Genomic DNA, 57,671 nt, shown 5'->3' on the forward strand with positions numbered 1-57,671 from the left:
AGGTGCAGTTCGGCATGATGCGAAAAACCATGGTCTATTCGGAAAACTAAAGCCCGGCGAGATGCAGATATTTGATTCCTGGCAAGAAGTCGCACGAACTGTCCGAGATATTTCGCAGCAAGGCAAAAACATGTTTCGTGGCATTATTTCTTTCCGCAGAGAAACTGCAATGGAACTAGGACTATCAAACTTCACAGCATGGCAGCAGTATATCGAGCAGCACATTGCCACACTTGCAGCCCAAAACCAGATTAAAACAGAGAACCTTTGTTGGGCTGCCGCCTTTCATAACGAAATAGATCATCCTCATCTTCATGTAGTATTTTGGGATAAGAAACAAGAAATCATGAAGAACTTCACTTCCCCCGAAATCCCCAATCGTATTCGCAAACAGCTGATTAAAGACACGTTCGCTTATAAAATCAAACAATTTATTGCCAAGCGGGATCAGGCCAAATCTGGAGTATCCGAAATTACCGATCAATTGGTAGCAGAATTTGAGAACTATCTGAAGCAGTTGAATCCAAAAGCATTTCGAGCATTCCAGCAGCGGTTCGAAATTGACGATGAAGACTCTCTTCTCCTCTTTCCTAAACATCATTTGGTGGAGCCCTCTTCTGTCAAGAAGTTGGCTGAACAGCTTTTTCAATTGCGTCAACAAATGCCGAAATCCGGACGACTTGCGTACAAGCTGTTGCCTCCTGAATCGAAAACACTGCTGGATAAGTTTGTACAGAACATCTTGCAAGAGAATCGCTATCTGGCTCAGATGGTAGATGATTACGTTGAGGCAAAAATGAACCTGGCCATGCTTTATGATTCTAATCCAAATCATTTGAACAGGCAGCGTGCGAAGTATCAAGCTGAAGCAGAGAAACGTATCGCCAACCGCATCCTCTCCACAGTTCGTACCATCATCCATCTTGAGAAGGATGTCAATTATAATATCAAACAAGCTAATTGGCAGTATGCCATGACAGAGCAATTAGTGCTTGAGCTGCTTAACCTGATGGAAGGTTTGACGATGAATGCCCAAATGGATTACGACGACAAAAGCAAGCTAATGGGCGGTGACTTATCGAAGCAGGCTAAGAAAGAATGGCTTCTTCGGAATAAGGATAAAGGATTCGATAGGTAGTGTGAGTCTCCAACCACATCGAAGGGAATGATCAAATGTTTTTTACCAATGGAAAGCTGCAATCGTTTGAGAAACTGATGCGTCAAACTCCACGAAAACATCGACCATCTTCAGAAGACAAACCGAATCAACAATCTCAAGTAATTCCTTCTCAGGAGAGTCCATCTCAGCTCAAGGAACAATCGGCCAATGGAGATCAATAATCGAATGAAAGAGGTGCTGGAAGCAGAACTCTTAAGTTTGGGTTTTAATATCCAGCGTGAATCGTCCTCCGTTCTCTCCGTTCTTCAAAAGAATGACCCTATCGGATTTATTCATGATAATGGTGAAATTCATTATCCAGCTAATGTCGAAGCTGCACTCGCTCACCTGATTCCAAGCATTGTCGGAAAGGTCTGGGAGATAGAGACTACCTACCATAATGCTACCCAGCTTGGAATCTCCAGTTTGGGTAGTTACCGCAGTATGCTGGAATATAACCATCATGTATTAGCCGGTCGCTACGATGGGGACGGTGAGTTTCGCTTTGTTACGTGGGAGATGAATAACGAGCGGACTGGATTTGCCATGGGCCATTATTTTTATCGCAATGAATATGAGAAGGCTAAGGACGATTTTCTAATGCGAAGTGGATTACTCGACAAGGGTAGATTGTTTGAAACCGATCAGCTTAGTTCGCTTTACGCTGCCCTTCTCTATCGTAGTATTAATGATTCCACACTTGGGTATAACGAAAAGCAATCCGTTGACCATCTTCTACAGAAAATCGAGTCATTGACTCCCCCTTCTCCCAGTCTCCTCTATCCCCAAATACAAGCTGAACTGGATCTCGAACAGTAGCCTTCTTGAAAGGTGTGCCTCAAATGAAAAGTAAAAGCGAATTTTATAAAAGCTTTTTTGCTGCCCTATCCCAGCAAGGGATTGAGGTTCGGCGTTCCACATCCGCGGACTATTTAGCAGATCTATATCAGAAGGATCAGATCATTGCCTTCTATACACGGATGGACAGCATTGAACGCAATCCTTTTGTTACTGTCTCAGATCGTCTTATGAGCAGCATTTCAGACCTGGCACGAAAAACAGCCCTGCAGCTGGGGGTTTGTACGGAAAAGCCATACACCGATAAGGATGAGAAAATCACAAACGGTGTCTACAAGCTTAGTGAATACGGGGACGTCATTCTGGCTTGCAAACATCATCCTCTATTCGAATATGTATTTTCGACCTACCGTCTTGCTCCAGAGAATGGAATACCGGTGCAACGCCAATATTTCTATGACAGAAATGAGGCGATGGAGAACTTTGCCGTCCGCAGCGGTCTGGTAGATGGTAAGAAACTATTCAGCGAAAATGAGCTTATCCTCATTCATGATGAGATGGTCAAGTTCCTCATCAGTCCCAACGACAAGACGATGGAGCAATTCGAACAGGTCCAGATCCTGATTGACCGATTGGAGGAACTACTGCCCGAGCTTAAAGATCGGGAAATCCACCTGAACTACGAACATGAATTTAGTCATGACTTTGACGGTAACTCGGAGACGCTCGAAATTACCGAAGATGCTCGGTAACAACTCATCTTTGTTATAGAAGGAAGTGAGTCCATGCCTCAGCCCGAAAGCTCGATATGGGGTAATATTTTAACCTGCGCGGAAATTGGTCTGCATGTGTACGGCATGATGGCCGAACACAATAGCGGTATTGTTGTGGATGCTGATTATGCCAAAGAAGTACTCAGTGAAGAAGCGTTGCAAGCTGGAGAGTCACAAGGTGATCATATCTATTTCGACGACGCCAAAAGTATCATTCCTGCTTATGAACTGCTCAAGAAGGATGCCATTACGGATCCGGAATTCAAAGAATGGTGCGGCTCGCCAGAAAAGTTGGCCCAGGATGGAGAGTTTTTTGCTCCAGAGTATTTTGGAGGAATGACCCCACCAGCAACTACACCATGGGGAGACATTACGGAGAGCCAAGAGTTCTACAATGGGATCTCCATGGTGAATCATGACGGAGAGTGGGCACTCGCGGTACATCAAACGATCGCAAAGCACTGTCTGTCGGAGATGGCACATGAAGTAGCAGCTGGTCAAGAAAACTATCTCTTTTATCCACTCGATGCTTGCTCCATTCCGGTTTATGAATTGTCCGCTTCTCACCCTACTATGCTGGAACAAATTATCAACGAGGATAGCCTGGTGCATACCTTATGCGAGGACCATCCCGTCTATGTAACAATGCATAATCTTCATGTTGAAGAATGGGGCCGTATTTATGATCAGCCGGCACCCAGATCGCTCTTTCTACAAATACAGCTGGATCAGGAAGCCCGCTTCCCTGCTCCAGAACAGTATGATAACTTCCCACAATCCCATCAAGATTCAATTTCCTTACGAGAACGACCTGATATCTTTTTTGAACCCACAGAGGAGCCTGAGTGGTGAAAACGAAACAAAAGCTGCTGCTTTGCACTCTTTTAATAACCATCGGTTCCATCTTTAATCTTTTCTTCTCTACGGCCCTGCATGGTGCCTTATCCGGTTCAACTTCAACTCTCACTGTCCCCTCCCTAAATACAAGCCTAGGTAGTCTTATTTCTAGCAGAGTTCACTTTCTGCTCTATCTTTGTCTTCAAGGATTTACTCTACTCCTGTCCGCCCTCTTTATCGCCTCCAATAACCGGCCTTATCAAAGCAAACTGAAGCAAATTGCACCCGGGATTGAAACACCTGTAGTGGTGGGACAAAATCAGCATGGTTCCGCACGATGGCTCCTAGAAGAGGAATGGGCTCATGCCTTCGACTGCGAATTGCTCGATTTGCAGCATCCCTATATTCGCCAATTGATTCAATCCGGTTACGACGACCTGCATTTCCGACGAACCGATCTGAAGGAGGACTTTCACCGTGAGGATGCTTCATCCGAAGTCTATTCCGAAAGTGAACACCGCGGTTAACCATCCTCGCCGAGCTGCAGCACCACCTCTGATCCAATCGGGTGGTATTGTCCTAGGATTACAACAAGCACGAAACCATGAGCGTCTTTTCTTTATAGGGGACGATGTTCATTCTCTCTGTATCGGCGCGACGCGCAGCGGGAAATCTCGAACAGTGGTCCTTCAATCCATCGGACTCTTGGCATTAGCCGGAGAGTCATTGGTTATCTCTGATCCGAAAGCAGAGCTATTTCATTATAGTAGCGTCCTGCTGGAGAAGCTGGGTTACGAAGTAATTGCTCTCGATTTCCGCCATCCTGAAAAGAGCCACCATTACAATCTGCTTCAGCCTATCATTGACGCGACGCTGGCTGGAGACCAAGAGCAAGCAGAAATGCTCGCTTGGGACATGACGAACGTGCTGGTAGGCAAAGCTCAGGGTGAAAAAATCTGGACCAACGGAGAAATGTCGGTCATCGCCGCCTCGATCCTCAGTGTCGTGTGGGATAACGTCAAGCGCCCGGAGTTTCAAAATATGACCAATGTCTACTGGTTTCTAGCGGAGATGAACAAACAAATCGGCAACAAAACACCGATGCAGGAGTACATTAAGCGGTTGCCTCAGAACCATCCTGCTCGGTCTCTGCTCAGCATCTCCGACATTGCTCCCTCCCGCACCAAAGGTAGTTTCTATACCTCAGCGTTGACCACATTGCGCCTCTTCACCTCCAAATCCATTTATGCCATAACACATAAAAGCGACTTTTCTTTAGCCGACATCGGCAATAAGAAACAGGCGCTTTTTATTATCCTCCCCGATGAGAAGACAACCTTTTATCCTGTGGCTTCGCTTATGGTATCCCAGTTGTACGAACTGTTAACTACCGAAGCAGACAAACGTGGAGGACGCTTAAAACAACGGGTCAATTTTATCCTTGATGAGTTTGGTAACTTTACGCCCATTGCCGATTTCACAAATAAGTTGACGGTCGGCGGCGGGCGTGGAATGCGCTTTAACCTATTTCTACAGAGTTTCGAACAATTGAAAGAAAAATACGACGACCATGTAGCCAATACGATCAAATCCAATTGTCAGACTTGGATATATCTACAGGCTGACGATTTAGAGACGCTGCGGGAAGTCAGTGAAAAGCTTGGGACATATACAACGTCCAGTTACCAGCTATCTGCATCGCATGGCAAATATTCGACGCCCAGCACTTCACACAGCTTAAATCTGCTTGAGCGTAAGTTATTAACGGTAGACGAGGTGCACCGTGTCTCACGCCCTTATCAGATTGTACTTTCTCGTTCTCATCCCGCAATGATGTATTCTCCCGATTTATCCTCCTGGGCATTTAACGCAATGATGGGCCTTGGAGACAAGGAGCACAATCGCCAAGTAAGGGAAGAACGAGAAATGCGGCGAATCGTACGAACGAATACGAATGAGGAGGTGAAACTTTGGAACATTTGGATCTACTATCAGAAAGACATTACCCGGCAGATAGCCGAACAACGGCAACAAGCAGCCGCTCAAAGCGGATTCTTCCCTCCGGGTTCAGACGACGATTAAGATCCGGCCGCTATTCTTCGATTATACGAACTGCAGCAGCAGTACTATTTACGCTTTATTACAATTGGTTTGAATCCGCATCTGCTTATGCTTCCGGCGACATTAAGGGTAGCAAGCTGGTGACCGGGACTGAGAAATTAATCGGTGATGTTACAACTTGGCTGATGATTCTAGCTCCGGTTGTTTCCGGTTTGCTCATTGTTTATTTTAGTATCCGGCGCTCTGCGGCTGATGAGATGGACACTAAAAAGTGGAACAACCGTATCATTGTTGCCGTTGTATCTTGCATTGGTGCAGTACTCGGCGCAGCCACCCTTAATATCATTATTGGCTACTACAAGTAAAAAGAGCTTGCTGACCATAGCAGGCTCTTTTCTATGCTCACATTGAATTCTGGAGGTTATGAATAATGAAAAAATGGATGCAGGTTGTACCGAAGAAATTCGCTCACATGAGGAGCAATGCAAAGACAGTAATTAGCAACCGTAGCGGGGAAGGGTTCGTGGATACGGCTGTAAAGATCCTGATGGCCGTTGTGATCGGAGCACTCGTTTTAGGCGGTCTGTATCTGCTGTTTGAAGGAACCATCCTGCCCACACTTACTCAGCGAATCAAGGAGATGTTCAACTACAAAGGTTAAGCAGCCTTCAGTGGAAGCGGCGGTCACGCCGCTTCTCTTAGAAAGGAGGAACAGATGGAAAAGATCTTACTGCTGCTCGTCGTTGCTCTGCTTAACGGGGCGCTAATCTATATGGACACCTTATTAAAAGATATCCTTCCCATCTCCTTATATGCAGAGAAATACATGACCCTCACAACCGGCACGAATCTATTGGAAAGCTTGTACGATATTTTGTTTGGCTTTGGAGTTGCAGTGATGATTCTCAAATTTCTGAAAAAGGGCTTTGAGATTTATGTACTGTGGACCGATGGGGATCCGGATGAAGAACCGCTGTTTCTACTAACCAATTTTTTCAGGGCAATGGCTGTTGCCATTTGTTTTCCCACCATCTATACCTGGATCGGTCAAATGGTTGAAGAGCTAACCAATCAGTTACTGGTCGTTATCGGACAATCGACCGACTACAACTGGCAGGCATGGGTTAACAGCATCAGCTCACTCGGACTTGTGACAGCACTATTTGGATTGGTCTTCGTGGTTTGTTTCTTCATCCTGTATTTCCAGTTTCTAATGCGCGGACTCGAAATGTTTATCCTTCGTGTTGGTATTCCGCTAGCCTGCGCTGGATTACTGGATAATGACCGTGGTGTGTTCCGTGCCTATACCCAGAAATTTGTGCAATCCATGTTGACGGTAGTCATTCAAATCGCCTTAGCCAAACTAGGTGTGGGACTGATGCTGCAATCCCATGTCTTCTGGGGACTAGCCTGTATGATGCTCGCGATCAAGACACCACGCTTCCTCTCCGATTTCTTAATTACATCAGGTGGCGGTGGCGGGGTTGTAAACAATATCTATCACTCCGTCAAACTCGTAGGGATGGCCCGCAAAATGACGAAGGCCGGGTGACTGAATGGATACCCTGGAGGAGTTGGCACAAGCTCTTATCGCCTTAATCCGACTTGGCTGCGCCTGTCGCTTGGTGTATTGCATGGTACGTCTGGCTGGAGCTGACGAGGAAGCGGCGAAATACAAGAAGCGCAGCCGAAACGTGGTACTGTTTTACATTCTTGCCGAAAGCATCTGGCAGGTGAAGGATATCATTCTGTTCTATTACCAGTAGGAGGCATGAGATGACTCAAGAATCGCAAACGCTGTATATTCCGATGGGTGTGAAGCCGGAAGCCGAATGGTTTCCCGGTTTTGGCAAACAGCAATTAGGTCAGGCCTTTATCGGTTCATTGCTCACTGTACTTCTGGCGCTATTACTGTGGCTGATCAATGGCAGTGTGCCGATGGCCTTAGTTACTTTCTTAACCGGTGTTTCCGCCTCAGTGATGATGACCACGAAAGACCGAAATAATTTGTCTGTTCTCGATCAAGTACGCTTTATGGTTCGCTTTGCCAAAAGCCAAAAGGTATACCCCTACAGAACTCTACCTGAATGGCCGTGGCAGGAGGAGCAACTTTGAGTCTGTCCCTAAATATCATCCTTCTGAAAGGTTTACTTCTTACCTTGCTCCTGACTTATGCCAGCATTCAGGATGTGAAAACTCGCCAGATCCCTGATTCTCTTTCCGTAGTTATTACCACTCTAGGATTCATACACTTCTCTCCTCTTTTCTCCTTATCCGGGATGCTCCTTACTGGCATACCGTACCTTGTTGCGGCTGTAATCTCCAAAGGCAAGCTCGGAGGCGGTGATATCAAACTTATGGCAGCCTGTGGCTTTGTGCTAGGTCCTGTAGGTGGCACGATTCAAAGCATCATTGGATTAACACTTGTTCTATTCACTGCTGCAGGTATCGGCATCAAATCCGGTTATCAATCTGCTAATCAAACTTCTCTGCCGCTGGCTCCCTTTTTATCTGTCGGCGGTCTTTTTGCGTTTATCATGCTCCAACTCTAAACCCTTCCTCAGGAGGTCTTGTCTTTTATGCACAGATTTAAAAATCGTTCTGTATTAGGAGCAGCTTGTATTCTACTCTCCCTCATCATTTGTTTTGGTATTGCACCACTCTTAAACCGTGCAGCCAGCGATACCACTCCAATCATCCGTATTACCAAGGATGTTGCCAAAGGCTCGATAATTCAGTCTGAACAGGTAGAAACCGTTGAGGTAGGAAAGCTCCATTTGCCTGAAGCTGTTCTCAAAGCGACGGAGACCGTCGTTGGACAATATGCGGCGGTGGATCTCAAAAGCGGCGACTATTTGCTCCCTGCCAAGTTATCTGCTGATCCACTAGATGCTTACCTCAATCGACTGGATGGGCACAAACAAGCCTTGTCCGTCACAATTAAGAGCCTTGCAGCAGGCCTATCCGGGAAACTTCAACCTGGAGATATCGTAACCCTTATCGCTTCAGATTACGGAGAAATGCGTACGACTACCATGCCTCCAGAGTTGCAATATGTTGAAGTATTGGCTGTCACTGCAAGCAGCGGACTGGACGCCCAAACAGGTACTAACGTCACCGCTGAAGACGATGAGGAAAATGAACTCCCTTCGACCCTAACCTTACTTGTCCAACCGCAGCAGGCTCAACTTTTAGCCGATCTTGAGAATAAAGCTAAGCTGCATACGTCCCTCGTGTACCGCGGCGCTCCTGCTACCGCCAAAGCTTTTACCGACAAACAAGATGCTTACTTTACAGCCCAGCAAAAGAAAGGAGAGGCAAATGAGTAATAAACCGTTGATCGCTGTTTGGGGCAATCCCGGTAGCGGCAAGACCGTAACGACGATCAAGCTGGCGAAAGCCTTTGCCGCTAAAAAGAAAAATGTTCTGATTCTTTGCTGCGATGCCCTTTGCCCCTCCGCTTCCACAATCCTGCCGCAAGCCGCCAAGCAACAACGCTCCCTAGGCGAACTGCTCAGTCTGCCTGCGCTAACTCAAGAAGAATTACTACGGTTTGCTCTACCACTGGATGGTTCTCCTCATGTTGCTCTGATTGGTTACAAAAAAGGGGACACCGCTTTTATGTATGCTTCTTACGACAGAGAACGAGCAGTTGATCTTCTAACGTTGGCAAGACATCTAGCAGATGTGATATTGGTTGACTGCTCCAGCTATCTGTCCGCTGATCCCCTTTCCACGGTAGCACTGGAACTGGCCGATACCGTCTATCGGTTACACAGTTGTGAGCTGAAAAGCCTGATGTTCTACGCTTCCTATTTGCCATTGTTGACGGATATGCGGTTTCGCCGTTCTTTGAATGTCTCTGTGTTATCCAATGTTAAAGCAGGGCAAGACGAACGGGAATACAGTCAAGTTTTCGGGGGGATTGAACTAATCCTTCCCTATGTGACTGAGCTAGAGCAACAAACGTCAGATGCCCGGCTGCTCGATGACCTATCTGGCAAAGAAGCAAAGACCTATCTCAGTGGTGTGGAACATTTGATTCAACTGGCTTTACCGGAAGAACACCCGCATGTAGCGAAGTCAAAAGATAAATCCTCTACAACTCCAATCCGTAATCCGACAACTTTAAATCTCCTCAATTGGCTGAAATCATTCCTACCAAAACGCCGAGGTGATGGTCAATGAATCAAGCTTCTTCACTATTTTTCTCTGCTACTCAGTCCAAGCCCTTTACGGATGTGTTAAAGGAAGTTCAGACTTATCTTTCCGGGAAATATGCCACACTAATGAGCCGCCATCCTGAGGAACAAAAACAGCAGATCATTTCCTATATGAGTCAATATCTAACCGACCAACGGCTACATGTGCCAGGACTGACATTTGAGGAACTAATCAATCGACTGTATGCCGAGATGGTGGAGTATTCCTTTTTAACCCGTTACCTTTTTTCAAGAGATGTCGAAGAAATCAATATCAACAGCTACAATGACGTGAAAATCAGCTATACAGATGGACGCATACTCCCAGCTGAAGAACAGTTTTCTTCACCAGAGCATGCGGTGGATGTCATAAGGCGGCTACTGCATCAGTCTGGTATGATCCTGGATTATTCTCAGCCCATTGTCCGGGGTCATCTGGCCAACAATATTCGCATTACCGTGTTCGGTGCTCCCATTACAGATAAAGATAAAGGGATTGCTGCTTCCATACGGATCATTAACCCTCAGAAGTTAGCCCGAGAGGATTTTATTCAGAATGAAACAGCGACCGCGGAAATGCTGGACTTCCTTAGCATCTGTCTAAGGTATGGGTTATCCATGTGCGTCACTGGAGCCACCGGCAGCGGGAAAACAACCTTGATGAGCTGGCTGCTATCCACGATCCCCTTTGACAAACGTATCTTCACGATTGAGAATGATTGCCGTGAGTTTGATCTGGTCATTACCGACGAAAACGGCTGCGTTCTGAACAATGTGGTGCATACTGTGACACGCTCCAGCGAAGACCCCCGCCAGCATATCGATCAGGAAAAACTTCTGGAATTCGCCCTGACTGCAAACCCCGATATTATTTGCGTCGGAGAAATGAAATCTGCTGAAGCTTTTGCTTCCCAAGAAGCAGCTCGAACTGGTCATACCGTGATTACCACTACCCATGCAAATTCTTGTTTTGCTACCTACTACCGGATGGTGACGCTCTGTACCCAGAAATACGATATGAATGACCAGACCCTGTACAACCTGGTAACAGAAGCTTTTCCACTCATTTTGTTTGTGAAGAAACTCGAGGACAATACCCGCAGGATGATGGAAATCACAGAATGCTGCATACTCCCAGATGGTCAGCGTGTCATTCATACGCTATTCCGGTTTGCCGTCCATGCTACTTACGAAGAAGCCGGCCGTATTTGCATCGACGGCGCTTATGAGAAGGTTCGTGACATTTCCATCGGCCTACAGAAACGGTTGCTCGAAAACGGTTTGCCCTTGTCCTCATTGCAACGTTTGTTATCTGGAGGTGAAGCCTCATGACGTTTATGCTGCTGTTAGCCTCTATCGGTTTAACTGCAGGCTGCATGTTGATCCTTCAACTCACTCCTTACACATTAGCCCAAGAACTCTCCGAACTACTCTCCCATTTGTCTATTCGAAATCAATCACTAGCAAAACGGATCCGTGCTGTTCAGCACCCAAAGAAACTTAAAGGCTGGCGAGCTACAGTACATGAAGCCCAAGCTATTCTAGAACAGACGGGTCATGGTCAACGGTTTGGTTTGCTTATCACCGGTTCCTTATCTTTAGCAATTATAGGAGCTATGCTGGCAATCCTCCTGAACAACTTGTGGTTGTTACCCGTAATGGCTGGGGGATTTGCCCTACTCCCTTTTTGGAGTGTCTTATTCAGCTCTACCTTCTACAAGAAGCAGCTTGGTAGTGAACTAGAAACGGCTCTCTCAGTCATTACCACCTCCTACCTGCGCAACGAGAATATTCTGGCAGCGATTGAAGAAAATCTCCCTTACTTGAATCCTCCCGTAGCAGACGTATTTCAAGCGTTCCTAGCTGAAACGAAACTGATTCATGCCAACCTCAGACTGGCGATTCTACAGCTTAAAGGACGGATTAATAATACCGTCTTTCAAGAGTGGTGTGATGCCCTGATTGCCTGTCAGGACGATCGAACGTTGAAATCCACACTCATGCCCATTGTCGCCAAATTATCCGATATGCGTGTTGTCTCGGCGGAGCTTGACTATTTACTCTATGAGCCGTTAAAAGAATTTCTAACCATGGCTATCCTACTTGTCGGCAATATTCCCTTACTTTATTTTCTGAATCGCGACTGGTTCCATACATTGACTACCAGCACTCCTGGGCATATCGTGCTTTCAATCTGCGCTTTTGCGCTGTTTGTCTCACTGGCAGCAGTGATCCGGCTTACACGTCCTCTGGAATACAAACGGTAAGAAAGGAGAATTCAAATGCACGATTCTATTCGGTTACTAGGCAATTTGATTGAGGCATCCCCGCAAGAGCAGATCATCTTACAATCCCTGATTGAGGAATACGGGTTCCATAACTTTTGGGACCGGTTCGAGGAAGAGAAACTGTCTGGCGATTTGAAAAGCAAGCTGCAGGCAGTAAGGAAGCTCCTACATGCCTTGGAGCCAGTCCCATCTCCTGAAAGGAGCGAATCCGATGGGCCAAGACACCCTTGATAAGAGAATGGTCAAAGATTATATCCAATCCCTTCATCAGTTAACGGGAATTCCACTCGATAAATTAGAGGACTATGGAAATACCAATAGCCTAATGAATGCTCTGGAGCATCCCCATTCTTTGGAACTCACTTCAACGCAACTACAGAAAGTTGAGCAGCTTAATGAATTTCTTATCTCCCATCGTGTTCTGCAATGGGAAGTGGAGAATATACAGCGAAAAATCACCTCTCCAGAGCTAGCAGGAAGCTACTTCTCCGCATTTTTACATGGGCTACGGGATCGCGAACGCTTCATAGTCGCCTTCTTAGATAATGGTAACCATGTGATTGAAACACGGATTATTTCTGAAGGTGGTCTCACTGAAGCCCCTGTGTATCCCCGCAATATTTTAAAGGCTGCGCTGAATTGTGACTGCACTTCCATCATAATGGCGCATAACCATCCGGGCGGAAGCCTGAAGCCATCCTGGGAAGATATCGAGATGACCAAACGAATAGTTGCGATCTTCGAACCGCTTCACATTGGTATTATGGATCACATCATTATTGGTAATGCAGGCTTTACTTCATTGACACAGATGGGGAAATTGCCGAAATCAGCTGAAGAGGCGATTAGTTATGAGGCCATCACCCTCAAAAGTCTGGAGGAAGTCGAACCGTATATTCACGCTCCTTACCCGGAGCCTGCATGGGATGGTGTAGTGCGTGAGGAAGAATGGGAGCGCTAATGGAGGTGACTGTCTATGATGTCCGGATTACTAATGTTCATTGGTTTGTTTTTCGCTGCTGGATCTTATCTCGTTATCACAGACCTAATTAAACTTCCTACACTTGCTGCCTCAAAGGCAGTCATTCAGGTCGCACGAACTGGGAAGAAAAGCAGTTCTACATTCGACACTCTCATCTTTCGTATGTCTTCCTGGCTAGCTCCTAAACTTCCACTGAACGATTACTATAAACGCAAAACTGCTGCGACCCTTCAGTCAGCTGGCATTCCACTAACCCCGCAAGCCTATGTAGCTCATTCCATTGTAAAAGCAGGTCTGATTTTGGGTGGAGGATTAGTCAGTCTGCCAATTTTACCGCTGATTTCACCACTCTTTATCTTTTTGGCGATCGCTGTGTACTTCAAAAACATAAGTGCGGCAAGTGAATCTGTTCGCAAAAAAAGAGAAGAAATTGAAGCCGAACTCCCCCGGTTTGTAGCTACTATCGCGCAGGAACTTAAAGCCACCAGAGACGTGCTGCGAATGCTTGAGTTCTACGCCAAAAATGCCGGTAGCAGCTTGCAGAGCGAATTATTTATTACTATAGCGGACATAAAGAGCGGCAATCAGGAGACGGCCATGCTGAGGCTCGAGACACGTATTGGCAGCACGATGTTATCGGATATTGTACGGGGGTTACTAGCCGTATTGCGTGGTGATCAGGGAGTTGTCTATTTTGAAATGCTCGCACATGACTTCAAATTGGTAGAGATTCAGCGACTCAAGCTTATTGCAATGAAGCGTCCAGGCAAAGTACGCAAGTATTCATTCTATATGCTCGGCTGCTTTATGCTGATGTACATTGTCATTTTGGGCATGGAGATCATGAGGGCGATGGGCAAGTTATTCTGATGCATACCATCCAGAAGGAAGGGAGGAAGCTAGGTGTCCATCCTCCGAAGTAAGCGCGGAGAAGGTTACATCGATGTGGTGGTGCTAGTATTGGCTGCCATGTTATGCGTAGCTCTGGTGATCAAGGTATTTCCAGTGTTTGTTGTAAAACATCAACTGGACACTTTCGCCGCGGAACTAGTACGAGAAGCTGAGATATCTGGAAGAGTTGGCAGTGAGACTACAGAGCGTGCTAGTGAATTACAAACTCAAACTGGCCTATATCCTTCAATTTCGTGGAGTAGAACCGGAGAAATTCACATTAATGAAGAAGTAACGGTAACTTTGAAAACCACTGTTAATATCGGACTATTTGGGGATTTTGGCTCCTTCCCCATTGAGCTCACCGCTAGAGCTCAAGGAAAGTCTGAGGTGTATTGGAAATGAAGTGGCTGACTAACAAATCCGGAAATGGCTTTCCGTTAGTTGTTGCCATTGTATTGGCAATACTAATGTTTTCTAGTTTAATTTTTGAATATATGAGACTAACGATTATCGCCAGTGGTGTACGTGATGCCGTGCAAAGCTCCATTATTGCCGTGGTTGCTGAAAACTACAGTTATGTATACAGTAGCCTGCGGCAAAGTTACTCCGGCGGTTATTTACGGTCCGGAAACAAATGGCAGGAGCAGGTATCCACAGGACATATTTATCCTCGGCTACAAGAGAATTTGGGACTGGCCCAACAAGGGACAAGATATGCCAAACTGATTGGAGATCAGGTGGAATATAGTTTATCCGGTTTAGTAGTAACTCTTATAAATGCACCGTTCGCTCCTTCTTCTCCGAACACCATAGAGCAATTCACAGCCGAAGCAGTAATACAGCTAGAGGTGCCACTTTCCTTTGGCTGGGGTCATCTACCTTCTATGAAGGCAGAATTACATGTTAAAGCAGTATATATGCCTCGGTTCAGCTCATAAACTCATTAAAAAATATTATATTAGCTGATTTCATTGGATTTTACAGAATTATACAGTAAAATAGAAGAACGGAATCCTCTTGTAAGAACACAAATATGTTATAAGGAGTCGAGAACGATGAAGCGAAAGATATGGGCTTTTGCCGGAGGAATTGTGATTATTGGGCTTATAGTTACTTGGGCGGCATGGCCTCATCAAGACAGCAGTCAAATAACTGATCCGGCAAATACGATAACCGCATCAATTCCTTCTAAAATCAATGTTTCTGAAATAGAGCCAAGCCCTACTAACTCCCCCCAGAATCTAAGCCCAAGCCACTCCCCCATCTCTGTTGCCAAAATCACCCCTCAGCCTACTATATCTGAAACTCCCATACTTCAACCGGAAAAGGAAAGGAAGAACGTTGAAGTACCTATCACCCAACCTGCAAAAACACCTAAACCTACCCAGCCACCTAAGCCAAAGGTTAAGGTTTCTACAAAACCACAGTCTCCTGCTTCTACTCCAGCTTATGAGGAAAAGACAACTCAGCCTAATAAACAAAAAGATGAACCAAAGGCTGGAGCTAAAAATAATGATGGGAAGGTTTATGTTCCTGGCTTCGGATGGGTTGAAGACCAAGGGGGAGGAACTCAAGTTGTTGAAACCGGAAATGATGGTGATTTGAATAAGCAAGTTGGAGACATGGATTAATATCACAAACATGAGAAAAGACGCGGCGTGTTGCTGCGTCTTTTTTCTTTTGGGAGGCATTGGTTATGAGTCGATTTTTAAAATATATGTTTATACTATTACTTGCGATGACCATTTTCATGCCGTTTATTACAAATGCTGATGGTACTGGTGATGGGAATATTGACATTGGTGGTGGTGGTTTAGGTAGTGGTAGTGGGGAAAACTTTTGGAATACAAACGATGAAGGAGTCAGGGTGACTGTAATAAGATCAGCTGATCAGATGCCGGTATCTACCTCTATTGATTTTACAAATCGCACTCCTCCAAGCTCACTTATTCATTTCGGAAAAGTCAGTAAACTACAGTACAGCAAAGGGACAACTTTAAAACCGTCAACTTCCCCTTACACATATGTACAGCCCGGAGAACGTCTACCTTTCATTATTAAGTCGAGTAAAGCTGAACCGAGTTTAGAGCTCATCAAAAGATATTTTTGTTCAGAGTACATGGCAATTCGGATTGCGAACGCAACAAATATTGACTACGAGACTTTAATAAACGGTAACTACAAACTCCTTATTGAACCAATTGCTTATATCACCTTTCAAGGTGTAAAGATGGCGATGACTGCCCATGAGGCCGCTTTGTACGATCAAATTCTAAATGGCGGCTTACGTTCAAAAATGGTCAGTCTCACTCATCAAAATCTACCATTATCCATATTTTTAGAGACCTCCGACCTTGGCTTCCCCGCTTGGAATGGTTCTACCAGCAGTCGTGTCAGTAACGATCAAATTATTACTTTCCTTGGTTTGGGCATCGTCCGCTTTAATAACGCCCCTACTATCCCTTCCCCCAGTCAGACGAGCTACCAATACCGGACAGATACTGATGTGATTACCTCCGTACATCTTTCCACTGCTGCTGAAATCACACCGGATAATCCTGCACGAGTTACATTTGCGATTTTGGGCAGTACTTACACGGTAACGAACATCGTCATTCCGGAAGGCGATAGTCAGTTGGTTTGGATAAAATGGCACACACCTAGCAGTCCACAATCAGTCTCTATTCAGGTGAGTTCAACAAACGGCACACTAAGTGTCTCTTCTATAACAGCTACTATTGTCGATCTAAACCAGAATCCCCCGCTCAATCCTACTGCCACAGATCGTAACGATTCATTTCATCTCCCTCCAGTTCCTAACTATCCATCAAAAACTACTGCCTCCTGGGGAATCTGGTCGGCTAATTGGCATGAATACTGGGTCTGGATTTCTAACTGGCAATGGCACAGTACCGGAAAGGATACCGGCTATTGGATAGACTATGGATCTTGGAAAGATAGAGGCTGGTGGGAATATATCTGGACTAGCTATTTTGCTTCCCTCTCTGCTAATCAATCAGTCATCCCCGATACTAAATCACCATCTCTTTCCTCAAATAGGATGAAATCAGGATATGGCATCGAAATAACCACCCATAGCACTACCTCTTCTAATGCTCCTAGTAGTCACATCACCGGAGCCCAGCACGCTGTCACCTATTTCCCGGAGTTTTCTTATCGAACCTATTGGCGACTTCATGACTTCAAATCAGGTGGAGTGAACACCATTTTTTGGTTAAAGACCAATGAATACTCAACTTACCTAAGTCGAGTTCACTTTACACCGGTTTGGTTCCCTGATGGACCCTATATTCCAATTACACGCATTCTGGATGCCTGGACACCTGAAGGCATGTTGACTCTTCAACTGCAAGAATCGATTACGATCTCCGGGAACCTATTCTCTGATTGGCATATTGCACCGAAAAAAACAAAATAGAAAGTTGGTGCTGCATTTATGCTGCTGCCCATCATTGTGCTGCTCCTCTGCCTTCTTGGCGGAGGAGCTATTTTATTTCACCTCATGAAAAGTAAATCAAAATCAAAAATCACCACTGATCTTGCCATGCAAACAGCACAAGAATTCGTCCAAGTACAAGACATTCATGGGAACTTCCTTCATACACAAGACGGTTGGCTGATGAGCTATGTACGGATCTTCCCGATTAGCCTGGATTTATTGAGTTCCTCTGAAAAGCAGATGCTTATCAGCAAGCTAACAGCCGAATTATCCTCTTTCAACTATCCATTTAAGTTTCTTGCGGTAAGCCGCCCTGTAGATATTTCCCCTCTAATTTCAGAACTCAGTGCCTTACTCTCTACTGCAGACCCTAAGCAGAAAGAACTGCTCCGGCAAGAAATGCTGGAGATGAACACGCTCACTCTCTCAGGTGAAGTAGTTGAGCGACAATTTTATTTAATCCTCTGGCAGCGACAAAATGACGGAACTGAACGGGACCTCTTGGACAAAGCTAAACGGCTTGCTCAGCATTTTGAAGATGGCCAAGTGCAAACCCAACTTTTAAAACAGCAAGACATCGTTCAGTTATGCAACCTAGTTAACAATCCCTCCTACACCCACCTCGAAACGGCAGAACCTGAAAATGTGATTCCTTTTCTTGCGAAGTTGGAGGTGTAGAATTTGGACCCCTTCACTGCGAAGTTACTTTCCAAAATAGCCCTGAAAATCGCCTCCGACGAACAAGCTCGCAAACAGATGCTGATACTGATTTTAGCTCCGGCAGCCACCTTGTTAGTTCTCATCGCTATGGTTCTACAACTGCTTACCTCCCCCTTGGAGTCACTCAAAATATGGCTCTCGGCTGATGAAACTCCCATTGTAAATGAAATGCGTACCGATTATGGTTTCACCCAAATTCTACAAAATACCGACGAAGGATACGTGCAAAGTCAGGGACAGCAATATGATGGAGTAACGTTTAAGGATGGAAGTCGTGAAGTTGTCTACTACAACCAAATGGACTCCCGTTGGGCAGATAAACCCTATGGTCCCAGGGACACCATTGGCGTATCCGGTTGTGGTCCAACCTCCTTATCAATTGTCGTTTCTACCCTCACGAGTAAAAGGATCGATCCAGTCACTATGGCTAATTGGGCATATAACAATGGTTATTTGGCAGAAGGAACCGGTAGCTACCATAGCTTAATTCCTGATGGTGCTCAGCATTTTGGTTTAAATGTTCAAGGTGCTGCTCAAAAAGACCAGCAAACCATGATTAATGCCTTATCTAGTGGAAAACTGGTTGTTGCCATTATGGGTAAAGGTCACTTCACTTCTTCAGGGCATTTCATGGTCCTTCGAGGTGTCACCTCTGAAGGCAAGATTCTTGTCGCCGATCCAGCCAGTCGAAAGCGAAGTGAGCAAGAATGGGATTTCTCCATTATTTTGAACGAAGCTCGAAAGAATGCAGCAGCAGGTGGCCCCTTCTGGATCATAAGTTGAAAGGAGAACTGATATTTTGAAACCCACATCTCCATCTTTATCTGTGAATCCTTCGCTTCTAAACGCAATCACTCCTATGGGCTTGGAGTTTTCTCGTAACGGCCTTGTGATTGGTGAACAAACAGCTAAAATGTATGGAGTCATTCAGTATCCTCCCAAAGCCGATGTCGGTTGGCTCTCCACTCTAACCAATATGCCGTCTACCATGGTATCCATCGGTTTTCAACCTATAGATAATAGCGCCTTAATCTCAGCAATATCCAAATCCATTACACAAAATCGAAGCATGGCCGACAGTGCTAAAGATCCTCTCACCCGTCAACGAGCAGACAAGGCGGCTACCGATGGTGAGAACATTATGATGCAGATCGACCAAAATGGTGAAACGGTTGGTCTTATGAATGTAATGGTCATGCCATTTGCGGAAGATGATAAACAGTTCACTCGCGCATGTCGACGTATTGAAAATACTTTCAGTATGATGCGCTGCAAAATTCGAAACCTGGCCCATCTTCAAAAAGAGGGCTTTCGTCACCTATCCCCCATGTACCCGGCACAAGATCAAATTGGGGATATCCTAAATAAAATCATGCCAATGAGTACATTCGTTGGAGGCTTTCCCTTTGCAAGTTCTGGCTTCAACGACGGAACTGGTTATTATTTCGCCAAGGACGCTAGCGGCGGATTGGTTATCGTCGATACATGGAAACGCGGCGGCGACCGAACCAATTCAAACATCGTCATTATGGGCGTAGCCGGCGTAGGTAAATCTACAGCTGTAAAACATGTAGCACTTAGTGAATACATGAAGGGTACCAAAATTATTTTTATTGATCCAGAATCGGAATATAAAGAGCTTTGCCAAAGGCTAAATGGCGACTGGATTAACGCCGGCGGTGGATCTAATGGTAGAATCAATCCACTGCAAATTCGCCCCGCTCCACGCGATGAAGAGGATGAGCAATTTCCGCTTTATAAAGATGAAGGTCACGGTATGTCCGACATGGCGCTTCATCTTAAGAATCTGGAAATCTTCTTTAACCTCTACATCCCTGACCTGACCATGATGCAAAAAGCTGTCCTTAAGCAATGTTTGATTGAGTTGTATAATCAGTTTCTAATTACGTGGACCACAGATATTACGAAACTAGCCAGCACCGACTTCCCTACTTTTTCTGACCTCTACGCTCTGATTCATGGCAAGGAAAAGAAGCTTGGAGATGAAGTGTATAAAGAGTTGTCCCTACTATTGCATGATATTGCACATGGTGGGGACTCTTTTTTATGGAATGGTCACAGTACCATCCAAACCCATAGCCGCTGCATTTGCTTGGACACCCATACCCTACAGAATACATCTGAGAATATTAAGCGAACCCAATACTTTAACCTCTTATCCTGGTGCTGGGAGCAAATGTCTCAGGACCGGACTGAGCGCGTGCTGCTGATCTGTGATGAGTGTTATTTGATGATTGACCCTAACGTCCCGCAGAGCCTAGTATTCTTACGAAATGTAGAGAAACGCGCTCGAAAATATGAAGCCGGCCTTGCGATTATCTCTCATAGTATCGTGGACTTTCTAGCCCCTGAAGTCAAGATGTACGGGCAAGCGCTACTGGATATACCTTGTATCAAAATACTGATGGGGACAGACGGGAAGAATCTTCAAGAAACACGAGAGCTTTATAACTTAACAGATGCAGAGGAAGAACTTCTGGCCAGCAAGAAGCGTGAACATGCTTTGTTGATGATTGGTTCCAAGAGGTTGCATGTCCACTTTGATATCCCGGAATATAAATTTGCTTATATGGGAACAGCAGGAGGACGATGACTATGGACAAAAAGAAACAGCTTATTGAGCTTTTCTTCTATATGGGTCTAGTGGTCATTGGGATTATATTGTTATTCATGAAGGAAGGGTAAACTCATGATTCTGTATCTGACTAGTAGTAATAAAGTTAATCTGCTTGATTTTATTGAGGAAGAATTGGAACTGCCAGTAAAGAAGCTAATCGGGTCGTTTTCTCTCAATTCCTTTGTAGTCAAAGATATGCGGTTCTATAGTCATGTTCGCTATTTAGCAATTGACCGTGAAGCAATAAATGAGACTGACGAAGAAATGATGCAAGCACTTTTATCTTTTCAGATGATGTATGAAATGCGAATCATTGTGATTTCAGAAGGACTGCCAAAGAGCAGTCCTTTCTTAAAAGAGCTGATACAGGCAGATATTCAAAATGTGGTTACAGCCGAAACAATAGACATGATTCAAGATGAGCTTCGAGAGTGTTTTTCAGAAGTGGGAATGCATCGGGTTAATTCTGCGGGTGAGCCAAGCTCATTAGAGGTCATGCATCAAGCATCAGCATTGGGGGAAGTAACTCATTTCCATTTTAACTGTACTAATATTGTAATTGCCATAGCTGGATGTGACCGACGAGTAGGTGTCACCACCACGGCATTTAATCTAGTCTGCTGGATTAATGCTCATGGTGGGACTGCTTGTTACGTTGAGGAGAACAGTAATAACCATCTGGCTCATATCATTCAATTATTTAAGCCTGAAAAGTCTGGAAATGCGTATATCATGGAAGGTTCCGATTTCTACTTTACAAAAGAGTTAGATAGAGATTATAACTTCATAGTAGTTGACTGCGGAGTATTAAGAGAGAAGATAATTCAAGACGGCTTTATTAACTCTGACATTCGACTTCTTTGCAGTTCAGCGATGCCTTATGAAATAGTAGAATTCTACCGAACTATGGAACGCTGTAAAGATCTTTCAGTTAAAGCACTCGGAATATTTGTTTCTGAAAATATTAAACAGTATCTCTCCCAAACAATTAGTCAGGATATTATTTATTGCAACAGTACTCACGATCTATTTGATTCAAATGCAAATAGTGAAGTGTTTAAGAGATTACTCCCACGAAATATAGAGTTAAATAAAATAAGGTCATAATATTTCCTAGGAATTTTCAATTGAGTGCCAATGATACAACCATATCTATTGTGTTCTCTATTTATTGGAAGTTAAGAATAATAGCACAACCTTATTCACTTATTAAGTTATTACACTCTCTTGCTTTATAATAAATCAAAATCTCAAATACAGCCTAACTACCTATTTTACTCACAAAATAAACTTCAAATTTTCAGATTCTCTGTTTTAAATTATAAAATTAGACATAAAAACCATATTTTCCGCCGACAATAACTACTTCGGATTATTTAATTCACTGGGATACTTGTTCTTAACAAGAGTATAGTTCATAAAAAAGGGGCTGTCTCATAAGTAGATTTTCAAAAAAAGAAACGGCCCATATTTATTCAAGAGGCAGTACAAAGACAGCAAGGCCGCGATTCTCCTGTTATTGGAGAATCGCGGCCTTGCGTTTTTGGTCCACCGTGGCTTGCTTCAGCATATTATGGGCAAGCGAAAGCCAACCGACCTCAAGCGTCACTTTTTCCATGCCGCGAAGCAGAAAGCGCCGGAAGCCCCGGTTGTTCTTCAGTTGTCCAAATACGCTTTCCGGTTCCGTCATTCGGCGTACGGCTAGGGCATAACCTTCTTCGCTTCGCAGGATGTCCCGAGCCTGCTTTTGGTACCGCAGCCTCTCCAGACTGACAACCACTTCCCGATTTCCTGCTGCCTTGGTGCAGCGTTCCTTCAGCGGACAGTCTTCGCAGCTTTGTCTTCGGTAATGACGTTTGTGAATTTCATATCCGCTTTGTAGCGTCTCCTTGCTCTCTTTGCGGAAATGCAACGTTTCCCCAGCTGGGCACGTCCATGTATCCTTGGTTTCACTGTACGTCCAGTTCTCCACCTTTCCGATATTCTCTTTCCAAGCTTTACTCTTTTCTTTGTGGTAGCTGCCGTATTTCACGACCGCTTGAATCTCTTCCTTTTCCAGATAGGCGTAGTTTTCTTCACTGCCGTAACCTGCATCCGCAATTACCGCCCTAGGAAGTTTACCCAAGATCTTCTTTGCCTTTTCCATATGCGGCTGTAAACAACGGGTGTCCGTAGGTCTCGGGTGTAGACTGTATGCTAAAATAAACTGGTTTTCCGTTCCGATTTGTACATTGTAACCCGGTTTGAGTTGACCATTTCGCATGTGGTCTTCCTTCATCCGCATGAAAGTCGCATCCGGGTCGGTCTTACTAAAACTGTTCCGGTCGCCAAGTAGCCTCTGGTACTGTTCGTACTTCAGTAATCTGGGCAGCAAATCCTTCCGAAGCTTCCGAACGGCTTTTTTCAGAAGCTTGTCTTTAGGTTTGTCCAGGAGCTTAGACTCCAGCACCTGGGTCAGGGTTTCCAGCTTCTCACTGTTCATCTCACAAGATTCACCGAGTTCGGCGAGGTCCTTTCCCTGGAACTCCTGTTCTTCTTGGTGCTCCGCCGCTTCAATGTCAGCAAACAGAGTGTGTACCTTCTCCTGTAATTTCGCTTTGTGTTTGCTGACTGCCTTGCCCCAAACAAAGGTGTAGCGATTGGCATTCGCCTCGATCTTAGTGCCGTCCACAAAATAATGCTCCAGAGACACGTATTTTTCGTCAGCCAGAAACTGAAGCACGGCGGTAAATACCGTTTCGAGGACATTCCTCATTCGCTGGGAACGGAAGCGGTTAAGAGTGCGAAAGTCGGGTCGCTGCCGTCCGGCCAGCCACATGAAAGGAATATTCTCTCGCACGGCTTTGGCGATTTGACGAGACGAATAGATACGCTGAGTGTAGGCGTAAATGATGACTTTGGTGAGCATTTTAGGATGATAGCTGTCGCGGCCGCCGCCGGGATAAGCAGCGTCAAAGATGGAGTCGTCCAGCCGATTCACGGCTGTATTAACGACACGAGCGAGGTGGTTCGAAGGAATATCTTCTTCGAGATCCATTGGCAAGCAAAGTTGGTCCATGGTATATTGAATGTACAAAGAAACCTCTCCTTTGAAATGGTTGTGTGGTAACTCCATTTTACCAAAAGAGCGGTTTCTTTTTTGCGTTTTTTTGAAGAATGTATTCGTATCCCGCTTAAACAGCGGAGAGGACGGAACGATTGTGGAAAAGCGATAGCGTTCGCCTTGGTCTCCGGATTTTCACCGCAAAGGGGAATGAAAAAAATCTGGAGAGCACAGCGATTGGAACAACGGTCCGTTCGCGGAGCGTCCTCACCGAGCGCAAATGTCTATCCAACTCCAAAACAAGGGGCGTCCAGCCATTTCATGGCTTATGGGACACCCCCTTTAGTCTTTGCAGAAAGTATTAATTATATCAGATATTTCATTTGCAGTTATATTATCTTTATCTTTTTTAGAATAAATGGTCAAGAGATAAACATCTTGGTCATTCTTTACTACATAATAAACGATCCTGTATCCTGCACTTTTGCCAACTCTCATATCTGAATTCGCAGCTCTAACTTTATAAGAACTTTCATCTTCTGGTAATTTTAAATTTTGTATTTCATCACCAATAAAATTACCTTTTTTCAACTCCTGAATAATCTCATTAACATCTTCATCTATTTTCTTTGCTTTGCGTTTTTTCTTATAAAATTCTAAATCTTCTTCAAAAACAGGGGTAATAATAATATTAAACGACATATGCTCACTCTTTCTCTTTTTGTTCCTTTATATAATCATCCCATGTTTTTCTAGGTTGTTTGCCTTGACGAATTTGTTTCATATCTTCAAGAGACTTCTTTAAAGATTCGGCAGGAGTAGTAGGACGTTCTATAATTGCTTCCATTTTTTCTTCCTCCTTGTTGTCTTTACCCATTTAGACATTCACCTCCTACTTAAATCATAAATGATCTAGTATAAAGTTAATGTCAAAACGTACAATACAACTATTAAATATTTCTGTCGAATATAATAGGAATAAATCTAATAGATTGTGAGTATAATCCTAATGGTAGGAACTATGCATTTGTTTAGTTAAAGATGTCGATTTATGTTGGTATATTTATACTAACATAAAAAGAGCACTATTACCATATATAAGGATCTTATACACAACTAATATTAGGTAAAAGTGAATTTTATATGTTAATAGTTTAAATAACCTAAGCCGCAACTAAATTAGTTGTGGCTCAAGTTTACTAGGTCGTGTCTGAAAACTCTTCATTGAGTCAATTTGAAAATGGCAGCTACGTATACAAAAGCCAGGAATGACTTGGCCAACTTGTCGTAACGAGTAGCCACACGGCGAAAGTGTTTGATTTTATTGAAAAAGCACTCCACTAAGTGGCGTTCTTTGTAGCGGTACCAATCGACTTTCCATGGGTTTTGACTATTCGTTTTAGGCGGGATGGTGTAGGATGCCTGCTTAGCTGTAATCCAATTCCGAATCGCTTCTGAGCCATAAGCTTTGTCGCCAAGAATATGACTTCCTGTAATATCAAGCTTCTGAAGTAAAGCGATCGCTGGAACGGAATCGTAGACTTGACCACCCGTCAGAAGAAAAGCGAGGGGGTTTCCTAATCCATCGACGACGGTGTGAAGTTTGGTTGTCTTTCCGCCACGACTGACGCCGATGTGCTGATTCACTTCGTGTCCTGGGGCGTTTATTTAGCACCAGCACTATGTTGATGGGCTTTGACCGATGTAGAATCAATGCTCAAGTTTTCAAAGTCAGGTTCGACCTGAAGAGTTTGGAAGATCGCGACAAGCAGTCCGGTATCTCGCCACTTGCAGAAGCGACTGTAGACCGTTTTCCATGAACCATAGCGTTCCTCCGGTAGATCGCGCCAGGCAGCACCACTTCGAGCGATCCATAGAAAAGCGTTAAACATGGTTCTTTCACTTAATTTTGACGGACGTCCTGTTTTGTAGGGTGGAAACATGCCCTTAATTTGTTCCCACTGTTCATCGCTTATTTCGTACCGTCTTTGAATCATGCTTGACGCCCCATTCGTTTTCTCAAATCTTACCATGTTATTTAGTTTTCAGACACATCCTAGAAAACATTGAAAGACCGAATCTCCCTATCGCGTGATGTTTTTTGAAATGTTCATTTAAACTATTATTTATTGTTTGGTTTCAAATATATGTTCGAAAGTGGCTGTATTGTTCTCTATACCTTTTGATACCCACTTAAACAATAATCCAGAAGAAAGTAACAAAGAAACCGCACAGACTAAAGCAGTAATCGTTATGAGTCCCGCAGGTGTTGAAACAAATCTACTTGTTTTTCTAACAAAGAAAGCCGACACTCTTCCTCCCCTTGCTAAGTACTGATTAACAGCAAACATATGAATTAACAAATTCAGCAATAGCAAATTCGGAAATTGAATGAATACGAACCCTAATGCATAATAAGAAAATTCTAGGATTCCTTGCATACCCACTACACTTATAAACTCTGATATTGAACTAATCTGTGGCAATCCCGATAACTGACCACTCATAAGTTTCAAAGTAAAAAAATCTACTATTACTATTAAAAATGAGATTACTGTCCAATACTTGTTCAAATTATCGTATTGATTATCTAAGTAAAGCTTAATTGCAACTGTCACTGTACTTGCTAATCCCATAACAATAAAGCTTATAGTGTAATTCATTAAAACCACATGATATTTATAAAAGAAAAAAGCAGCTATCAAAGCAACAAAAAAGTAAATACCTAATGGAGTTTCATCGTCATTAGATTTGGAACTTGATTTACTTGTATTTGGGCTGTGATTAGAGGGGTAATGATTATGCGTGGTATTCATATTTTGAGTAATAATTTGTAATACTTGATTAATTCTCGTTCCATTATGGATATGAGGATCACTATTTTTGGGGGTGAATAATAATCCCAAAAATACACCAACAAAAGCAAAGACTATATCTTGGATAATTCCTGAAAAATGATTGACTATATAATCTGAAAGTGCAGACATGTTTTCCCTCCCTTTGCTATAAAAACAAATCCCCCACAAAAGTATGTGAGGGACTTATTTTCAACTAGCCTTGGATTCCTTCCGTATGGTTATAACGGATTGTGAAGAGAGGATCCAATTGGTAGGCAAACGTTACAGCTTTGCGATTAACATTAGGCATTTCATAGACAAGTTCCGTGATTTCAAGACCTTGCAAGTCACGCCCTTGCGTAGCTGTTGTATCAACCTCTACAAAGCGAGGGAGAACAACAGAAACTTCCACACGACTTCCATTAGGCATTCCAAGCCCATCAAAAGGCACACGAATCTGCAACTCATACGTGTTAGGAAGACCCTGAGTGGTGAATGGATAAATTTTATATTCATAAGTCAATTCGTATAGATTTACAGAGCCAGAAACGGGAACAAGTGTAGATTTTTTAAGGATTGAAAGAAGAAGAAGCTTGGCTGCATCTTCAAGAGTTCCGGCAGGGTTTCCATTAGCAGCTTCTTCTTGAATATCCTCGGTTCCTTGCAGCAGAGTACTCGCTTTAAAGGGAGTAACTTCAAGGTTTTGAAGACGAAGCAACTCCAAGATAGCTGGTGGTGCTGTCACACCACTCGGAACATAATATTCATCTGAAATCGGTTCATCAGTTTTAATGGTTGTCTTTACAAGAACCGTATCAAAAGCATTGCCATTGTAACGAGAAGTGCCATTAACAAAAATCATAACGTCTTGCAATTGAATGTTTGCCATGAGTGAAATCTCTCCTTTTGATTGAAAGAATTTCCACTTATCATAAGCAAGTCCGAATTATTGTTGAACCAATAAGTTCTTTATTATAGTATCCACAAATAACCATAATCACTCAAAAAAACATTGATTGATTATTACGTATACGCTATTATAAAGATACTAATTTGTTCATTTTCCACCTTAAGATGCGCTAACATCTTTTAGGTGCTTGGACTGAACCCCATGATAAGTGGTTGGTTCAAAACTCTTTTCTATTGAAGACTTCGTTGAGTCTTCTTTTTTTATTTCTCTTTTCTTACCCCTTTAAAAGGTTCAGGACTACTTGTTTTTTGGTCGAGTATGCGTCCAGTTGTTGTATCGCGTTTAGCCCAATTTCCATTAGGAGTTTGGAACTGACTGCGCTGCCGAACTTGTCCTACTCTCCCAGCACCAGGTTTGCCGTTTGTCGCCATATGTATCACCACCGCTCTCCGCTAAAGGCTGGGATATCTTGCCTAAATAAATACTAGCATATCCCCTTTTTCCATGTCAATACTATTTGATATGAATAGATAATAATGTTATCAACCCTTAACATTTACGGGTTTATAACCGATAAAAAGGGTGAATGAATAGTATTACACCACTATACATCTTTATTACTTAAATTTTTATTGATATAATATAAATATATTGACATTTCACTTTACTTTCGATTGTTTCATGGTTTGTGTCATTGACAAAACTTCGAGGTGAATAGATACTATAGATGAAACTATATTTTCTTTTACAGATTATAGTTTCTATAGATATATTAAAAACTCTCTTAAAAATAACTCAAAGGAAGCGATTAAAATGGGGAATAATTATGATGAACGAAGAATTAATTTATGGAGAAATAGGAAGAAGAATTCGTGAGGCAAGAGAAGAAAATAAGCTAACTCAAGAAGACCTAGGTAAATTAGTTAATTTAACAAGAACCTCTATTACAAACATTGAAAGAGGTAAGCAAAAGATTCCCATTGATAGTTTGTATTACTTTGCAAAAATTTTAAACGTCAATGTTTTTTCTTTGTTACCAAATGAAGGATTTCTCCTTAGTAATGTAGAACTACCTGGTAACGAAGAAGAATTACAACAATTTACTCCTGATGTTTTGAACTTCGCAAAAAAAGTATATGCTAATTCAAAGAAAGGTGAGGGAGAATCATGAGTGTTCGTACCGCTGAGAAACGTGCTGAAAAACTGTTGAGCGAGTATAGAGTCACTGCCCCTCCAATTAATGTAGAGTCTATTGCAGAAAAGCTAAGTATTGATATTCAGTATGAGCCTTTTGATGGTCAATTATCTGGAGTTTTAATTAGAGACAAAGATACTGAAACCTACGTAATTGGAGTAAATAAGAAGCATCCTATAAACAGACAAAGATTCACTATCGCTCATGAAATTGGTCACTTTTTATTGCACGGAGGACATAATACTCACATCGATACAGCTATAACAGTAAATTTCAGAAATTCACAATCATCTAATGGAACACGCAATGAAGAGATTGAGGCAAATGCATTTGCAGCCTCTTTATTAATGCCTGAAGAAATTTTAGAAGAATATATTGAAGAACACTTTGATGGTTATATTGATTATAATGATGACAAGCAAGTCCAAACTATTGCGGAAGATTTTGGTGTTAGCACACAGGCTTTAATGATTAGATTAGGAAAACTCAATTGGTTTGAATAATAATTAAAGAGAGAAGAACTATCAAAATTTAAAAATTGATGGTTCTTTTTTAATTTTTATAGACATTTTTTAGTGAATCTATGAATTGTCAGTGTATTGATACCAATATTTAAGATATCCTGTAATTTTTTTCTTTTTCCAGTGAATAAATCAAAAAAATTTTCTCCCATTGATTCTTTACTCTTACAGCTTCGTATCAATTCATCATATTCAATTATACTTTCATATCAATCCTAAATTCGATTAGTTGATTATTTACCATGAATACTCAAGTTTTCGCCTATCGCCTTGACAATGGAACACTTACAAAAAAGCTTCAGTTTATGGGGGACTATGGAGTAGAAATAGACAACAGAGGACGCCTCCATCAATAGTGGAAGAGCTACAAAAGTGAAGATGATTGGGATTTAGCAGAAGGGGTTTTCACCTGGAATACTAGTACCTTGACCGCATCAAATTTCAGGATACAAATGTTTCAATTTCCCTCTGGCCATTGGAGTGGTGAAGTGCCACTCCACGGATTTTTGTGCCTGATTCCGGTCGATTTCCCATGCCGTGATTTCGCGTTGCAATTGTTCAATAGAGCCAATGCGCCGATCCAGACATTGGATCGTCATCGAGCTCAGTTCAATTTCGGCCATGTTTAACCAGCTCCCATGCTTGGGAGTGTAGTGGATTTCTAGGCGTTTCGCTAAAGTTAAGGCCTGTTCTGGCGGAAAGGCTTCATACAACGAAGAGATCGTGTGCGTGTTCAAGTTGTCCATCACGAGCCGAACACGTTTCGCGTCTGGATAGTGAGCGTCCAGTAATTCCTGGATTTGAAGTGCCCAATCGACTTTGGTTCGTCTTTCGCTGGCCTGTACGTGACGCCATCCGGCTAACGGCTCCGTAAACAAAAACACACTACAGCTCCCCTTTCGCACGTATTCATAATCTTCGCGCTGCACTTGCCCAGGTTTAATCGGCTCGGATGGACGAGAATCGTCCAGAAGCTGAATCGGCTGTTCGTCCATACAGATCAGCGGAATTTCAGGATCGTAAGGCAAGGCATAGGTCTCCAAAACATCCTCCATTCGAGCAACAAATTCGGCGCTCGATTTCGGAGGAATGCACCATTGTTTCTTTAAGTGAGGCTTAAGTTTCGTTTTTTTAAAGTAGCTCGAATGGTCTCTCGTCCCACCGATTCCATGATATTTAGTTCGATGACTCGGTGCGTCAACAGACGAACGGTCCAGCGAGCATAGCCTTCAGGTGGCTCAGAACAGGCCAATGCTATGATTCTGGCCTCAAGTTCTCCTGTAATGATCGCAGGACTCCCTGGCTCCTGCCGCTTTTGATAACTCAGGGTAGCCTCCAAGCCGCGGGTACAATAACTTTTCACGGTATGGTGGATCGTAACGTCACTGACACCTACTCGCTGAGCAATCTCCATCTGCTTGGGAATGGCTCCTTGACTTTCATCGACCAACATGAGGATGAGACAGCGATTTCGTATTCCCCGAGAAGTCTCCTTCGTATGAAGTAGCTGCTGGATCCGTTCGCGTTCTTCGTCGTTCAGTTCAACTACATATTTTTTGTTCATTGGTAAGCCCCCCCATTTTGACTCTATATGGAGAGCTTAAAGGTAAAATTATCCTTGGTCAAGGTACTAGGATGTGTCTGAAAACTAAAAAACATGGTAAGATTTGAGAAAACGAATGGGGCGTCAAGCATGATTCAAAGACGGTACGAAATAAGCGATGAACAGTGGGAACAAATTAAGGGCATGTTTCCACCCTACAAAACAGGACGTCCGTCAAAATTAAGTGAAAGAACCATGTTTAACGCTTTTCTATGGATCGCTCGAAGTGGTGCTGCCTGGCGCGATCTACCGGAGGAACGCTATGGTTCATGGAAAACGGTCTACAGTCGCTTCTGCAAGTGGCGAGATACCGGACTGCTTGTCGCGATCTTCCAAACTCTTCAGGTCGAACCTGACTTTGAAAACTTGAGCATTGATTCTACATCGGTCAAAGCCCATCAACATAGTGCCGGTGCTAAAAAAACGCCCCAGGACACGAAGTGAATCAGCACATCGGCGTCAGTCGTGGTGGTAAGACAACCAAACTTCATACCGTCGTCGATGGATTAGGAACCCCCCTCGCTTTTCTTCTGACGGGTGGTCAAGTCTACGATTCCGTTCCAGCGATCGATTTACTTCAGAAGCTTGATATTACAGGAAGTCATATTCTTGGCGACAAAGCTTATGGCTCAGAAGTGATTCGGAATTGGATTACCGCTAAGCAGGCATCCTACACCATCCCGCCTAAAATGAATAGTCAAAACCCATGGAAAGTCGATTGGTATCGCTACAAAGAACGCCACTTAGTGGAGTGCTTTTTCAATAAAATCAAACACTTTCGCCGTGTGGCTACTCGTTACGACAAGTTGGCCAAGTCATTCCTGACTTTTGTATACGTAGCTGCCATTTTCAAATTGACTCAATGAAGAGTTTTCAGACACGACCTAAGTATTTCAGGTAAGCCAAATCCAAGATACTTTAAAAAGGATGATTATAGGCACTACCTTTATTTCCAAAAATATTATGTTTCAAGAATGTCTGAGTTGATTTTAGCGCAATCAAAAGAAGTATTAATAAAGATGTTTGAGCGTTTAATGTGTTTTTGTGACCATCTTTATTTTGATGAACTTCAAGATTTCATGGGTAAAGATTTTGAACTTTTAAAGCATTTTATTAGTGAACCTAATTTAGACGTTTTCGCTGTTGGTGATTTTCATCAGCATTCGGTTAGCAAGTCAGATTTTACAGCAAGTAAACCATATTTAAAAAATGGTAAGATATATTTGTCTAAAAATGAATACAAACTCTTGTTCAAAGGAAAGGCAACTATCGATGAAACAACATTGCTTAAAAGCAGACGTGTACCAGCAATAATATGCACATTTATTAATAGTAAACTTGGTATTTACATTGAATCAGCGAGTCCAGTTCAAGGACATTACGAGTTATTAGAGGATGAACAAAAAATAATTCATACATTAGAGGATTCTGATACTGTAAAGTTATTTTATAACAACAGTACCATGTACACTTGTTCACCAACAATAAATTTGGGGTATTCCAAAGGTGATACATACAAAAAAAGCTGCATTATTCTTACAAAAACCTTTGACTCCTTATTTGATGCAAACTTCTCATGTACCCACTTATCACCATCTCAAATAAATCCTCTATATGTAGCTATGACCAGAGCTACACATGAACTGTTTTTCATTAAAGAGAAAGACTTCAAAAAAATAAAAAGTAAGTACACTGGTTGTTGAAACCAGTGTACTTACTGAAGCCTTTCAATAAATTGATTAAAGATCATAAGTGACATCGTATTACGATGTCAAAAAAATAAACCACTCACGATCGATTCCGATTCGAATTGGTTTATTTTTACGTTATATATTTAAATTGTAGTTTCCGATTGATCACACGTAAAACAACACATTCAATATTTAGCGGAACATCCGCTAGTCCCAATTTTTTTGATATATTCCCTGGCTATTCTATAGCTTCTTTTCCTGCGGATACTTTCTTTCTACCCGTCAAGAAGGATCTTTGCATCACATCCGTAATTCGTACAGGTACCGAACACCTTGTCCTCTTCTACGAAGGCGACTTTTTCCCCAGCATGAGCTAATGTCATGATTTTATATCTGTTTCATTAACCAATTCTGTTTGCCTATCATTTTCATGCTCCCCGCAAAAAACCTTCAGGAAAGTATAACATGTTACTTTATCCCCTCCCTTTCTAGGACTACTAATTTCGCTCAAGTTCATTCCAAGTTATTGATATTGATACATTTCCACGCACAATGCTGCAGGATTGCTTCCGATTTTCAGCTTATATGCGGCTTCGTCACCATTAAGAACGCGTCCACGAATCCATTCATTTTGTACGAACTTTCCTTGCTCGATTCTTATATAGCTCACCTTACTCGAATCTCCGCGTTTCGGTAAAAACTCCACAGAAAATCCGATCCCGGCCAAAATAAATTCATGGTCGGATACTTCAATAACCAGTCCACCTGATACAGGATGCCCTTCCTTTAGACGATTGTAGGTTACTTTAATATCATATTTAGAGAAGGATAAAAGACTTCCCATATCATTATATTGAAGAAATCCAGTCATTTTCCCAGTTCCCCGATACTTTTGAAGAACTCCCGTCATATTTCCTAACAGCTCATAACTGCGTGCAAGATAAGGCCCCGTTCCATTTCGTTTAAAAGCGGCTAAATCAATATTAAGATCCATCATGATAGCCATATCAATTTCCTCTTCCGAAGGCGGTGCAAGCATATCTTCTATACCGAAAGGAGCAAAGCAAAGGGCATTATGCTTTCCGATCGCATAAAAAACATTCGTTGCTGAAGAGATATCCCGTCTTGCTTCCGGTATAAAAAGGGGGTTTTCGTTATTTGCTGTATATTCCGCACAAATTTCTGCGAAGTTGTTCACATATATATCTGGCGCATATAGACAAATGGTCGGTGCGATAGCCCTCCACAACGTCATTACCTTTGCAATGGGTCCTCCGCTTGGATATGTCCCAGGCCTCCAAGGGAATTGTTCCAACCATGAATTTACAAATAGCGGTAATGGGAATACCTCGGAGCCTGCACTTGCTATTTGTTCGATCGCGTGGGCGTAATGATACGCCATAAAGTATTCCGCAGCATCTTCTGCAAACGCTTCCTCCCATGTTCCGCTTACTCCGTAAATGGCTTCAAGCTCTGTGGGAATCCGGCCATTAAATTCAGCATTCGCATGCTCAGAGTAATCCCGGTCGCTTCCAAGCAAGCCCATTTCATTCTCCACCTGTACCATGATTACTGTATGCTGATCTCCGTCTATCTTTTTTAGGTGACTCATAAGTTGCTTGAACGCATTAGCATCAGCTTCAACCGCTTCTTTGCACAATGGTGAGATAGTGGTTGAAGATTCATTATTTTGATTCACAGCACGGAAGTATGTCTTAAAATCTTTTTTCACCCAGCCAGGAGCATAACTGGAAAGTCCATTTTTCCATAAACCAAACCATAATAACACTAATCGCAAATTTTCTTCCCGTGCTTGTTCAATGATTCCATCCACCAACTGAAAATCAAATTCTCCCTTTTTAGGCTCAATCAATTCCCATGAAACCGGCAAGATTACCGTGTTAAGATTGAGTTCCCGCAGATATGGCCATACTTTTTCCTTCATGTAGTTTAGATCAGAGGAACTGGAATTATGAATTTCACCTGCCAAAGCAGTGTAGGGTTTACCGTCTACATAAAGGGTAAAGACCCCGTCTTCTTTGATTAATTTGGGCAGTGTCATTGTATTTTCTCTCCTTTTAAGAATAATTTAAAAAAATATTTTTAACGACTCTGAAAATACTAGGTCTATCTGACTGGAATATTAATTGTTATGGGGGTGCATCCTTCTGCGGATACTGTTACTGTAATGACTCCTGCTTCTTTTTTAGAACGGACAACCGCGAGTACTTTCCTTTTTATCAGAGCTTACAGCTTTCGGGTCTCTCTCCTTCGTAATCATTACATCATGCGGTCAAGTTACCGGTTGTGATATTCCAGGACGCATGTTGGTGAAGCTTTTATGAGGTCCCACATTCCAGTCATTTTGAAAGTCAATCTAATCATCTTCATCATCCTTTCTTTACTACAAATAAACTACAATGCTAAAACATTCATATTCGAATAGAAAACTAGAATATATTTATTCTACACATTATGAAGACTCTGACGGTATACATATGACGACTGAATAGATATCCTTTTCCGACTTGATCACATCCAGCATCAGCGGTGTGGGTTCCAGACTATGAAGGATGGCTGAAAATTGCGGATGGTCTGTATGCGAGCGAATGTGTTATAGATGCTATTGGACCAGAGCCGCAAATTTATAAAGACTATCGTGCATCCATGAGGTACCAGCGTGATGCCTTTGATATGGACATGGGACCGATTGAAAACTGTGTAGTTGAAGGCAATACAGTTGCATTAGACTACAGAATGTACATGACTCCTAAAATAGATATGGACAAAATGAAAAAGGGGCATACAATCGTCCTTAAAGTTACAGGATTCAACAAATTCGACAATATTGAAAATTATGACATACCCATGGTAATGCATTTGAAATTAATTGCAACTGCTTTAGAGTAATCAATGAAAAAAGTTAGAGATCGTTGATACCCAAATTCATATTGGACCTGGTGGAATTAATGAAACACTCGCAGCCATGGATGCGATGGGAATACAAACCGTTGTAATTGATGAATATTGGTTAAAGGATTATTTGCTTAACAGGAACCAGCTTTGTGTTAGATGGAGTGGAACCGGTAGTTATGGCTACCGGTTCCACATCCTTGGATAATCTTAGCGGCATATTGGAATAGAAGGATGTATCTTTCCACATCATCAAAGATGCCTTGCATCCACGTAAAGCGCTAGAGGCCATCTATGAGGGTGTACAGGTCGGGCAAATGTTTTAAGACGCATCCTGCAGCTATGGAGCTATAGTAAAATCCACAATCCTATTGGGTTATGGATTTGTTGGATATATTAATAGGCCGTCCAGCCGCCGTCCGCTGCAATCACGGCACCATTAACAAAACGGGAATCCTCAGAAGCAAGGAAAAGGGCGACGGTTGCAATCTCAATCGGTTCCACTGGCTCGTAACGCTGAGTTCCGGCACCTTCCCTGAACGTCTGCATACCTTCCTTGTCGATGTTTCCCAAAGAGTTGGCTATTGGGGTCCGGACACCTCCGGGTGCAATGGCATTACAGCGGATCCCGGACTTGGCGTACATATAACCCACATTCTTGGTCAGGCCTACCAGGCCATGCTTGGCAGAAGTATAGGCTACGCCTCCCTTGCCCCCAGAAACACCTGCGGTTGAAGCGATATTGACGATCACACCTGTACCTTTCTCAAGCATGAGCGGAATCGCAGCGCGTGTAGTTCGCATCGGGCCGGTCAAGTTAACCGCCAGTACCCGATCCCACAAGTCATCCTGTAAGGAATCAATTAGTCTGAAGCCATCCATAATACCGGCATTGTTCACGAGAATGTCTACGCTTCCGAATGTATCCACGGCCTTGGCGACCATCGCTTGGACATCTTCTTCCTTCGTCACATTGGCAACTACACCTAGGGCTGTTCCTCCCGCCAGATTGATGCCTTCCACCACCTCAGTGATAGAATTCCCATTAAGATCCGCAACCACAACCTTGGCTCCTTCTTTTGCATAGAGCTCTGCTATAGCTCTCCCTACCCCTGATGCCGCACCTGTAACAATCGCTACTTTATCTTGTAATTTCATTATAAATTTCCCCTTTCATACTGGATTAATAGTATTAGTTCGGGCAATCTTTCCAAGATGATAAGCGCTAGGCTTAGGAGTACGCTCCTGTGTCTGACGGTCTACTTCAATTAACCCGAATCGCTTGGAGAATCCAAGCTGCCATTCGAAATTATCGAGTAGTGACCAATGCAAGTACCCCTTAACTGGAATCCCGTCAGCTATACATGCAGCTACCCCCTTTAAAGCTCGATCAATAAAAGCGACACGACGTGTATCGTCATCCGTAGCAACGCCATTTTCCGTTACGATAATAGGCTTGTTCAGATGTTTCGAAGCACATCGAATTACATTTTCTAGAGCTTCGGGGTAGAATTCGTAACCCATCTGGGTACGCTCTCTATCAGCCGGAACAGGGATAAGACCATCCGGGCCGTAGATCTCGCGCGAATAGTTCTGTAAACCCAAGAAATCATCGTCCTCCATGTAAGGAAGGAACTGAAGAAATTCCTCATGTAATTCATGAGCAGCCTGTTCTTCACCACCAGGGATTGACTGAAAATCAAAGAGCGACATGCTTAATCCGATTTTAGTCTTTGGACTAACCTGCCGGATTGCAGCCCTTGCCTCCACATGCGACTGGAAGATGATGTGCAAGCCTTTTTTGGAGCGTGGTGACAGGAAGGTATGAACCTCCTGAGGCGGTATGCCAAATGCTTTGGACAATTCAGCATAGTAGCCCTGCATTTGTTCTTGAAAATCGGTGTTCATGCCAACTTGTGCTGCTGCAGATCCACCCTGCTGAAACTGCTTCATGACTTTCGCAATTCCAATAGGAGTGTTTGCCTCATTAATTGTACATACATAAGGAATTTGATCCCCTAATTGGCTCATGACATGAGCACAATAACGTGCAAATCTTGCTGGCGTGCCTTCAGATTCCCAGCCTCCGGCGCGAATAAGCCATTGCGGGGAGGTGAAATGATGCAGCGTTACGATCGGTGTTATATTCAAGTTGCTGCAAGTTCTCAATACATCCCGGTAATGATCCATGGCTGCTTCGTCGAAGCGTCCTTCCTCCGGTTCAATCCGGGCCCACTCGATGGAGAAGCGATACGAGTTGAGGCCAAGTGCGGCTAAACGCTCAATATCCTCTCTGTAGAGTCGGTAATGATCTACTGCGACTCCTGATTTCTCCTTATACCTCGTACCTTTCAGGTTTTCCATTACCCAACTATCGCAATTTGTGTTATTACCTTCTACTTGGTGGGCAGCTGTTGAAGCCCCCCACAAAAATTTGTCAGGGAATTGATATTGCATGTTAATATTCCTCCTTATTTACAAGCTTGAATGTTAGCTGTCTTTGTCGCACAGCCTTCTGCCTCAACCGTCACTTCAATGCTTCCGGCCTCTGCAGGACGAATGACAGCCAATACTCTCCCGTCGTAAGTATAGTGAGTAGAATTGACATAGCTTTCTTCATTTTTGGGGTTTGCGCTCCCCAGACCTTGAAGGATCCCCGCGCCACTTACGGTGACGGATACCCTCCGGTCGGCAAGAGGCTTCAGTATTCCTTTATCATCCACGAGAGATATTGTAACAAAAGCCAGTTCGTTGTCATCCGCCTTAATTTGCGTACGGTCAATCTCAAGCTGGACATTCACTTCGCTTTCAGCAGAAACCAGGGTCATACGGCCGATTTCCTTTCCATCCGTATAGGCGATCGCCAACACCTCACCATGTTGATATACGGTATCAAACTCTGCTTTAAAGTCATGCGCTTCACCGGCAGCTGCTTTACCCACTGATTTTCCATTGATCAACAGTTCAACTTCCGGTGCATCAGAGTATACCTCTACCTTAACAGGCTTACCCTCGAAGCCCTCCCAGCTCCAACTGGAAATGGCGTCACTCCAGCTCCAAGGCATCATTGTAGGCTGCTCACCATAATGTGCAGGACGCTGAACGGCAATATATGGTTCTTTGCGCAATCCGAAAACAATTTCACGATAATAAGAAACGGGAAGACGATGACCTGTTATGTCAATATCGCCACAATGCGCGGTCAGCCAAGGATAAGCTCCAGAGGCCCCATGCCCCCGGCTGCCCTCACCATATTCAACCCTGCCAAGACCTGACTCCCCTAGGTAATCCCAACCCGTCCAAGTGAAATCACCAATGACATGTCCATTTTCTTTTACTAGCTTCCAGTTATTAGCGATATCTTTAGGGAAGGTTTCACTGCCGCAGATTACCCGGTTCGGAAAGAATTCTTTATCAGGTACATAGCAATTGTCAGCATAGTTATATCCTGCGATATCCACCGCCGCAAACGATTCAGCTGTTGCATTCTTTACAAATTCCAAGCCTTGAACATATTTAATCATGTCGCCAGCATTGGCCATAGCTGTGTTGACATCCCCTGATGGTTTGTTGCTCATGATATCCTTCAATTTATCCATAACGGAAACAAAGCCATTAATAGAGTTAGTTACATATCTTGTGCTATCCATACTACGAATCTTCTCTGCAAGCTTTCTGCCCCATGCAGCACCATTGGCACTCCCGGTATCTTTAATCTCATTTCCAATGGAATACATGATGACACTCGGATGGTTAAAATCCTTTTTCACCATAGACTCGATATCCCGTTCCCACCATACAGGGAAATTCAAGGCATAATCGAAATCTGATTTCGTGTTAGTCCATGTATCGAAGCTTTCATCCATGACCAGCATTCCCAGACGGTCACATGCATCCAGCATGGCCTTACTCAAAGGCTGATGCGAGCTTCGAATGGCATTAAATCCGGCTTCTTTCAAAATTTCAATACGGCGTTCTTCGGCACGATCAATCGTGGCTGCTCCAATGACACCATTGTCATGATGGATACAAGCTCCACGGAGCTTTACAACCTCTCCATTGATGGATAGACCCTGATCAGCATTTAAAGAGAGGGAGCGGATTCCAAAAGAACTAATCTCCTCATCCAGAACTTTCTCCCCATCCATCAATCTGCTCTTACAGGTGTAAAGATACGGCGACTCGACACTCCACAGCTTTGGCAACCTAACAGTTAGCCGCTGGCGCATAGTTGTAACTTCTCCCACAAAAACACTTAATGGAGAATGATCAAGAGCTACCATGTTGCCTTCAGCATCCAGGATTTCTGTGGATACTCGGGTCGTCTGAGGATTCACGCCTTCATTCTCCACAAACGTTGCCACGTTCAAAGTTGCATACTCGCTGGAAATCTCAGGCGTTGTAATTTGAAGGCCATCCACTTGGAAATGTACCAGATTCGCAACCATCATTTTTGTATTACGATAGATTCCTGTTCCTGTATACCATCGTGAATCATCACTGCTCTTGGTAACGACTTTAATCTCATTGTCTTCACCATATTTCAAGAATCGATCTGCTCTGATATAGAAGTTGGAATACCCATAAGGATGCTGCCCTGCAAAATCCCCATTGATGTAGACCATCGCATTCATATATACGCCCTCGAATTCAAAGGTGACTCTCTTGTCCTTATACGTCTCAGGTATATAAAATTTCTTCACATAATCATAAGTTCCATCAGGAAAATATCCTTTTTTGCCCCCGCTTACGGCAGTCGCACTTCTCAACTTAGAGATCATAGTATCATGAGGCAACGTAACCTGCTCCGGAAGTTGATCTGGAGCCATATTAAAGAAGCCACTGTTAGGCCCAACGGTCCAGCCCTCATTGAAAGAAATTTTAATCATCCTTTTCCCACACCTCTCATAATTTCAAACCGCATAAGTAGTTACTACTGTTATTTTAGAAAACGCTCGCAGAAAAGTATTGCATTTATGTACCTTTAAATATATATTCGTGTCAATATTGAAAGGGGTTACAAAGAAATCAAAATCTGAACATAAATAGAGTAGGCCCATGTCAACGACATGGGCCTCTCACAGATCCGTACGTGCGGGTCATCGCATACGGCTCTTCCGACAGTTATCCCCTTTGGGGATGAAGGTTATTGTAAATCTCCATCAAACTACAAAGTTTTATTTCCTCAAACCACGTATTTGGCATGGCATACTGCGCGTAGGTCGAATGGGAGCTGCGCCAGGCCGTCATCCGCAGACCCGGTAATTCCTTGTCCCAGCCCCTACGTCTCATTTCCCGATGCAGCTTTCGTATCTTCTTCCAGCTTCGCAGTTGGACCGCTCGAAGTCGCCTCCGTATCCACGCATCCCATCCTTGAAATCGCTTCTTTACATCCCCAATTCCGAAATAGTTCCCCCATCCTCGCAAGTACGGATTCAACTTCTTCTTCACTAGTACAGCGTAGCTGAATCATTCCTGCAGTTCAATAGCTCCAAAAATGTGTAAGAGATCGTAAGAAGAAAACTCTTACAAAGGAGTTGGAACGTGTGGTGACCGGTCCTAAAAAACAGAAATAGCAGTGAGCGAAGAGCAACGTTATCTATTGGAACAACTGATCCGGCGGCGCAGTACGCCTCAATATTTGGTCAAGCGTGCCCGAATCGTACTGGAATCGGTTGAAGGGATCAGTAACAGTGAAATCAGCCGACGACTTCCTCTGGATCGCCCACAAGTCACGCTATGGCGGGAACGCTGGGTGTGCCAGTATCCGCGGTTATGTCTCATCCAGCAGGAACATCCCGAAGAGCTAGAGGCCGCAGTGATTCAGGTTCTTCGCGACGAGCCCCGACCCGGCACACCGCCAACCTTCACCGAGCAACAAGTCGTGCAAATCGTTGCGATTGCCTGTGAAGATCCGAAGGCTTGCGGACGCCCCGTGAGTCACTGGACTCCGCGTGAAGTCCGGGATGAAGCGATGAAACGAGGCGTGGTGGAGACGATTTCCGTCCGGCAGGTCGGTCGTTTTTTAAAATGAGGCGGATCTTCGTCCGCACCGCTGCCAGGGGTGGCTGAATGCCAAACCGGAAGACCCCGTGGTGTTCGCCCAAAAGACCCGAGACATTTGCCGACTCTACCGGTCGACACCGCTGCTCCACTCGTTTGGCGTACACGTGGTCTCTCTTGATGAAATGACAGGCATTCAGGCGTTAGAGCGACTTCATCCCACCTTGCCGATGAAACCCGGCTTGATCGAACGTCGGGAGTTTGAGTATCTTCGTCATGGCACCCTTAGCCTCATTGCAGGTTTTGACGTGGCGACTGGCCAGATTGTGGCGTCGTCGATGGGGCCGACCCGGAACGAAACGGATTTTGCAATGCAGGTGAGGCAACTGGTGGAAACCGATCCGGAAGGGGAATGGATTTTCGTCGCTGACGGGCTGAACACCCACCACTCGGAAAGCTTGGTCCGTTTGGTGGCAGGCTACTGTCATCTGGTCGAACCTCTCGGTCAGAAGGGCTCGTTTGGCATTCTGATGACCGAAGCAAGCCGAACTGCATTTTTGGCCGACTCCAGCCACCGCATTCGGTTTGTCTATACGCCTAAACACTGTTCATGGCTGAATCAAATTGAGATCTGGTTTAGCATTCTGGTCCGTAGACTTTTAAAGCGTAGCAGCTTCAAAAATACACTGGATTTACAGAAGCAAATCTTTCTTTTTGTGGCGTATTTCAACGAAACAATGGCAAAACCCTTCAAGTGGACCTACGCGGGTAAGCCCCTCTGTGCCTAAATGAAGGTTTATTTCAGCCGTGATGTACTAGTTGCTCAATATCCACCGTTTGGTTTCTTCGCGTGATTTCTTTTATCCGTTCCTTAAACTTCTCCACGGCTTTCGGGGTCGGTCCTACATACTTGCCGGGCTTGAACTCGTGGCCCAAGAAAACAAACCTTTCTCGTTTACTATTCACGATTCGAGTCTTTTCCGGATGTACTTTCAACCCCTGTTCCTTTTCTAGCAGTTTAACGACACTTCTAAGCACGCGTTCCGCCCCTTTTTGGGTTTTGCAACAAATGACAAAGTCGTCCGCATACCGTACGAGGCGATGCCCTCTTTCGGTCATGACTTGGTCTAGTGGATGCAGATAGATATTCGCCAGTAACGGGCTTATGACTCCTCCTTGGGGAGTGCCTTGCTCATTGATATGAAAGTTTCCTCTGTCCATAATCCCGGCTTTTAGAAATCCCTCGATAAGCGTTAGCACACTTCCATCCGTCACTTCTTCCTTTACCATCCCGAGAAGTTTCTCATGAGGGATCGTGTCAAAGTAGGCTTTCAAATCCGCGTCAATGACATATCGGTATCCCGCTTGTAAGTACTCACGAATCTTTTGAATTGCCAGATGCGCACTTCGTCCCGGACGAAATCCATAGCTGCATTCCATGAATTGCGATTCGTAGATAGGCTCCAGAATACGTTTCACGGCTGCCTGTACCACGCGGTCTTCCACCGTGGGAATGCCTAACGGCCTTTCCGTCCCGTCTGCTTTTGGGATATACATGCGTCTTACCGGCTTCGGTCCATAGCTTTTCCTCTTCAGCTTCTGCTGGAGCACTTCTAGATGGTGCTCCAACTCCCTGCCGTACGCTCGAATCGTTACGCCATCCACACCCGCTGCTCCGCGGTTTCGCTTGACTTCCCGGAAGGCTTCCTCCAAATTTAACCTCGCCCAAATCTTGTCGATGAGGCTATACCACTTCCGTCCTGACGGATTCTTTACACCTCCACGTGGATGTGCGTGTTGCTCGTTTCCCTCCATATTCGTTTTCCTTCCCTTGGGCTTCCCCGTTTGGTAGCCTTTCGGCAATCTTCGGTTTTCCCCTTAGTACTCGCCCCAGACGGCCTACCCGAATGTTCGACCCCGGCTCTACGCGCTTCTTGGCTCCCCGGCTTCTGTCTGGCATATAGAGTTTTTTTTCCCACATCTCATCTTTTGCGGACAGACGGGCTTCGCGTCAAGTCTTCGCCTTTTGGGTCGAAGCTTGCACCAACGACTTTTTTTTCTAGGTTCCTCGCGTTGCTTCACTCGCCATTACGGCTTTTCCGACGAGTTTACTCACTACTATCCCCTGCTCTGACTTCTTACCGCCCGTAGCCCTATTCTTGTCTGTCACAGACTTGAGTAGAGGTTACCGCCTTGTGGGGACGATAAGATCTCCTTGGGTCACGTCATCGCCCTTTCCCCCAAATCCAGTCCTCTTAACCTGCAGAGCTACGGAATGGTATTGGACGTTCCTTTCCTTTGCAAGGTTGTCCTGCTCTGTCGGCCAACTTGGTTCTGCCGTCTGTTCCGGGGTTTGCCTTCTAATCCTCCGCACCCTTCCTCACGGACAGAGCACTATTAGTCAGCTATGTACTTCCGCCATCTCACGGTATACTCGGGACTTTCACCCGTTAGCACGATGCGCTGCCAAGCGCACAAAAGGCTGTCAAGGGGTTCTCGACAGCCTAAGGAACGCTAATATACAACTCAAATTCTAAACGTTCAGGAAGCTTGCTGTTCTTCCTTCGTTAAGAGGTTTAACTGAGTAATTAACCCGTCCAATTTCTGAAATGATATCACGATGTTATCAACCATTTTTTGTTGTTCTTCCATACTCGCCAGAATCTGTTCGACGGAAGCGCTGGACTGCTGCGTTACACTTGAAATAGAGGTGATCTCCTCGACAATATTTCCAGCGGATTGGCGGAGTAGAAGGGTCTTGTCTTCCACCTGTGAGGATTGCTGCACTACATTCTTAGTATTAAGCCTGATCTGCTCCAACAACTCGCGAGAGGTTAGGGCCAAATTTTTACTTTGGTCCATGGCAGTCCTGCTCTGGTGTATTTGCTCGGTTAATAATTGGCATGATGAGCTGATACTTCTAACAACCTCCCCAATGTCTGCAGCTGCTGCTCTGGAATTCTCGGCCAGCTTCTTCACTTCGTTAGATACAACGGCAAAACCGCGTCCATGTTCTCCCGCTCTTGCAGCTTCTATCGCTGAGTTAAGAGCCAGAAGATTGGTCTGAGTCGCAATATCGGTAACTCTTGCAAGCATACTCTCAATTTGCTTATTTTGATAATTAAGCTTATCCATGAACTCTGCCAGTTCTCTAATATTGTTATCCACCTGAAGAATTTGCCCGCTAAGTCTGTCCATATGTTCATGACCCTGGTCTGTAAATATCTCCATATCTACGGATAACTTATTCATCTCAACTGCATTATCAGCTACTATGGATATATTTTGCTCTGCCTCAGTTACGGATTCACTAATGTCTACCACACTCGAAATTTGCGATTCCATTCCCTTTGCAACCTCACCAAAACCGGCTGTCACCTCTTGTGTAAGCTTGCCGGTTGTTTCCACATTATTTCTGAGATTCGTACTAAATTCCGCCAGAAGTACTGCAGATTTACTGATCTCCTCGAACAAACGCTTGACCTGGGTGCTGCTTGCGATCGCTTGCTCCATCCGTTCTTCAGCCTGAAAGAAAAGCTGCTGGTTCAGCCGGGCAACGGTCACGGCCGCTGTTAAGGTAAAGAGTGGAATAATTATTGAAGAGGAAGCTTCTAACAACAGTTGATTTCCCCCGTTAAGAACACCCCTATTCACAGCATCTACCATAACAAAAGTGAACACAATACAACTATAAATCAACGAGAGTCTATAATTGGGATAGATCAACATGAATACAACGCCAACCATAGCAATCTGAAAAAACAATCCTGAACTGACATTGCCAACAGATACAGCCAGCATAAAAATCATAAGTACGTAAGGAATGACCTTAATAAATTTCTGGCGCTTATTGGCAATATAAATCGAGAGACTAAGGACTATAAAGCCAACCGCATTAATTAAGCTTGTTACTGAAAATTGAAGGATTACCACTGTAACGCTTATCGCTGTCAGAAACCAGAAAATTCTATTAACGAGTTTGTTGCGCTGTAAAAACACTTCTTCAAGTCTTGTCATCTAGATCACACTCATATCTGATTTATATAATTTCACCTGGCCTGTAATACCAGACAGACTGGAAATTTTGCTTGCATCCATTCTGGAATTAATGCCATGGAGGTAATAGGTTTCACGTTCCAGATTGGTCGCCACTTCAATGACAAGTTTGTTGTCTCCTTCTTTTACCAGAGCAGAAATATCATACTGGTATGGCGGTACAATCTGGATACCTGCACTGTGACCATTTACGAATACCTCAACACCCTCGGCTGCGTTCGTAACCTCCAGAACAAGCGATTCATTCCCGTTTGACATAAACATATTCTCATATCTCACTAACCCGGAGAACTCAGGCATTTCTTCTGCAAGATGATCCGGCAACTGTACCTCTACCTCATCTTTGAAATTCGGATAATCAATATTTCTGCAGATACTACGCTTCCAATTTTCTGGAAGTGCCAATTCCATCCCGGTTACTTTAACGGGTTCAACGACAAGTTCCTCACTTGCATCATCAAATATAATAATCAAGCTCTTGCGGGGGTGAAGTTCCACATGGATCTCTATTCCATTAAGAGTAGATACCGCTTCAACTGCCTCTATACGATTGTCCCAGGCATTATAGGCATTATGAATGGCTTGCATATATTCCCGTAGAACCGCTTCTTCTTCTCCATGCTGCCAAAAGAATGGAAGGATATAGTTACTTCCTCTGCCCTATAATAATTCCTCTACTTTTCGATTCATGGTAAACCCCTCCCTACCAACCTCTGTATATCTTATTTTAGTAACCGTTTGCAATTTAGTATTGCATATTTGTACCTTGAATTATAAGATTGTGTTATCTTTCTAAAAGGAGCATCAATCATGATCGATATCAACGTCTTCTGTGAATATCTCTATGCTTCTTCTTATATTCCTATTTATTTGTATGATGGTACGGAATTAACCACCAGCTATCCGGATCAGAATCCGGATACACTGCCCCCATCCGCCTACCTGTCAGAGCTGTGGGAAACAGACAAGCCAGCAACCTATACTTTGACTCAGTTTTATTCCTATTACGGGTGCATCAAGATTAATGATAGTAACTCCTGTATAGTCATCGGTCCTGTTAACGACTTCCCTTATTCCCCCGATTCCCTGTTAGCCATGAGTAAGGAGTTTTCCATTACAAAGTCCGAATTTGAAAATTTTGCTGAGTTTTTCCGGAACATCCCTACACAAAATCTGGATAATTTCATTAAGACGCTGATGTTTATCCATTACGCACTGAACCATACCCAACTTACTAGACAAGAGGTTGAGCATGCGGCAGATCACCAGACAGATAAGTCCATAGATCAGAAATATACAGAGCGATCTTATGAGGCGAAAGAAGAAGGACTCTTATATAACAGCTATGCTATTGAAAAAGAATTGGTCCGTTTCATTGAAACAGGAAATGTCGAAGGATTGAAGAAATCTGCCAGCCGGGCCAGAAACTCAAAGCTTGGCACCATTGCTCATAACAATCTCAGACAATGGAAGAATACGTTCATAGTAGCCGTCACTTTATACTCCCGTGCGGCCATGAAGGGCGGTCTCACACCCAGTCTTGCATATCAGCTGTCCAATATTTATATGCAGCAGGCAGAACGATTAATGGATGTGGAAGATGTGAAATCCCTTTTAGCCCAAGTTCAGATGGATTATACAAACCGTGTTGCTAATTCCATCGTTCCCATCACGGCAGATAAAGTCCTTCATCAGGTCGTACAATTTGTCCGCGAGAATACCAACAGGCATATTACCGTTGCTGAAATTGCTGAGCATGTAGGCTTCAGCCGCCCATCCCTTTCACGGAAAGTGAAAAAGGAACTGGGCTTTGAGCTAAGTGCTTTTATAAAGAATTGTAAGTTAGAAGAAGCTAAAGACTTATTGTCATTTACAGATAAAAGTCTCAGTGAAATCAGTAATTATCTTAGCTTTTCAAGCCAAAGCCACTTTCAGAAATCGTTTAAGGATCAATATGGCATCACGCCTCAAGCTTACCGGAAGTCTGTGCATTAGAAACCGACTATTTAACCAGCTCTGAGAATATGAAAGCCATTCAGATACTATATAAATCAACCTGGTACAATATTTATTTTCCTTTGTTATTTATACTAGTGACGTAACATTGTCATAATATGAAGGGAGATGCTTAAATGGGAAAGAAAAATATTTATCTTGATCCGGCAAAATCAATCTCTGAACGTGTTGAGGATCTGCTGTCACTCATGAGCTTAGAACAAAAGATTGCGCAGCTGCAATGTACATTTATAGGCATGAGAGGTACAGAAAAGGCTCTTGATGAAGCATTTCCTCATTCCATCGGACATGCCACGGCTATGATCGGGAAGGGAACTTTAGAAGCTAATATTGAGTTTTCCAAAGAAACCCAGGATAAGGTTCTCTCAAAGAATGATTTACGAATACCTTTATTATTGCATTGTGAATCCGTTACAGGCGCCAATCTGGCGGATGCCACTATCTTCCCCTCAGCTATAGGATTAGGGGCTACGTGGAATCCTGATACAGTTCATAGCATGGCGGATACCATTCGCAAGCAATTGCTTTCCGTCGGTATACGTCATGCACTTTCTCCGGTTATGGATGTTGCAAGAGATCCGCGTTGGGGAAGAGTAGGTGAAACTTATGGTGAAGACCCAACATTATGTGCTTCTTTAAGTGTGGCCTATACTAAGGGATTACAAAGTGATGATTTAAAGAATGGAGCGGTAGCCACTGGCAAGCATTTCTTGGGTTATGGTTTTGGTGAAGGTGGTCTGAATATGGCGGCAAACCCGATACCTTCCAGAGAACTTCGTGAAGTATATGCAAAGCCCTTTCAAGCTGCTATTACTGAGGCTAATCTTGGTTCTGTAATGAATTCATATGGCTCTATTGATGGTGAACTGATTATTACCTCAAAGGCAATTTTAAATGATCTTTTACGTAATGAGATGGGATTTGAGGGAACAACAGTAGCCGACTATATGTCCATAAATAAAGCAGTAGATTTACAGATTCAGAGCAATGCCACAACTGCTGGTATCGATGCTATAAAAGCCGGGCTGGATGTCGAACTTCCCACACCATACGGATATACAACGGAAATGATAGAGGCCGTTAAAAGCGGTTTGCTTGATGAGGCATATATTGACAAAGCTGTTCGGAGGGTGTTATCAACGAAATTTGAGCTTGGTTTGTTCGAAAATCCTAACCCCCGGGAGGATCTGGTGGAGGAAGCTTATGACCGCAAACTCACAGTTCCGTTGAGCCTGAAGGCAGCGCAGGAATCGATTGTCCTCTTGAAAAATGATGGCCTCCTCCCTCTGCGAAAAGACGTGAAGAGAATAGCCGTCCTTGGTCCTCATGCGGATTCAATTCGTTTGCTCTTCGGATGTTATACCTATCCCGCCATGCTGGATATGTTCCTCAGCGGAAGTATGTCGGATATGGCTGGATTAGAAGCTAACCGTAAGGAAACCGAAAACGAATCCAGCCACAAGTTGGAAGATTATTATGAAGGAAGTACAGTGCGCAAGGATACCCCTGCTGCAGTAGGTGCGATCAACCAGTTATTTGCCCATAAGACGCCTACTATTTTGGCCTCCATTAAGGCTAAGTGTCCGAATGCTGAGATAACGTATGTCAAAGGTTGTGACATATCTGGAACAGATCGCCGCGGCTTCGACGAAGCTGTTCATGCAGCGAGAAATGCGGATATCGCAATTGTTACAGTCGGAGGAAAATACGGGTGGGGCAACAATTGCACGACAGGAGAAGGAATCGATACCGATCATATTGGGTTAACGGGCGTACAGGAAGAGTTGGCCAAGGCTGTATTTGAATCAGGAACCCCTGCAATATTGGTCCATATGGACGCCAAACCGCTCTCCAGTGAATATATCAGCAGCAATTATCCGGCTATACTGGAATTCTGGTTCCCGGGAGAAACCGGCGGACAAGCGCTGGCTGATGTATTATTCGGAGATTACAATCCGGCAGGGCGATTAGCAATGACCGCGGCCAGAAACGCCGGCCAAATCCCTATATATTCTTCCCAAAGACATGGTAGTGGTTATGCCAAATCTCAGGGAATGGTCTTAAATAAATATGTTGAGGGAAAGAAAACTCCGCTGCATTATTTCGGGGAAGGACTAAGCTATACAACCTTCTCATATTCAAACCTGAAATGTGACCCTGCAGTTAGAGCAGAAGGAACACTTCATATTTCTGTTGACGTTACGAATACGGGTAACCTTGATGGAGAAGAAGTGGTTCAGGTCTATGTCTCGGATGTACTTTCTAGCATGCTCAGACCGAATAAAGAATTGGCTGGTTTTAGAAGAGTACTGATCCATGCAGGAGAAAAGACGACCGTTCATTTTGAAATGAAAGCCAGCCAGTTCGCCTTCCTAAATAGTGAAATGCAATGGGTAGTCGAAGCAGGACAAATGCTATTAAGTGTTGGCTCTTCATCTGAAGATATTCGCCTAAATGCTGCTTTTGAAATCGAGAATACGGCTTCTATCCTTGGTAAGAGCAGAGGATTCTACGCAAAAACCTGGTCTGAATAAAATTATTATACTGAAAACAGTTTCTTGCCTACAAGAAATTGTTTTCAGTTTTCAAGCGATAACGTTTTGGTGTAATTTTCTGATAGCGTTTAAAGACTTTAATAAAATGACTTTGATCATAAAAATTGAGATGATTTGCTATTTCAGAAATTGATAAATCAGAATGTAACAGCCATTTCTTGGATTCATGCACTTTTTCTATAAGGATGTGTTCTGAAATGGATACACCCACCTCTAGTTTAAATAATCTTGAAAGATAGCTTGGGTTTAGATTTACCATATTAGCTAGTTCATGCATCTCAATCTTCTGGTATAGATACTTATGAATATATTCTTGTGCTTTGTACACTGGCTGTGAGTATTGGGTTTGTTTGATTGTTCGCACACGCTTTGCGTACTCTATACTAACTTCCTTCAGCACCCCAAATAGATCATTAAAGTCAACTGTGGATTCAATGCGCTGAATAAAAATTTCACTTAGAGTGTAGGCCGTTTCTGAATCCAGTCCCCCGTCTATGGCCGCCCGGCATGCTAATGTTACTGCAGTAATCGCCAAATTCTTATCATTTCGAACTTTATTGTTTTTGGCTATGACCGGCAATTCAACTTGTTGTTGTTGATTGGCATCATGTAACCGTTCAATTTCTTCCAAACGTCCGCCTTTTATCAAATTCAAAAACACTTTTTCCTGGTAATATTCGTGATGGTGCTTTCCCATTAGCCGCTCTTTTAACATCGAAGATTCTATACCCGTTTCATTTACAGCAGCTTTTTTGTCAGAATAATTATGAATGGCGATTTGATTTACATCTAGCCTAACCTTATAAAGCAAGTAGTGAAATAATTGAGCGATATAAATCATTTTGGAACTATCATGTAAAGGCAGTGAAAGTAAGTATCCCTGGACGGCCTCCTTTTCACCAATAGAACCCTGACATTGATCTATTAACTGATTTATTATGTTACTAGTTATTTTCGTTGTGACAGATGGTCCCAGAGCGAAGCTGATAGATGATTTCCCTATACTGCTTGTCTTAAGGCAGATATAATGTTCGACACCATTTAAAGTCACAATGAAAGGAATGCCGCATAATTCATTTTGAGCAAAGAGTTGTTCAAATATAAGGTTACAATCGGAATACAGCGGGTGCTGTGGGACAACGGAGTTAAATGGATTATGAAGATTACCACCCATTATTTTTGTTAATACCATTCCTGTATTGAAAATTAGTAGTTGTGCAATATAGTTCAGTTCGTTTTCATCCCAGTTTTGAAGCATCTTAACTACCCCTCACCTTAGTGATAACATACAAATCTGATTAACAAATCCTGTTTAACCAAAGAACCAAGAAAAAGTCCCAGCAGGAGACATGCGCTGCTATAGCACATTCTCCCTGCTAGGACGTTGTAATGCCAACCCTATTCGTTCTTTGCGTATTCAGAGAAGTGGACAGATTCTTCCTCGTTGCTACACACAATTTGGCCTCCGGCGTAGAGAGAAGAGTCGCTATTTGCTATAGATTGCAGTAACAATTGAGTTAGAAGTGACTTCAAATTAAGCACATCGCCTTCATCGGTTTTGTAATACACATCATCCTTGCATAATTTCGCCTTGCTGATCAAATCCGACAACTTCACACCATCTTTTAAGTACATAATATATCCCTTCTTTCTATTATTATCTTATTTCGGCTCCTCGTTACGTCTCATAAAGGAGGCCGCAGCTCCCCTCATGTTCTTGATCATTTCTTGCATGAGATCCACTTGTACTTCATCCGGATATTCCGCAGGACTCCATTCTTCTTTCCATTCAAACAGGCATATCCTCATTGAATTTGATCGGCAGCCACACATTAGTTGCAAGAGCAGTATTCGTTTTACCCGTGGCTGCAACCTCCATGGTTGTACCATCCACCGATCCCCTAAGGCCATATATAACTCCTTGCCTGGAACTTTGAACACACTGCTGAACTGACAATTAAAGCTATCATTATTGCTGTCGTCTATACACGGGTTGCCAAGTACATTCCACGGTCCATGAATCAAGTCTGCTGTGGCAACCTTACTCGGGTTAGGGAAATAATCGGTAGTACCTGAGGTAATCAAATAGAACTTCCCATCTTTGCGGAACATACAAGAAGCCTCTCTTGAGAATGGGGCACCCTGATGTGGAAAATGAGCCGTGTAATGGCCAGCAACATCTGTGTAATCACTGGTATAATTTTCTATTCCTTGACATCTTCGTCTTGCTTATTTCTTCGCTCTTCGAGTTCCTTAGTAATTTGAGCTTGCTTATCCTCAGTAAGATCAAACCAATACACGGATAATGTAAACAGCATAGCAACGGCCGGCACAACACTCATTAGTATCTTAAGGCCAAGCAATGTTCCGCTGGTTTGTTCAACTCCGCTTTGATATCCGATCACAGCCAGCATTCCGGCAGTTATAGCACCCGATATAGCGGTTGCAAAGGTTTGTAAAAAACCCTGAAATGAAGCCATAAATCCGTTTACGTTCTTTTTGGTCTTCCATTCTGTATAATCCATTGCAGCAGGCATCATTGTACCCTGGGCCGGACTTGAGATTCCTGCAAAGAAAGCGATTACAGCGGCTAAAACCATATACATAATCACTCCGATAGATGAAGGGGGAAGTGCGATAGCAGCAGCCGTTCCAATGACACCTACAACGCCGGAAATAACCAGATTATTTCTGATTCCTACACGTTTCGTGAATTTTGAACTCAGCGTTACACCAAGCATTGTCGGAAGCAGACTGACCAGTCCGACAATAGCTAATAAGCTTTCATTATGAAAATAATATTTAAAATAATAAATACTTGCTCCCGATCGAATACCGTTAGTTAAATTCACGCCAAAAACAAACAGATATACAATAACAGCCGTTTTGTTAGTAAAGACAGACACAAACATTTCTTTTAATGAGGGACCTTTTTCTTTTTTGACCGGCTTGACAACATATCTTTCTTTAATCGAAATCTGCTGATACATGGCTATTAATACGCTTACAACAGCGAAGCCTCCCATAATCAGCGAAAAACCCCTGGCATCATTTCCGCCCCCTAAAGCTTTATAAAGAGGCTGGACCGCTATTTGCGACAGCAATGCTGCAATAATAACGACAAAATATCCGATTTGCCCCATGGATAATCTGTCATCAATACTTTTTGTCATAGCAGGTTTAAGTGCAGTTGTAGGCGCTGAAGTAACTGACAGGAATATACTATAAAGTACATAAGTAATGGTGGCATATACTACTTTTCCATCAAAACTTATATCCGGAACGGTATAGGTTAACCAACCCATAATACCTGTTCCAATACCAATCGCTATTACCCATGGCTTGTACTTCCCCCAAGGCGTTGTCACTTTATCAATAAAAATTCCGAATACCGGTGTCAAGACTGCATCAAGAATACGGGTACCCAAAAACATTCCTGCTACATAAGCCGGACTAATTTTCATGATGTCCGTATAGAAAAACAGTAAGAATAATTGAACTACTTGCAGGTGAAATGTTGCAGTACCGTCAAGGACGGTAGCCGAGAATTTTTCACCAAACTTTAGTTTTCGATCCAGGTCTCCTCCGACAGCATTTACATTAGTAACTTTCTCAGTTGACAGCATATGAACTTCCACTCCTTTATTCGCTATATGCTGATTTTAGCAAACGCTTTCTTAATCGGTATTGCATCTATGTAACATTGAATACACAATAGTGTCCTTCGCGAAAAAATAACTGATTTACTGCTTGTCTGCGCGCAAATACAAAGAAAAAAGCAGCCGCCTATATAGGCATGCTGCTTCATTATGATCGTCACAACCAAATCAGATATTAATAAGCTGTCCAGCCTCCATCAGCTGCAATCATAGCTGCATTAACAAAACTGGAATCCTCTGAAGCAAGGAAAAGGGCAACAGTCGCGATTTAAATAGGCTCAACCGGCTCGGACCGCTGAGTTCCGGCACATTCCCTGAACGTTTGCATACCGTTCATATCGATATTCCCCAAAGAATGGGCTATTGGGGTACGCACGCCGCCGGGCGCAATGGCATTACAGCGGATTCCGGACTTGGCGTACATATAACCGACATTCTTGGTCAGGCCTACCATGCCATGCTTGGCAGACGTATAGGCAGCGCCTCCTTTACACCTACGGCTGTGCCTCCGGCCAGATTGATCCAATACACTACCTCAGTGATGGCATCCCCATTCAGGTCCGCAACCACAACCTTGGCGCCTTCTTTTGCATAGCTCCGCTATACCCGAACAGTATCCAGAGGATTTCTCTCATCATCCCTTAATCCGGTACAGGAGTGCTCACACATACGTCCTCATTGTTTAATTGCTATTCAAGGTTTCTAGAAGTTCCTCCAGTTTTTCCCTTGGAAATCCACCATGAGCTTCCACGATCCTTAGTTTTAGGCTGTGTAACAGTGACTCCAAATCCATTCCGAATGGAGCGTCAGAATCTGAACCTCCAAACCCCATACCTTCTATGATCTTTGAAACAAGTTGTTTTCCCGCTAGTTCTGCACCTATATCGCCGAGTGTCGAATCTAACGTATATTTTTTATTTATTTTAACGGTTGAATGTACGTAAACCGTCTCACTTAGTTCAATATCCATGGACGACTTGCCCATAAGAATCTCAAATTCGCCGCTTTCCACAACCCAATCTTTTAATTCAACATGATAATAAGCAAATGCTCTTTTTCCTAATTTAAAAGTGACTACCTTCTCTTCGCCTGGTTCCAGAGCAACCTTTTCGAAGCCTTTCAATTCCTTAACAGGTCTAATGACACTGCTAACTACATCTTTCACATAAAGCTGAACCACTTCTTTACCTGATCGATTGCCTGTATTTTTCACTTTTGCGGTTACTGTTACTTCTTCTGTATCGTTAATCTCCTTTTTATTTAGACGGATATCTGAATACTCAAAGGTAGTATAGGAAAGTCCATGTCCAAATGGAAAAAGCGGTTCCATTTCCACTTTATCGTAATATCTATATCCGACAAATAAGCCTTCTCTATACTCCACTTTATCTCTTTCACCCGGAAAATTAATATAAGATGGAGAATGGCTTAGTTTTTCAGGGAATGTTTCAGCAAGTTTCCCGGATGGGTTTCTGTCACCAAACAAAAGATCTGCAACTGCACCGGCCATACCTTGCCCGCCCAGATAGGCTTCTATGATGCCCTTTACCTTATTTACCCATGGCATTTCTACTGCTGATCCGTTTAACAGAATGATAATGGTATTTCGCTGCGCTTCGGCTACAGCTTCAATTAATGCATCTTGATTTCCAGGAAGCCTTAAGTGCTTTCTGTCGACTCCTTCTGCATCGTACTTTTCAGGCAATCCGACAAACACAATTGCCACTTCCGCTTCACTTGCAGCCTTTGTTGCTTCAGCTATGATTTCATCGTTGATTTCATCACTATTCAGGGAGTAACCTTCCGCATAGACTACTTGAGCATCTGTACAAGTGCTTTTAATTTCATCATACGGAATATCCAATTTTGTTGGGTTAACCCGGGAACTTCCTGCTCCTTGATATCTTGGTTTTTTAGCGAAAGCGCCAATTACGGCAATTTCCCCCTTCTTTCCAAGTGGAAGAATTTGATCTTCATTTTTCAGGAGCACCATACTCTCCGCTGCGACTTCTCTGGCTAGTTCATGGTGAGCATTTCTATCATAGGTTGCAGTTTCTTTCTTGCTATCTAACGCTTTAAAAGTGATTTCCAAGATCCTTTCCACTGCAGTATCCAGTGTTTCAACAGACAGTGAACCGCTGCTAACAGAATCAATAATCTTCTTAGTCCCTACTCCGTTGCTTGTAGGCATCTCAAAATCCATTCCTGCTGACAATGCTGCATCCCTTTCACTTACAGCACCCCAGTCAGAAACAACGAAGCCTTTAAAACCCCATTCATCTCTAAGTACCTCCGTTAATAAATTCCTGTTCTCTGAACAAAATTGGCCATTAATTTTGTTGTAGGCAGCCATTACCGTCCAAGGCTGTGCTTCAATAATAGCCCCTTCAAAGCTTGCCAGATATATTTCTCTCAAAGTCCGCTCGTCAATAATAGCGTCAATATTAAATCTTTTAGTTTCCTGGTTATTTGCGGCAAAGTGTTTCAGAGAAGTCCCTACCCCCTGACTTTGAACTCCCTGAATATGCTTAGTTGTAAGTTCAGAAGAAAGATAAGGATCTTCTGAAAAGTACTCAAAGTTTCTTCCACAAAGTGGTGATCTCTTTATATTGGTACCTGGTCCAAGAAGAATCGATACTCCTTCAGCTTGACACTCTTCACCAAGTGCTGTCCCAACTTTTTCAATAAGTTCTCTATTCCAGGAGCTGGCAAGTCCTGCTGCAGTTGGAAAGCAGGTTGCAGGTGCACTGTTATTGAGTCCCATGTGATCTTCGGCACCCGTCTGCTTTCTCAGACCATGCGGTCCATCCGTCAACATGATAGATGAGATTCCATGTTCAGGCAAGGCTATGGTATTCCAGGCACTTATTCCTGAGCATAAGCTTGCTTTCTCTTCCAATGTCATTTTGGATATCACTTCTTTTATGTCTCTGTTCATATGAAATAACTTCTCCCTTTACCTTGTAGTTTATTTCCCAGTTTCAAAAATTAGTTATCCTTTAACAGTAAAGTCTTTGAGTAAACGTTCAATTAAATAGATTATAATTTTTATCACCATTTAAAATATGGTAGGATTAACAGAAAAAAAGTCATATTTACAGGCAATCATTAAATACTAAAAAAAGCGCTGGTATTGGTCTTATACTCCTGCTCTCCCTCTATTACTCCATTCCGTGGATCACTAGAGATATTAACCGGAATACCGTGGGGAAGTCTCTCAACACTTCTATAAAAGAAACACTTTCACCCAAATTAATGGTCCATTTTGATTTTTGTAGACCGTATAGTTCGGGTTTTCAATCTTAGAATAAACGATGGTATGTTAGCATCTCCATTTCCTATTACTGAATTCCAAACTTCTTAATGTTACCTAACGTCGTCAGACTTTCCTTTGGATATCTTGTTTGTGTTGTACGGTCAACAGAAATTAAACCAAATGTCTGAGCATACCCCAACTGCCATTCAAAATTATCGAGTAATGACCAATGGGTATATCCAACTACAGGGATTCCTTCTTCCACACACTGGAGAACACCCGATAAGGCTCTTTCGATAAACTCTACTCTTTCTTTGTCATCGGTAGTTGATAGCCCATTTTCTGTGACGATGATTGGTTTATGCCAATACTTTGACACATAGCGCAGAACTCCCGATAATGCTTCCGGGTAATATTCATATCCCATTTTAGTTAATCTGGCATCCCCCTCCAACTTTACCGGCCCGTTAGGTCCATAGACTTTTCGAGTATAGTTTTGAACACCAAGGAAATCATCATCTTGGATATAGGGGAGATAATGAAGAAAATCGTCATCCTGTAACGCTCTTACATACTCCTCGCCACCCGGCAAAGTTTGATA

The 57,671-nt window shown here is 43.4% G+C and carries 58 protein-coding genes and 1 pseudogene (2 of these 59 only partly in view); 35 read left to right on the forward strand and 24 right to left on the reverse strand.

Annotated features, from left to right (window positions below; genetic code table 11):
• The 26 genes from mobP3 to P40081_RS39510 all read left to right on the forward strand — a co-directional run.
• Window positions 1-1,138: the 3' portion of a MobP3 family relaxase gene (gene mobP3, locus P40081_RS26170; RefSeq protein ID WP_042139139.1), read on the forward strand. The gene continues 98 nt to the left of window position 1, outside the view; 1,138 of the gene's 1,236 nt are visible here — the last part of the coding sequence; the start codon falls outside the window, past its left edge; its stop codon occupies window positions 1,136-1,138.
• A gap of 207 nt (window positions 1,139-1,345) precedes the next feature.
• Entirely contained in the window at window positions 1,346-1,978 is a 633-nt protein-coding gene (locus tag P40081_RS36675) for a hypothetical protein (protein WP_156118694.1), read from the forward strand.
• Window positions 1,979-2,001: 23 nt separating this feature from the next.
• Window positions 2,002-2,709, forward strand: coding sequence for a hypothetical protein (locus P40081_RS26180; protein WP_042139140.1), 708 nt, complete (start codon window positions 2,002-2,004; stop codon window positions 2,707-2,709).
• A 33-nt stretch (window positions 2,710-2,742) separates the two neighbouring features.
• Window positions 2,743-3,582, forward strand: a complete 840-nt coding sequence (locus P40081_RS26185; protein WP_042139141.1) for a hypothetical protein — start codon at window positions 2,743-2,745, stop codon at window positions 3,580-3,582.
• On the forward strand, window positions 3,579-4,094 hold the full coding sequence (locus tag P40081_RS26190) for a hypothetical protein (RefSeq protein ID WP_042139142.1): 516 nt from the start codon (window positions 3,579-3,581) through the stop codon (window positions 4,092-4,094). Before P40081_RS26185 ends, P40081_RS26190 begins: the two co-directional genes overlap by 4 nt.
• A complete protein-coding gene (locus tag P40081_RS26195) occupies window positions 4,051-5,649 on the forward strand; it encodes a VirD4-like conjugal transfer protein, CD1115 family (protein ID WP_081970126.1) in 1,599 nt (532 codons plus the stop codon). The genes P40081_RS26190 and P40081_RS26195 overlap by 44 nt, the downstream gene beginning before the upstream one ends.
• 119 nt (window positions 5,650-5,768) lie before the next feature.
• A complete protein-coding gene (locus tag P40081_RS26200) occupies window positions 5,769-5,993 on the forward strand; it encodes an Mbov_0395 family pilin-like conjugal transfer protein (protein ID WP_197074276.1) in 225 nt (74 codons plus the stop codon).
• 65 nt (window positions 5,994-6,058) lie between these two features.
• Window positions 6,059-6,289: a DUF6133 family protein gene (locus tag P40081_RS26205; protein ID WP_042139143.1), complete on the forward strand. Its 231-nt coding sequence runs from the start codon at window positions 6,059-6,061 to the stop codon at window positions 6,287-6,289.
• A 54-nt stretch (window positions 6,290-6,343) separates the two neighbouring features.
• The gene (locus P40081_RS26210) at window positions 6,344-7,180 is read left to right on the forward strand and encodes a conjugal transfer protein TrbL family protein (protein ID WP_042139144.1); all 837 of its coding nucleotides are present in this window, start codon (window positions 6,344-6,346) and stop codon (window positions 7,178-7,180) included.
• A gap of 4 nt (window positions 7,181-7,184) precedes the next feature.
• Complete coding sequence (locus tag P40081_RS26215) at window positions 7,185-7,394, forward strand: hypothetical protein (protein ID WP_042139145.1); 210 nt, start codon at window positions 7,185-7,187, stop codon at window positions 7,392-7,394.
• Window positions 7,395-7,404: 10 nt separating this feature from the next.
• Entirely contained in the window at window positions 7,405-7,743 is a 339-nt protein-coding gene (locus P40081_RS26220; protein ID WP_042139146.1) for a hypothetical protein, read from the forward strand.
• On the forward strand, window positions 7,740-8,180 hold the full coding sequence (locus tag P40081_RS26225) for a prepilin peptidase (RefSeq protein WP_197074277.1): 441 nt from the start codon (window positions 7,740-7,742) through the stop codon (window positions 8,178-8,180). The genes P40081_RS26220 and P40081_RS26225 overlap by 4 nt, the downstream gene beginning before the upstream one ends.
• Before the next feature lie 27 nt (window positions 8,181-8,207).
• Window positions 8,208-8,957: a Flp pilus assembly protein CpaB gene (gene cpaB, locus P40081_RS26230; RefSeq protein WP_042139148.1), complete on the forward strand. Its 750-nt coding sequence runs from the start codon at window positions 8,208-8,210 to the stop codon at window positions 8,955-8,957.
• Window positions 8,950-9,816: a hypothetical protein gene (locus tag P40081_RS26235; protein WP_052422016.1), complete on the forward strand. Its 867-nt coding sequence runs from the start codon at window positions 8,950-8,952 to the stop codon at window positions 9,814-9,816. The genes cpaB and P40081_RS26235 overlap by 8 nt, the downstream gene beginning before the upstream one ends.
• Complete coding sequence (locus P40081_RS26240) at window positions 9,813-11,162, forward strand: CpaF/VirB11 family protein (protein ID WP_042139149.1); 1,350 nt, start codon at window positions 9,813-9,815, stop codon at window positions 11,160-11,162. The genes P40081_RS26235 and P40081_RS26240 overlap by 4 nt, the downstream gene beginning before the upstream one ends.
• Complete coding sequence (locus tag P40081_RS26245) at window positions 11,159-12,097, forward strand: type II secretion system F family protein (RefSeq protein WP_042139150.1); 939 nt, start codon at window positions 11,159-11,161, stop codon at window positions 12,095-12,097. The genes P40081_RS26240 and P40081_RS26245 overlap by 4 nt, the downstream gene beginning before the upstream one ends.
• Window positions 12,098-12,329: 232 nt before the next feature.
• Window positions 12,330-13,079: a JAB domain-containing protein gene (locus P40081_RS26255; RefSeq protein WP_042139152.1), complete on the forward strand. Its 750-nt coding sequence runs from the start codon at window positions 12,330-12,332 to the stop codon at window positions 13,077-13,079.
• 15 nt (window positions 13,080-13,094) lie between these two features.
• Entirely contained in the window at window positions 13,095-13,970 is an 876-nt protein-coding gene (locus P40081_RS26260; RefSeq protein ID WP_231575199.1) for a secretion protein F, read from the forward strand.
• A gap of 33 nt (window positions 13,971-14,003) precedes the next feature.
• The gene (locus tag P40081_RS26265; RefSeq protein ID WP_042139153.1) at window positions 14,004-14,396 is read left to right on the forward strand and encodes a DUF4320 family protein; all 393 of its coding nucleotides are present in this window, start codon (window positions 14,004-14,006) and stop codon (window positions 14,394-14,396) included.
• Window positions 14,393-14,932 carry a hypothetical protein gene (locus P40081_RS26270; RefSeq protein ID WP_042139154.1) on the forward strand — a complete coding sequence of 180 codons (540 nt, stop codon included), beginning with the start codon at window positions 14,393-14,395 and terminating at the stop codon, window positions 14,930-14,932. The genes P40081_RS26265 and P40081_RS26270 overlap by 4 nt, the downstream gene beginning before the upstream one ends.
• A gap of 117 nt (window positions 14,933-15,049) precedes the next feature.
• Window positions 15,050-15,625, forward strand: a complete 576-nt coding sequence (locus P40081_RS36680) for a DUF6550 family protein (RefSeq protein WP_052422017.1) — start codon at window positions 15,050-15,052, stop codon at window positions 15,623-15,625.
• 65 nt (window positions 15,626-15,690) lie between these two features.
• A complete protein-coding gene (locus tag P40081_RS26280) occupies window positions 15,691-17,433 on the forward strand; it encodes a DUF8193 domain-containing protein (protein WP_042139155.1) in 1,743 nt (580 codons plus the stop codon).
• Window positions 17,434-17,451: 18 nt separating this feature from the next.
• Window positions 17,452-18,132 (forward strand): TraC-like domain-containing protein, encoded by a 681-nt coding sequence (locus P40081_RS26285; protein WP_042139156.1) that lies wholly within the window; start codon window positions 17,452-17,454, stop codon window positions 18,130-18,132.
• Between the two features lie 3 nt (window positions 18,133-18,135).
• Entirely contained in the window at window positions 18,136-18,957 is an 822-nt protein-coding gene (locus P40081_RS26290; protein WP_042139157.1) for a C39 family peptidase, read from the forward strand.
• Between the two features lie 16 nt (window positions 18,958-18,973).
• Window positions 18,974-20,788: a VirB4 family type IV secretion system protein gene (locus tag P40081_RS26295; RefSeq protein WP_231575200.1), complete on the forward strand. Its 1,815-nt coding sequence runs from the start codon at window positions 18,974-18,976 to the stop codon at window positions 20,786-20,788.
• 96 nt (window positions 20,789-20,884) lie between these two features.
• A complete protein-coding gene (locus tag P40081_RS39510) occupies window positions 20,885-21,919 on the forward strand; it encodes a hypothetical protein (RefSeq protein ID WP_052422018.1) in 1,035 nt (344 codons plus the stop codon).
• A gap of 409 nt (window positions 21,920-22,328) precedes the next feature.
• Here P40081_RS39510 and P40081_RS26305 read toward each other — a convergent pair whose 3' ends face one another.
• The 6 genes from P40081_RS26305 to P40081_RS26330 all read right to left on the reverse strand — a co-directional run bounded on the left by P40081_RS26305 (window position 22,329) and on the right by P40081_RS26330 (window position 27,581).
• Window positions 22,329-23,888: an IS1182 family transposase gene (locus tag P40081_RS26305; RefSeq protein ID WP_042139159.1), complete on the reverse strand. Its 1,560-nt coding sequence runs from the start codon at window positions 23,886-23,888 to the stop codon at window positions 22,329-22,331.
• 309 nt (window positions 23,889-24,197) lie between these two features.
• Entirely contained in the window at window positions 24,198-24,557 is a 360-nt protein-coding gene (locus tag P40081_RS26310; RefSeq protein WP_042139160.1) for a type II toxin-antitoxin system RelE/ParE family toxin, read from the reverse strand.
• Between the two features lie 4 nt (window positions 24,558-24,561).
• The gene (locus P40081_RS38700; protein ID WP_156118695.1) at window positions 24,562-24,732 is read right to left on the reverse strand and encodes a hypothetical protein; all 171 of its coding nucleotides are present in this window, start codon (window positions 24,730-24,732) and stop codon (window positions 24,562-24,564) included.
• 344 nt (window positions 24,733-25,076) lie between these two features.
• Window positions 25,077-25,852, reverse strand: a protein-coding gene (locus P40081_RS37830; protein WP_197074278.1) for an IS5 family transposase whose coding sequence is annotated in 2 segments (ribosomal slippage) — window positions 25,077-25,522 and window positions 25,522-25,852 — 777 coding nt in all. Because the reading frame shifts where the segments join, the coding sequence is not laid out codon by codon here.
• Between the two features lie 129 nt (window positions 25,853-25,981).
• Window positions 25,982-26,842, reverse strand: coding sequence for a hypothetical protein (locus tag P40081_RS26325; protein ID WP_042139163.1), 861 nt, complete (start codon window positions 26,840-26,842; stop codon window positions 25,982-25,984).
• A 64-nt stretch (window positions 26,843-26,906) separates the two neighbouring features.
• Window positions 26,907-27,581: a hypothetical protein gene (locus P40081_RS26330; RefSeq protein WP_042139164.1), complete on the reverse strand. Its 675-nt coding sequence runs from the start codon at window positions 27,579-27,581 to the stop codon at window positions 26,907-26,909.
• Window positions 27,582-28,428: 847 nt separating this feature from the next.
• Here P40081_RS26330 and P40081_RS26335 point away from each other — a divergent pair.
• Both P40081_RS26335 and P40081_RS26340 read left to right on the forward strand, forming a co-directional pair.
• A complete protein-coding gene (locus P40081_RS26335; protein ID WP_197074279.1) occupies window positions 28,429-28,773 on the forward strand; it encodes a helix-turn-helix domain-containing protein in 345 nt (114 codons plus the stop codon).
• Entirely contained in the window at window positions 28,770-29,300 is a 531-nt protein-coding gene (locus tag P40081_RS26340) for an ImmA/IrrE family metallo-endopeptidase (RefSeq protein ID WP_042139166.1), read from the forward strand. The genes P40081_RS26335 and P40081_RS26340 overlap by 4 nt, the downstream gene beginning before the upstream one ends.
• A 452-nt stretch (window positions 29,301-29,752) precedes the next feature.
• Here P40081_RS26340 and P40081_RS26345 read toward each other — a convergent pair whose 3' ends face one another.
• Together P40081_RS26345 and P40081_RS26350 are read right to left on the reverse strand one after the other, a co-directional pair.
• A complete protein-coding gene (locus P40081_RS26345) occupies window positions 29,753-30,535 on the reverse strand; it encodes an IS630 family transposase (protein ID WP_156118696.1) in 783 nt (260 codons plus the stop codon).
• On the reverse strand, window positions 30,424-30,882 hold the full coding sequence (locus P40081_RS26350; protein ID WP_042139168.1) for a helix-turn-helix domain-containing protein: 459 nt from the start codon (window positions 30,880-30,882) through the stop codon (window positions 30,424-30,426). Before P40081_RS26350 ends, P40081_RS26345 begins: the two co-directional genes overlap by 112 nt.
• Before the next feature lie 129 nt (window positions 30,883-31,011).
• Between P40081_RS26350 and P40081_RS37835 the strand changes: the two genes are divergently transcribed.
• Window positions 31,012-31,787 (forward strand): IS5 family transposase gene (locus P40081_RS37835; protein ID WP_197074280.1). Its coding sequence is split into 2 segments (ribosomal slippage): window positions 31,012-31,339 and window positions 31,339-31,787, totalling 777 coding nucleotides; the frame shifts between segments, so codons are not numbered across the junction.
• A gap of 117 nt (window positions 31,788-31,904) precedes the next feature.
• Window positions 31,905-32,624 (forward strand): hypothetical protein, encoded by a 720-nt coding sequence (locus tag P40081_RS26365; RefSeq protein ID WP_197074281.1) that lies wholly within the window; start codon window positions 31,905-31,907, stop codon window positions 32,622-32,624.
• A gap of 511 nt (window positions 32,625-33,135) precedes the next feature.
• Here the strand turns inward: P40081_RS26365 and P40081_RS26370 are convergent.
• On the reverse strand, window positions 33,136-34,674 hold the full coding sequence (locus P40081_RS26370) for a DUF5597 domain-containing protein (RefSeq protein WP_042139172.1): 1,539 nt from the start codon (window positions 34,672-34,674) through the stop codon (window positions 33,136-33,138).
• A gap of 488 nt (window positions 34,675-35,162) precedes the next feature.
• Between P40081_RS26370 and P40081_RS26375 the strand changes: the two genes are divergently transcribed.
• Window positions 35,163-35,522, forward strand: coding sequence for a hypothetical protein (locus P40081_RS26375; protein WP_042139173.1), 360 nt, complete (start codon window positions 35,163-35,165; stop codon window positions 35,520-35,522).
• 399 nt (window positions 35,523-35,921) lie between these two features.
• On the opposite strand, the gene P40081_RS26380 is transcribed toward P40081_RS26375, so the two are convergent.
• From P40081_RS26380 to P40081_RS37840, 4 genes are all read right to left on the reverse strand, one after another.
• Window positions 35,922-36,683 (reverse strand): glucose 1-dehydrogenase, encoded by a 762-nt coding sequence (locus tag P40081_RS26380; protein WP_042139174.1) that lies wholly within the window; start codon window positions 36,681-36,683, stop codon window positions 35,922-35,924.
• Between the two features lie 15 nt (window positions 36,684-36,698).
• On the reverse strand, window positions 36,699-37,982 hold the full coding sequence (locus P40081_RS26385) for a glycoside hydrolase family 1 protein (RefSeq protein ID WP_042139175.1): 1,284 nt from the start codon (window positions 37,980-37,982) through the stop codon (window positions 36,699-36,701).
• A 14-nt stretch (window positions 37,983-37,996) separates the two neighbouring features.
• The gene (locus P40081_RS26390; RefSeq protein ID WP_042139176.1) at window positions 37,997-40,414 is read right to left on the reverse strand and encodes a glycoside hydrolase family 2 TIM barrel-domain containing protein; all 2,418 of its coding nucleotides are present in this window, start codon (window positions 40,412-40,414) and stop codon (window positions 37,997-37,999) included.
• Between the two features lie 235 nt (window positions 40,415-40,649).
• Window positions 40,650-40,976, reverse strand: coding sequence for a group II intron maturase-specific domain-containing protein (locus tag P40081_RS37840; RefSeq protein WP_081970132.1), 327 nt, complete (start codon window positions 40,974-40,976; stop codon window positions 40,650-40,652).
• A gap of 127 nt (window positions 40,977-41,103) precedes the next feature.
• On the opposite strand from P40081_RS37840, the gene P40081_RS26395 reads away from it, so the two are divergent.
• Window positions 41,104-41,559, forward strand: a complete 456-nt coding sequence (locus P40081_RS26395; RefSeq protein ID WP_231575201.1) for a helix-turn-helix domain-containing protein — start codon at window positions 41,104-41,106, stop codon at window positions 41,557-41,559.
• Window positions 41,560-41,620: 61 nt separating this feature from the next.
• Window positions 41,621-42,316 (forward strand): transposase, encoded by a 696-nt coding sequence (locus P40081_RS26400; RefSeq protein ID WP_197074282.1) that lies wholly within the window; start codon window positions 41,621-41,623, stop codon window positions 42,314-42,316.
• Window positions 42,317-42,329: 13 nt separating this feature from the next.
• Here the strand turns inward: P40081_RS26400 and ltrA are convergent, their stop codons facing one another.
• The 3 genes from ltrA to P40081_RS26415 all read right to left on the reverse strand — a co-directional run bounded on the left by ltrA (window position 42,330) and on the right by P40081_RS26415 (window position 46,172).
• Window positions 42,330-43,343: a group II intron reverse transcriptase/maturase gene (ltrA, locus tag P40081_RS26405; protein ID WP_081970552.1), complete on the reverse strand. Its 1,014-nt coding sequence runs from the start codon at window positions 43,341-43,343 to the stop codon at window positions 42,330-42,332.
• Between the two features lie 726 nt (window positions 43,344-44,069).
• A complete protein-coding gene (locus P40081_RS26410) occupies window positions 44,070-45,545 on the reverse strand; it encodes a methyl-accepting chemotaxis protein (protein ID WP_042139179.1) in 1,476 nt (491 codons plus the stop codon).
• Window positions 45,546-46,172 (reverse strand): hypothetical protein, encoded by a 627-nt coding sequence (locus P40081_RS26415; RefSeq protein ID WP_042139180.1) that lies wholly within the window; start codon window positions 46,170-46,172, stop codon window positions 45,546-45,548. It lies immediately after the preceding gene.
• 222 nt (window positions 46,173-46,394) lie between these two features.
• Between P40081_RS26415 and P40081_RS26420 the strand changes: the two genes are divergently transcribed.
• Both P40081_RS26420 and P40081_RS26425 read left to right on the forward strand, forming a co-directional pair.
• Complete coding sequence (locus P40081_RS26420; protein ID WP_042139181.1) at window positions 46,395-47,579, forward strand: helix-turn-helix domain-containing protein; 1,185 nt, start codon at window positions 46,395-46,397, stop codon at window positions 47,577-47,579.
• A gap of 137 nt (window positions 47,580-47,716) precedes the next feature.
• Complete coding sequence (locus tag P40081_RS26425) at window positions 47,717-50,134, forward strand: glycoside hydrolase family 3 N-terminal domain-containing protein (RefSeq protein WP_042139182.1); 2,418 nt, start codon at window positions 47,717-47,719, stop codon at window positions 50,132-50,134.
• A 28-nt stretch (window positions 50,135-50,162) separates the two neighbouring features.
• Here the strand turns inward: P40081_RS26425 and P40081_RS26430 are convergent, their stop codons facing one another.
• From P40081_RS26430 to P40081_RS26460, 8 genes and pseudogenes are all read right to left on the reverse strand, one after another.
• Window positions 50,163-51,413, reverse strand: coding sequence for an AraC family transcriptional regulator (locus P40081_RS26430; protein ID WP_042139183.1), 1,251 nt, complete (start codon window positions 51,411-51,413; stop codon window positions 50,163-50,165).
• Between the two features lie 140 nt (window positions 51,414-51,553).
• On the reverse strand, window positions 51,554-51,790 hold the full coding sequence (locus P40081_RS26435) for a hypothetical protein (protein ID WP_042139184.1): 237 nt from the start codon (window positions 51,788-51,790) through the stop codon (window positions 51,554-51,556).
• Between the two features lie 27 nt (window positions 51,791-51,817).
• Window positions 51,818-52,267, reverse strand: coding sequence for a glycoside hydrolase family protein (locus tag P40081_RS26440; RefSeq protein ID WP_042139185.1), 450 nt, complete (start codon window positions 52,265-52,267; stop codon window positions 51,818-51,820).
• Window positions 52,268-52,359: 92 nt separating this feature from the next.
• The gene (locus tag P40081_RS26445; RefSeq protein ID WP_042139186.1) at window positions 52,360-53,781 is read right to left on the reverse strand and encodes an MFS transporter; all 1,422 of its coding nucleotides are present in this window, start codon (window positions 53,779-53,781) and stop codon (window positions 52,360-52,362) included.
• Between the two features lie 208 nt (window positions 53,782-53,989).
• Window positions 53,990-54,298, reverse strand: a pseudogene (locus P40081_RS36690) (SDR family oxidoreductase); the annotation flags it as partial.
• Window positions 54,262-54,384 carry a hypothetical protein gene (locus P40081_RS40140; RefSeq protein WP_269323287.1) on the reverse strand — a complete coding sequence of 41 codons (123 nt, stop codon included), beginning with the start codon at window positions 54,382-54,384 and terminating at the stop codon, window positions 54,262-54,264. The pseudogene P40081_RS36690 and the gene P40081_RS40140, both read right to left, overlap by 37 nt.
• 112 nt (window positions 54,385-54,496) lie before the next feature.
• Window positions 54,497-56,752, reverse strand: a complete 2,256-nt coding sequence (locus tag P40081_RS26455; RefSeq protein ID WP_042139187.1) for a glycoside hydrolase family 3 C-terminal domain-containing protein — start codon at window positions 56,750-56,752, stop codon at window positions 54,497-54,499.
• Window positions 56,753-57,155: 403 nt separating this feature from the next.
• Window positions 57,156-57,671, reverse strand: the end of a protein-coding gene (locus P40081_RS26460) for a glycoside hydrolase family 1 protein (protein WP_042139188.1). It continues 777 nt past the right edge of the window; only the last 516 of its 1,293 coding nucleotides appear in the window; its start codon lies beyond the right edge, outside the window; the stop codon is at window positions 57,156-57,158.

The sequence above is a fragment of the Paenibacillus sp. FSL P4-0081 genome (assembly GCF_000758565.1).
Lineage (GTDB): Bacteria > Bacillota > Bacilli > Paenibacillales > Paenibacillaceae > Paenibacillus_AQ > Paenibacillus_AQ phytohabitans.

Coding starts and splice junctions, on each gene's coding strand:
- P40081_RS36675 (WP_156118694.1), top strand. CDS start 1,346: ATGAAAGAGGTGCTGGAAGCAGAACTCTTAAGTTTGGGTTTTAATATC.
- P40081_RS26180 (WP_042139140.1), top strand. CDS start 2,002: ATGAAAAGTAAAAGCGAATTTTATAAAAGCTTTTTTGCTGCCCTATCC.
- P40081_RS26185 (WP_042139141.1), top strand. CDS start 2,743: ATGCCTCAGCCCGAAAGCTCGATATGGGGTAATATTTTAACCTGCGCG.
- P40081_RS26195 (WP_081970126.1), top strand. CDS start 4,051: ATGCTTCATCCGAAGTCTATTCCGAAAGTGAACACCGCGGTTAACCAT.
- P40081_RS26205 (WP_042139143.1), top strand. CDS start 6,059: ATGAAAAAATGGATGCAGGTTGTACCGAAGAAATTCGCTCACATGAGG.
- P40081_RS26210 (WP_042139144.1), top strand. CDS start 6,344: ATGGAAAAGATCTTACTGCTGCTCGTCGTTGCTCTGCTTAACGGGGCG.
- P40081_RS26215 (WP_042139145.1), top strand. CDS start 7,185: ATGGATACCCTGGAGGAGTTGGCACAAGCTCTTATCGCCTTAATCCGA.
- P40081_RS26220 (WP_042139146.1), top strand. CDS start 7,405: ATGACTCAAGAATCGCAAACGCTGTATATTCCGATGGGTGTGAAGCCG.
- cpaB (WP_042139148.1), top strand. CDS start 8,208: ATGCACAGATTTAAAAATCGTTCTGTATTAGGAGCAGCTTGTATTCTA.
- P40081_RS26235 (WP_052422016.1), top strand. CDS start 8,950: ATGAGTAATAAACCGTTGATCGCTGTTTGGGGCAATCCCGGTAGCGGC.
- P40081_RS26240 (WP_042139149.1), top strand. CDS start 9,813: ATGAATCAAGCTTCTTCACTATTTTTCTCTGCTACTCAGTCCAAGCCC.
- P40081_RS26245 (WP_042139150.1), top strand. CDS start 11,159: ATGACGTTTATGCTGCTGTTAGCCTCTATCGGTTTAACTGCAGGCTGC.
- P40081_RS26255 (WP_042139152.1), top strand. CDS start 12,330: ATGGGCCAAGACACCCTTGATAAGAGAATGGTCAAAGATTATATCCAA.
- P40081_RS26260 (WP_231575199.1), top strand. CDS start 13,095: ATGATGTCCGGATTACTAATGTTCATTGGTTTGTTTTTCGCTGCTGGA.
- P40081_RS26270 (WP_042139154.1), top strand. CDS start 14,393: ATGAAGTGGCTGACTAACAAATCCGGAAATGGCTTTCCGTTAGTTGTT.
- P40081_RS36680 (WP_052422017.1), top strand. CDS start 15,050: ATGAAGCGAAAGATATGGGCTTTTGCCGGAGGAATTGTGATTATTGGG.
- P40081_RS26280 (WP_042139155.1), top strand. CDS start 15,691: ATGAGTCGATTTTTAAAATATATGTTTATACTATTACTTGCGATGACC.
- P40081_RS26285 (WP_042139156.1), top strand. CDS start 17,452: ATGCTGCTGCCCATCATTGTGCTGCTCCTCTGCCTTCTTGGCGGAGGA.
- P40081_RS39510 (WP_052422018.1), top strand. CDS start 20,885: ATGATTCTGTATCTGACTAGTAGTAATAAAGTTAATCTGCTTGATTTT.
- P40081_RS26310 (WP_042139160.1), bottom strand. CDS start 24,557: ATGTCGTTTAATATTATTATTACCCCTGTTTTTGAAGAAGATTTAGAA.
- P40081_RS38700 (WP_156118695.1), bottom strand. CDS start 24,732: ATGGGTAAAGACAACAAGGAGGAAGAAAAAATGGAAGCAATTATAGAA.
- P40081_RS26325 (WP_042139163.1), bottom strand. CDS start 26,842: ATGTCTGCACTTTCAGATTATATAGTCAATCATTTTTCAGGAATTATC.
- P40081_RS26330 (WP_042139164.1), bottom strand. CDS start 27,581: ATGGCAAACATTCAATTGCAAGACGTTATGATTTTTGTTAATGGCACT.
- P40081_RS26335 (WP_197074279.1), top strand. CDS start 28,429: ATGATGAACGAAGAATTAATTTATGGAGAAATAGGAAGAAGAATTCGT.
- P40081_RS26340 (WP_042139166.1), top strand. CDS start 28,770: ATGAGTGTTCGTACCGCTGAGAAACGTGCTGAAAAACTGTTGAGCGAG.
- P40081_RS26350 (WP_042139168.1), bottom strand. CDS start 30,882: ATGAACAAAAAATATGTAGTTGAACTGAACGACGAAGAACGCGAACGG.
- P40081_RS26370 (WP_042139172.1), bottom strand. CDS start 34,674: ATGACACTGCCCAAATTAATCAAAGAAGACGGGGTCTTTACCCTTTAT.
- P40081_RS26380 (WP_042139174.1), bottom strand. CDS start 36,683: ATGAAATTACAAGATAAAGTAGCGATTGTTACAGGTGCGGCATCAGGG.
- P40081_RS26385 (WP_042139175.1), bottom strand. CDS start 37,982: ATGCAATATCAATTCCCTGACAAATTTTTGTGGGGGGCTTCAACAGCT.
- P40081_RS26390 (WP_042139176.1), bottom strand. CDS start 40,414: ATGATTAAAATTTCTTTCAATGAGGGCTGGACCGTTGGGCCTAACAGT.
- ltrA (WP_081970552.1), bottom strand. CDS start 43,343: ATGGAGGGAAACGAGCAACACGCACATCCACGTGGAGGTGTAAAGAAT.
- P40081_RS26410 (WP_042139179.1), bottom strand. CDS start 45,545: ATGACAAGACTTGAAGAAGTGTTTTTACAGCGCAACAAACTCGTTAAT.
- P40081_RS26415 (WP_042139180.1), bottom strand. CDS start 46,172: ATGCAAGCCATTCATAATGCCTATAATGCCTGGGACAATCGTATAGAG.
- P40081_RS26420 (WP_042139181.1), top strand. CDS start 46,395: ATGATCGATATCAACGTCTTCTGTGAATATCTCTATGCTTCTTCTTAT.
- P40081_RS26425 (WP_042139182.1), top strand. CDS start 47,717: ATGGGAAAGAAAAATATTTATCTTGATCCGGCAAAATCAATCTCTGAA.
- P40081_RS26430 (WP_042139183.1), bottom strand. CDS start 51,413: ATGCTTCAAAACTGGGATGAAAACGAACTGAACTATATTGCACAACTA.
- P40081_RS26435 (WP_042139184.1), bottom strand. CDS start 51,790: ATGTACTTAAAAGATGGTGTGAAGTTGTCGGATTTGATCAGCAAGGCG.
- P40081_RS26440 (WP_042139185.1), bottom strand. CDS start 52,267: ATGTTCCGCAAAGATGGGAAGTTCTATTTGATTACCTCAGGTACTACC.
- P40081_RS26445 (WP_042139186.1), bottom strand. CDS start 53,781: ATGCTGTCAACTGAGAAAGTTACTAATGTAAATGCTGTCGGAGGAGAC.
- P40081_RS26455 (WP_042139187.1), bottom strand. CDS start 56,752: ATGAACAGAGACATAAAAGAAGTGATATCCAAAATGACATTGGAAGAG.